This window comes from Sphingobium sp. HDIP04 (assembly GCF_000445085.1).
GTDB lineage: Bacteria > Pseudomonadota > Alphaproteobacteria > Sphingomonadales > Sphingomonadaceae > Sphingobium > Sphingobium indicum.
Genome location: NZ_ATDO01000118.1, coordinates 1 through 56512, shown reverse-complemented (window position 1 = coordinate 56512; position 56512 = coordinate 1). Strand labels below are relative to the sequence as shown.

The 56512-nt window shown below is 66.4% G+C and carries 52 protein-coding genes (1 of these 52 cut by a window edge); 31 read left to right on the top strand and 21 right to left on the bottom strand.

The window, feature by feature from the left end:
• Window positions 1-24: the start of an oxygen-dependent tRNA uridine(34) hydroxylase TrhO gene (gene trhO / locus L286_RS42460; RefSeq protein ID WP_025160606.1), read on the bottom strand. 813 nt of this gene lie to the left of the window's left edge; 24 of the gene's 837 nt are visible here — the first part of the coding sequence; it begins with the start codon at window positions 22-24; its stop codon lies off the left edge, out of view.
• Window positions 25-89: 65 nt separating this feature from the next.
• Between trhO and pdeM the strand changes: the two genes are divergently transcribed.
• Both pdeM and L286_RS42450 read left to right on the top strand, forming a co-directional pair.
• Complete coding sequence (gene pdeM / locus L286_RS42455; protein ID WP_007689342.1) at window positions 90-749, top strand: ligase-associated DNA damage response endonuclease PdeM; 660 nt, start codon at window positions 90-92, stop codon at window positions 747-749.
• Between the two features lie 190 nt (window positions 750-939).
• On the top strand, window positions 940-3705 hold the full coding sequence (locus L286_RS42450; RefSeq protein ID WP_020817455.1) for a TonB-dependent receptor: 2766 nt from the start codon (window positions 940-942) through the stop codon (window positions 3703-3705).
• Here the strand turns inward: L286_RS42450 and L286_RS42445 are convergent.
• Window positions 3683-4429, bottom strand: coding sequence for a YggS family pyridoxal phosphate-dependent enzyme (locus tag L286_RS42445; protein ID WP_020817456.1), 747 nt, complete (start codon window positions 4427-4429; stop codon window positions 3683-3685). The genes L286_RS42450 and L286_RS42445 overlap by 23 nt on opposite strands.
• Window positions 4430-4446: 17 nt before the next feature.
• Here L286_RS42445 and L286_RS42440 point away from each other — a divergent pair, with 17 nt between their 5' ends.
• A complete protein-coding gene (locus L286_RS42440) occupies window positions 4447-5010 on the top strand; it encodes a thiamine phosphate synthase (RefSeq protein ID WP_020817457.1) in 564 nt (187 codons plus the stop codon).
• Window positions 5011-5048: 38 nt separating this feature from the next.
• Here L286_RS42440 and L286_RS42435 read toward each other — a convergent pair whose 3' ends face one another.
• The 11 genes from L286_RS42435 to L286_RS42385 form a co-directional block, all read right to left on the bottom strand.
• Entirely contained in the window at window positions 5049-5543 is a 495-nt protein-coding gene (locus tag L286_RS42435) for an MmcB family DNA repair protein (RefSeq protein ID WP_013038694.1), read from the bottom strand.
• Window positions 5544-5643: 100 nt separating this feature from the next.
• On the bottom strand, window positions 5644-6291 hold the full coding sequence (locus L286_RS42430; protein ID WP_020817458.1) for a cell wall hydrolase: 648 nt from the start codon (window positions 6289-6291) through the stop codon (window positions 5644-5646).
• A gap of 177 nt (window positions 6292-6468) precedes the next feature.
• Window positions 6469-6819, bottom strand: coding sequence for a DUF1491 family protein (locus tag L286_RS42425; RefSeq protein WP_020817459.1), 351 nt, complete (start codon window positions 6817-6819; stop codon window positions 6469-6471).
• Entirely contained in the window at window positions 6809-7318 is a 510-nt protein-coding gene (locus tag L286_RS42420) for a PaaI family thioesterase (protein ID WP_013038691.1), read from the bottom strand. Before L286_RS42420 ends, L286_RS42425 begins: the two co-directional genes overlap by 11 nt.
• Window positions 7278-7745, bottom strand: coding sequence for a PTS sugar transporter subunit IIA (locus L286_RS42415; RefSeq protein ID WP_025160605.1), 468 nt, complete (start codon window positions 7743-7745; stop codon window positions 7278-7280). Before L286_RS42415 ends, L286_RS42420 begins: the two co-directional genes overlap by 41 nt.
• Window positions 7746-7865: 120 nt before the next feature.
• Window positions 7866-8462, bottom strand: coding sequence for a ribosome hibernation-promoting factor, HPF/YfiA family (hpf, locus tag L286_RS42410; RefSeq protein WP_020817462.1), 597 nt, complete (start codon window positions 8460-8462; stop codon window positions 7866-7868).
• A 95-nt stretch (window positions 8463-8557) separates the two neighbouring features.
• Window positions 8558-9250: a DNA polymerase III subunit epsilon gene (gene dnaQ, locus L286_RS42405; protein WP_020817463.1), complete on the bottom strand. Its 693-nt coding sequence runs from the start codon at window positions 9248-9250 to the stop codon at window positions 8558-8560.
• A 31-nt stretch (window positions 9251-9281) separates the two neighbouring features.
• On the bottom strand, window positions 9282-9875 hold the full coding sequence (gene coaE, locus L286_RS42400) for a dephospho-CoA kinase (protein WP_020817464.1): 594 nt from the start codon (window positions 9873-9875) through the stop codon (window positions 9282-9284).
• Window positions 9876-9894: 19 nt separating this feature from the next.
• Window positions 9895-10716, bottom strand: coding sequence for a shikimate dehydrogenase (gene aroE, locus L286_RS42395; RefSeq protein ID WP_020817465.1), 822 nt, complete (start codon window positions 10714-10716; stop codon window positions 9895-9897).
• Window positions 10713-11306 carry a Maf family protein gene (locus L286_RS42390; RefSeq protein WP_020817466.1) on the bottom strand — a complete coding sequence of 198 codons (594 nt, stop codon included), beginning with the start codon at window positions 11304-11306 and terminating at the stop codon, window positions 10713-10715. Before L286_RS42390 ends, aroE begins: the two co-directional genes overlap by 4 nt.
• A gap of 4 nt (window positions 11307-11310) precedes the next feature.
• A complete protein-coding gene (locus tag L286_RS42385) occupies window positions 11311-12132 on the bottom strand; it encodes a pyruvate, water dikinase regulatory protein (protein WP_025160604.1) in 822 nt (273 codons plus the stop codon).
• Window positions 12133-12419: 287 nt separating this feature from the next.
• Between L286_RS42385 and hemE the strand changes: the two genes are divergently transcribed.
• Both hemE and L286_RS42375 read left to right on the top strand, forming a co-directional pair.
• On the top strand, window positions 12420-13481 hold the full coding sequence (gene hemE / locus L286_RS42380; RefSeq protein ID WP_020817468.1) for a uroporphyrinogen decarboxylase: 1062 nt from the start codon (window positions 12420-12422) through the stop codon (window positions 13479-13481).
• Window positions 13482-13483: 2 nt separating this feature from the next.
• Window positions 13484-13924 carry a CopD family protein gene (locus L286_RS42375; protein ID WP_007689370.1) on the top strand — a complete coding sequence of 147 codons (441 nt, stop codon included), beginning with the start codon at window positions 13484-13486 and terminating at the stop codon, window positions 13922-13924.
• A gap of 91 nt (window positions 13925-14015) precedes the next feature.
• Here the strand turns inward: L286_RS42375 and panC are convergent, their stop codons facing one another.
• Entirely contained in the window at window positions 14016-14861 is an 846-nt protein-coding gene (gene panC, locus L286_RS42370; RefSeq protein ID WP_020817469.1) for a pantoate--beta-alanine ligase, read from the bottom strand.
• Window positions 14862-14970: 109 nt separating this feature from the next.
• Between panC and L286_RS42365 the strand changes: the two genes are divergently transcribed.
• From L286_RS42365 to L286_RS42320, 10 genes are all read left to right on the top strand, one after another.
• A complete protein-coding gene (locus L286_RS42365) occupies window positions 14971-15777 on the top strand; it encodes a division plane positioning ATPase MipZ (RefSeq protein WP_007689372.1) in 807 nt (268 codons plus the stop codon).
• On the top strand, window positions 15777-16214 hold the full coding sequence (locus L286_RS42360; RefSeq protein ID WP_013041554.1) for a DnaJ domain-containing protein: 438 nt from the start codon (window positions 15777-15779) through the stop codon (window positions 16212-16214). The genes L286_RS42365 and L286_RS42360 overlap by 1 nt, the downstream gene beginning before the upstream one ends.
• A 19-nt stretch (window positions 16215-16233) precedes the next feature.
• Window positions 16234-17628: a phosphoglucomutase/phosphomannomutase PgmG gene (gene pgmG, locus L286_RS42355; protein WP_020817470.1), complete on the top strand. Its 1395-nt coding sequence runs from the start codon at window positions 16234-16236 to the stop codon at window positions 17626-17628.
• Between the two features lie 396 nt (window positions 17629-18024).
• Window positions 18025-19329: an OmpP1/FadL family transporter gene (locus L286_RS42350; protein ID WP_020817471.1), complete on the top strand. Its 1305-nt coding sequence runs from the start codon at window positions 18025-18027 to the stop codon at window positions 19327-19329.
• A gap of 181 nt (window positions 19330-19510) precedes the next feature.
• A complete protein-coding gene (gene ispG, locus L286_RS42345) occupies window positions 19511-20671 on the top strand; it encodes a flavodoxin-dependent (E)-4-hydroxy-3-methylbut-2-enyl-diphosphate synthase (protein WP_020817472.1) in 1161 nt (386 codons plus the stop codon).
• Window positions 20672-20686: 15 nt separating this feature from the next.
• Window positions 20687-21595, top strand: a complete 909-nt coding sequence (locus tag L286_RS42340) for a DMT family transporter (RefSeq protein WP_020817473.1) — start codon at window positions 20687-20689, stop codon at window positions 21593-21595.
• A 10-nt stretch (window positions 21596-21605) separates the two neighbouring features.
• Window positions 21606-22097, top strand: coding sequence for a GNAT family N-acetyltransferase (locus tag L286_RS42335; protein ID WP_013041549.1), 492 nt, complete (start codon window positions 21606-21608; stop codon window positions 22095-22097).
• Between the two features lie 230 nt (window positions 22098-22327).
• Window positions 22328-24649: an FtsK/SpoIIIE family DNA translocase gene (locus L286_RS42330; RefSeq protein WP_020817475.1), complete on the top strand. Its 2322-nt coding sequence runs from the start codon at window positions 22328-22330 to the stop codon at window positions 24647-24649.
• A 423-nt stretch (window positions 24650-25072) separates the two neighbouring features.
• Window positions 25073-26395 (top strand): NupC/NupG family nucleoside CNT transporter, encoded by a 1323-nt coding sequence (locus L286_RS42325; RefSeq protein ID WP_013041547.1) that lies wholly within the window; start codon window positions 25073-25075, stop codon window positions 26393-26395.
• Between the two features lie 61 nt (window positions 26396-26456).
• On the top strand, window positions 26457-27506 hold the full coding sequence (locus L286_RS42320) for a DUF1176 domain-containing protein (RefSeq protein WP_020817476.1): 1050 nt from the start codon (window positions 26457-26459) through the stop codon (window positions 27504-27506).
• Between the two features lie 326 nt (window positions 27507-27832).
• Here the strand turns inward: L286_RS42320 and egtD are convergent, their stop codons facing one another.
• Together egtD and egtB are read right to left on the bottom strand one after the other, a co-directional pair.
• Entirely contained in the window at window positions 27833-28789 is a 957-nt protein-coding gene (gene egtD / locus L286_RS42315; protein WP_020817477.1) for an L-histidine N(alpha)-methyltransferase, read from the bottom strand.
• Window positions 28790-28793: 4 nt separating this feature from the next.
• Window positions 28794-30062: an ergothioneine biosynthesis protein EgtB gene (gene egtB, locus L286_RS42310; RefSeq protein ID WP_020817478.1), complete on the bottom strand. Its 1269-nt coding sequence runs from the start codon at window positions 30060-30062 to the stop codon at window positions 28794-28796.
• 151 nt (window positions 30063-30213) lie between these two features.
• On the opposite strand from egtB, the gene coaBC reads away from it, so the two are divergent.
• The 8 genes from coaBC (at window position 30214) to L286_RS42270 (ending at window position 36575) form a co-directional block, all read left to right on the top strand.
• Window positions 30214-31470: a bifunctional phosphopantothenoylcysteine decarboxylase/phosphopantothenate--cysteine ligase CoaBC gene (coaBC, locus tag L286_RS42305; protein WP_020817479.1), complete on the top strand. Its 1257-nt coding sequence runs from the start codon at window positions 30214-30216 to the stop codon at window positions 31468-31470.
• Window positions 31445-31909: a dUTP diphosphatase gene (gene dut / locus L286_RS42300; RefSeq protein WP_013041541.1), complete on the top strand. Its 465-nt coding sequence runs from the start codon at window positions 31445-31447 to the stop codon at window positions 31907-31909. The genes coaBC and dut overlap by 26 nt, the downstream gene beginning before the upstream one ends.
• Window positions 31906-32682, top strand: a complete 777-nt coding sequence (locus L286_RS42295; RefSeq protein WP_007689400.1) for a HesA/MoeB/ThiF family protein — start codon at window positions 31906-31908, stop codon at window positions 32680-32682. Before dut ends, L286_RS42295 begins: the two co-directional genes overlap by 4 nt.
• The gene (locus L286_RS42290) at window positions 32670-33035 is read left to right on the top strand and encodes a DsrE family protein (RefSeq protein ID WP_007689402.1); all 366 of its coding nucleotides are present in this window, start codon (window positions 32670-32672) and stop codon (window positions 33033-33035) included. Before L286_RS42295 ends, L286_RS42290 begins: the two co-directional genes overlap by 13 nt.
• A gap of 149 nt (window positions 33036-33184) precedes the next feature.
• On the top strand, window positions 33185-33838 hold the full coding sequence (locus tag L286_RS42285; protein WP_007689404.1) for a LolA family protein: 654 nt from the start codon (window positions 33185-33187) through the stop codon (window positions 33836-33838).
• Window positions 33839-34222: 384 nt separating this feature from the next.
• On the top strand, window positions 34223-35020 hold the full coding sequence (gene xth / locus L286_RS42280; RefSeq protein ID WP_007689405.1) for an exodeoxyribonuclease III: 798 nt from the start codon (window positions 34223-34225) through the stop codon (window positions 35018-35020).
• The gene (gene ribA, locus L286_RS42275) at window positions 35020-36078 is read left to right on the top strand and encodes a GTP cyclohydrolase II (RefSeq protein ID WP_020817480.1); all 1059 of its coding nucleotides are present in this window, start codon (window positions 35020-35022) and stop codon (window positions 36076-36078) included. The genes xth and ribA overlap by 1 nt, the downstream gene beginning before the upstream one ends.
• On the top strand, window positions 36075-36575 hold the full coding sequence (locus L286_RS42270; RefSeq protein ID WP_020817481.1) for a L,D-transpeptidase family protein: 501 nt from the start codon (window positions 36075-36077) through the stop codon (window positions 36573-36575). The genes ribA and L286_RS42270 overlap by 4 nt, the downstream gene beginning before the upstream one ends.
• Before the next feature lie 80 nt (window positions 36576-36655).
• Here L286_RS42270 and L286_RS42265 read toward each other — a convergent pair whose 3' ends face one another.
• Window positions 36656-39415, bottom strand: a complete 2760-nt coding sequence (locus tag L286_RS42265) for a [protein-PII] uridylyltransferase (protein ID WP_020817482.1) — start codon at window positions 39413-39415, stop codon at window positions 36656-36658.
• Window positions 39416-39424: 9 nt separating this feature from the next.
• Window positions 39425-42076, bottom strand: a complete 2652-nt coding sequence (gene mutS / locus L286_RS42260; protein ID WP_020817483.1) for a DNA mismatch repair protein MutS — start codon at window positions 42074-42076, stop codon at window positions 39425-39427.
• A gap of 139 nt (window positions 42077-42215) precedes the next feature.
• Between mutS and L286_RS42255 the strand changes: the two genes are divergently transcribed.
• Genes L286_RS42255 through L286_RS42250 form a run of 3 tightly spaced genes read left to right on the top strand, consistent with a single transcriptional unit; the run spans window position 42216 to window position 45313 of the window.
• Window positions 42216-44477 carry an NADP-dependent malic enzyme gene (locus tag L286_RS42255; protein ID WP_020817484.1) on the top strand — a complete coding sequence of 754 codons (2262 nt, stop codon included), beginning with the start codon at window positions 42216-42218 and terminating at the stop codon, window positions 44475-44477.
• 56 nt (window positions 44478-44533) lie between these two features.
• On the top strand, window positions 44534-44782 hold the full coding sequence (locus tag L286_RS48665; RefSeq protein WP_125445797.1) for a hypothetical protein: 249 nt from the start codon (window positions 44534-44536) through the stop codon (window positions 44780-44782).
• A gap of 30 nt (window positions 44783-44812) precedes the next feature.
• Window positions 44813-45313 (top strand): flavin reductase family protein, encoded by a 501-nt coding sequence (locus tag L286_RS42250; RefSeq protein WP_020817486.1) that lies wholly within the window; start codon window positions 44813-44815, stop codon window positions 45311-45313.
• 11 nt (window positions 45314-45324) lie between these two features.
• Here the strand turns inward: L286_RS42250 and L286_RS42245 are convergent, their stop codons facing one another.
• Together L286_RS42245 and L286_RS42240 are read right to left on the bottom strand one after the other, a co-directional pair.
• Window positions 45325-45996 carry a helix-turn-helix transcriptional regulator gene (locus L286_RS42245; RefSeq protein WP_020817487.1) on the bottom strand — a complete coding sequence of 224 codons (672 nt, stop codon included), beginning with the start codon at window positions 45994-45996 and terminating at the stop codon, window positions 45325-45327.
• A gap of 59 nt (window positions 45997-46055) precedes the next feature.
• Window positions 46056-48329, bottom strand: a complete 2274-nt coding sequence (locus L286_RS42240) for a GumC family protein (protein WP_020817488.1) — start codon at window positions 48327-48329, stop codon at window positions 46056-46058.
• Between the two features lie 323 nt (window positions 48330-48652).
• Between L286_RS42240 and L286_RS42235 the strand changes: the two genes are divergently transcribed.
• Window positions 48653-49633 (top strand): 2OG-Fe(II) oxygenase family protein, encoded by a 981-nt coding sequence (locus L286_RS42235; RefSeq protein ID WP_020817489.1) that lies wholly within the window; start codon window positions 48653-48655, stop codon window positions 49631-49633.
• 118 nt (window positions 49634-49751) lie between these two features.
• Here L286_RS42235 and L286_RS42230 read toward each other — a convergent pair whose 3' ends face one another.
• On the bottom strand, window positions 49752-51077 hold the full coding sequence (locus tag L286_RS42230; RefSeq protein WP_020817490.1) for an O-antigen ligase family protein: 1326 nt from the start codon (window positions 51075-51077) through the stop codon (window positions 49752-49754).
• Between the two features lie 201 nt (window positions 51078-51278).
• Between L286_RS42230 and L286_RS42225 the strand changes: the two genes are divergently transcribed.
• The 4 genes from L286_RS42225 to L286_RS42210 are packed head-to-tail and all read left to right on the top strand — an operon-like array spanning window position 51279 to window position 56462.
• Window positions 51279-52283 (top strand): sulfotransferase family protein, encoded by a 1005-nt coding sequence (locus L286_RS42225; RefSeq protein ID WP_020817491.1) that lies wholly within the window; start codon window positions 51279-51281, stop codon window positions 52281-52283.
• Window positions 52280-53614, top strand: a complete 1335-nt coding sequence (locus L286_RS42220) for a pectate lyase family protein (protein WP_021223899.1) — start codon at window positions 52280-52282, stop codon at window positions 53612-53614. Before L286_RS42225 ends, L286_RS42220 begins: the two co-directional genes overlap by 4 nt.
• On the top strand, window positions 53611-54777 hold the full coding sequence (locus L286_RS42215; protein ID WP_020817493.1) for a glycosyltransferase family 4 protein: 1167 nt from the start codon (window positions 53611-53613) through the stop codon (window positions 54775-54777). Before L286_RS42220 ends, L286_RS42215 begins: the two co-directional genes overlap by 4 nt.
• Window positions 54774-56462 carry a type I secretion system permease/ATPase gene (locus L286_RS42210; protein ID WP_020817494.1) on the top strand — a complete coding sequence of 563 codons (1689 nt, stop codon included), beginning with the start codon at window positions 54774-54776 and terminating at the stop codon, window positions 56460-56462. The genes L286_RS42215 and L286_RS42210 overlap by 4 nt, the downstream gene beginning before the upstream one ends.
• Window positions 56463-56512: the final 50 nt, after the last annotated feature.

The window sequence follows — 56512 nt, the reverse complement described above, 5'->3', positions numbered from 1 at the left end:
GGCAATGGTGAAAGCGGATTTCATCGCAGCGCCCATAGCCGCTTCGCCGCCCTCTTGAAAGCGGCGGGGCAAGGGGGCATAGGCAGGACATGGTTCCCCTTTCGTTCGCGGGTCACGATTTCCTGGCATTGCCGGAGGCCGCGCTGTTCTGGCCGGCGCGCTCCGCCTTGCTGGTGGCCGACCTGCATTTCGAAAAGGCGAGCTGGTTCGCCCGATCCGGGCAATTCCTGCCCCCGCACGACAGCCAGGCGACGCTCGACATGGTCGAGATGCTGGTCCAGCGGACCGGCGCGCGGGCCGTCTGGTCGTTGGGCGACAGTTTTCACGATGCCGATGGCGCAGCGCGGCTCGACCCGACGGCGCGGGCAAGGCTGGCGGCGCTGACGGACAGGCTAGACTGGGTCTGGATCACCGGCAACCACGATGCCGGCATGGCGCAGGCGCCCGGCGGCGCCCGGTGCGCGGACATGCAGGTCGACGGCATATGGCTGCGGCACGAGGCGGATCCCGCCGATCCCCGTCCGGAGATTTCGGGGCACTTCCATCCCAAATTCCGCCTGTCGGTGCGCGGCCGCCACGTGTCGCGGCGCTGCTTCGTCGAATCGCGGACCAAGTTGATCCTGCCCGCTCTGGGAGCGCTAACGGGCGGTCTCGATGCCGGTCATGGGGAAATCCGCCGGGTAATGGGGTCGGGGGCGAGCGCCTTGTTGCCGGTCGCCGGTCGGCTGCTGCGTTTTCCCTTAGCGTAAGCGGACGTAGCGGAAACCGGAATTAAAGCTGTCTCCTTTAGGTAACAGTGCATGAAAATCCGGTCGCCATTTAGGATAAAAGCCCCTGAAAAGCAGCCATATCTTGCCTTCATGCTGCTGTGGCATCATAGTTCGACAATAATTTCGACGCGATGCAAAGTCGCGCGGTTTAGGTAGAGGGAGCATCATTATGAAGAAAAGCCTCTGGCTGATTTCTGTCGGTGCCATTGCATTGGGCAGCAGCGTTCCGGTCGCATGGGCGCAGGACAGCGGATCAGCCGTCGATTCCGAAAACGTCAACATCATCGTAACCGCGACCCGACGCGCCAGCCCGCTGTCCGACGTGCCGATCGCCGTGTCCGCCGTGACGTCGCAGGCGATGCAGAATAGCGGCGCGACGGACATTCGCGCGCTCAACCAATTGGCTCCCTCGCTGCTGCTCTCCTCCACGGGGACAGAGGCCAACGCCTCGGCGCGCATCCGCGGCATCGGCACGGTAGGCGACAATCCGGGGCTGGAAAGCTCGGTCGCGGTGTTCATCGATGGCGTTTATCGCTCCCGCACCGGCGCCGGCCTCAACGAACTGGGCGAGATCGAGCGGGTGGAGGTGCTGCGCGGCCCCCAGGGCACGCTGTTCGGGCGCAACGCGTCCGCCGGCCTCATCAACATCATCAGCAAGGCGCCGGAATTCACGCTGGGCGGAAAGGCCGAAGTCACCTACGGCAATTATGATTATTGGCGTCTGGCGGGCCGCGTCACCGGGCCGGTCACCGACAAGCTGGCGCTCAGCCTGGACGGCGTCTGGTCGAAGCGGGACGGCTTCTACGACCTGGTGAACGCCAGCGGCGCCAAGGTTGGGGAAACCAATGATCGCGACCGTTATTTCCTGCGCGGGCAGGCATTGTTCCAGCCGAATGACGCGCTCTCCATCCGCCTCATCGGGGATTATACCCATCGCGACGAAAGCTGCTGCGGCGCCCCCTATATCGAGACGCGGGAACGCCGCCCGGTCGCGGGCGGCGGCTACAGCACGGCGCCCTTCAACCGGATCGCCGCCATCCTGGCGGGGCAAGGCAGCGTCTTCGGCGCCGATCCCTATGATCGCGACCTCACCATCACGGCCGGCCGGAATTATGTGAGCAAGCTCAAGGATTGGGGCGTTTCGGGGGAGATCAACTATGACCTGGGCGGGACCAAGCTGACCAGCATAACCGCCTATCGCGATTACAAGAGCCAGGATTATGGCGATTACGACTATGGCGGGGCCGACCTGCTCTACCGCGATCCCAACACCCATCGTCAGTTCAAGACCTTCACCCAGGAACTCAGGGCGCAGGGATCGGCCTTCAACGATGTGCTCGACTGGCTGGTCGGCGGCTATTATGCGCATGAAAAGCTGACGCTGGAGGATAATATCGTCTTCGGCGCGGACTATGGCCGCTTTGCCGCCTGTCGCCTGATGGCGGGAGCGAGCGTCAACAGCAATTTGACGGCGGCGCAGCTTGCCGCTTGTGGCAGCGGGCTTGCGACGCAGGCGCTGATCACCGGCACGCAGGCGCAGCTTAACGGCGGCCTCATCCTTGCCGGCGTTCCAGCCTTGCAGGCCGGGGCGATTTCCACCGGCCTGGGCAACGGTCTCCGCGCGCTGGCGGCGATCCCGTCGGGCACCGGCGATGTTGCCTCGCTCTACCATCAGAAAAGCGAGAATTGGGCGCTGTTCACCCATAATATCGTCCACATCACCAGCCAGCTCGATCTGACGCTCGGCCTGCGCTACACCCATGAAAGCAAGCGTTTCTCGGCCGATTTCAACAATAACAACGCCACCTGCGCGGCCTTGCAAGCGTCCAGCCTTCCCGCCATCGCAACCAATGCGCAGCTCGGCAGCGCGGCGGCCCTGGCGGGCGGAATCCTGACCCTGGGTTGTCTCGGCAACGGGTCGACGGGGCTGAACGCGCTCGACCTCAACGACAAGATCAGCGACGGGGAATTTTCCGGCACCGCCGTCCTGTCGTGGAAGCCGATCCAGGAATTGCTGGTCTATGGCAGCTATTCGAAGGGCTATAAGGCAGGCGGCTACAATCTCGACCGCTTCCAGCTCGGATCGACGGGCCTGAACGCGGTGCCGGCCGTGTTCGCGCCGCGCACCAACGCCGACGTGACCAGCCTGCGCTTCGCCGCGGAAAAGGTGGACGCGTTCGAAGTGGGCCTGAAATATACCCAGCCCAAATGGAGCGCGAACATCGCCGCCTTCCGGCAGGAGTTCAAGAATTTCCAGTTAAACACCTTCAACGGCACCAGCTTCGTCGTGCAAAACATCAATGGCTGCGACGGGGCGCTGACGGCGGCGCGGACCTGCGCTGGCGGTGATGTGGGACCGGGCTTGATCAGCCAGGGCGTGGAACTGGAACTGTCGGCAACGCCGGCGCGGAACGTGCGGGTGGCGGGGGGCTTCACCTATGCCCGCGCCAAGTTCGCCAACCGCCTGGTCGGCAGCAGCAACGGAACGGTGCCGCTCGATCCGGCGCTGTTCCTACTGCCGGGATCGATCAACTCCCAGGCGCCGGAAGTCGTGACGACGGTCAGCGCGGCCTGGACGCCTTCGCTTGGTTCCAACGGCCTGTCGGCGCTCTTCTATGTCGATGGGCGCATGAGCAGCGACTTCAACACCGGGTCCGACCTGTTCCCCGAAAAGCGGCAGGACGGCTATGCGGTGTTCAACGCCCGTGTCGGCATCCGCGGACCGCAGCAACGTTGGGCGGTTGAATTCTGGGGCCAAAATATCTTCAACCAGGACTATAGCCAGGTCGCCTTCAGCACCCCGCTGCAGTCGAGCAGCCCGTCCACCTCGACCACCGGCCAGTTCGCCCTGGGCGCACCGATGGCGAACCAGCTCATCTCCGCCTATCTTGCCGAACCCCGCACCTACGGCATCACTTTGCGCGGGAGTTTCTGATCATGCCCCTGCCGCTCCCCGGCGTCGGGCGGGCGGCAGGGCGCTCCCCGAACAGGGCCGTGCCGACGCGGATGTGCGTGGCGCCCAACATGATCGCGGTTTCATAGTCCCCCGACATGCCCATGGAGAGTCCCTCCAACCCCTCTTCGCGCGCCATCTTGGCGAGCAGCGCGAAGAAGGGCGCGGGTTCGATGTCGGCCGGCGGCACGCACATCAGGCCCAGCAGCGGAATGCCCGCATCCCGCGCCGAGCGGATCAGCGCGGGCACATCCGCGATCGGACAGCCGCCCTTTTGCGGTTCCGCGCCGATATTGACCTGAAGGAAGCAGGGCACGCGCCTGTCCGCCGCATCCATCGCCCTGGCAAGCGCCGTCAGCAGCGACGGGCGGTCGAGCGAATGAATGACGTCGAACAGCGCGACCGCATCGGCCGCCTTGTTCGACTGGAGCTGACCGACCAGATGCAGTTGAAGGCCATCATGCTCATCCCGCAGGGCAGGCCATTTGCTTTCCGCTTCCTGCACGCGGTTCTCGCCGAAGACCCGCTGGCCCGCCGCGATCAGCGGACGGATGGCGTCCGCCCCCTGCGTCTTCGACACGGCGATCAGGGTGATGTCGTCGGCGGTGCGGCCGGTCAGGCTGGCGGCGCGGCCCATGGCGGCGCGTATCCCGGCCAATCTGTTCGCGGCCAGCCGGTCCGCGGCTTCGATGCTGTCGGTCGTCATGGGGGCTGCTATAGGCGATGGCCATGCAACGCCGCCACCGCAAAAAACTGCCGACGATCTGGTTGATGACCGACGAACGCATCGGGGAGTCCGCCTTGCTGGCGGCTATCGATCGCCTGCCGAAGGGCAGGGCGGGGGTCATATTCCGGCACTATCGCACGGCGGCGGCGGAACGCCGCGCCTTGTTCGATCGGGTCGCCAGGATGGCCCGAAGGCGGCGGCTGGTGCTGATGCTGGGCGGCACGGCGGCGCAGGCGCGGGCCTGGCGCGCCGATGGCTGGCATGGCCGCGACCGGCGGCGGGGCGGAAAGACGCTGCTCCACAGCAGGCCCGTGCATGACAAGCGGCAGATGGCGGAAGCCGCCCGCGCTGGCGCGGATTTCGTCTTCCTCTCGCCGCTTTTCTCGACGCGCTCGCATCCCGGTTCGCTTGTGTTGGGGCGGACGGGATTTGCGGCCCTGGCGCGGTTGGCCCCCATGCCGGTGATCGCCCTGGGTGGAGTGCGCGCGGCGCATCGGCATATGCTGGCGGGCATGGGCGCATCCGGCTGGGGCGCGATTGACGGCCTGTCGGTTGGGTAGTCGCGGCGGTGCAATGGGTAGAGGTCGGAAATTCCGCCCTACCAGCCCAGTTCCGCGGCATGGTCCGGGTCGGCCAGCGCCGTCAGCCGTCGCGCGGCCCGTCGGGCGAAGCGCAGCGTTTCCGCCTTGCGCCGCGCCGCCGCCAGCGGCTCCATTGGCGCCGGACGCACCAGTTCGGCGTCATATCGGTCCGCGACGATCAGTCCCGTCCGCCCCGGCCATAGCGCCTCGCTTTCGAACAGCGACAGGTCGAAGCCGGACGGCACGGCCCAGAAATAACGGTCGCAATAGTCGAAATAATCAGGCCATTTCATGTCGCCCAGCAGGTCGGCGCGACTGCATTTGATCTCCACGATGGTGATCCGTCCGGCCCCGTCCAGCGCCATGATGTCGGCGCGCCGGCCGTTGGGCAGCGGCACTTCCAATATCCCGCTCATGTCGTGGCGGAAGAACAGGCGCAGCGTTCCCCGCGCCACGGCCAGCGCCGTGCCGTCGGTCAGGGGCGAACAACTGTCGGAAAGATCGGACTCCATATCCGGTTATTAGAACATGAAGGGAACAAAAGGAAAGGGCCGATTCGGGAAGCCCCCGAACCGGCCCTTCTTCACCCCCTGCGCGCTCGGCGCGAAACGGTCAGCGATAGAAGACGTGATTGTCGATCGCGGCGAGCTGGCGCTTGCCCCAGCCCGGCGAAACGCGGCGCGCATGGAAATAGAGCGCGCCTTCCGCCTTGCTGTTCCAGCTATCCTCCATCGCGATCTGGGCGATGGCGACGGCCTCGCGCCAGCTTTCGCTGCTCAGGCGGATCGACGGCATGCCATTGCCGCGCACGAAGCTGAACTGGCCTGGCTGATAGATGACGCCGCACAGGCTGTCGGCGAAGCGGCCGGAGCGGGCGCGGTTGATGATGACGCGGGCGACGGCCAACTGGCCTTCCAGGCTTTCGCCCTTGGATTCGAAATAGACGGCGCCGGCCAGGCACTTCATGTCGCCGGAAACATCCTCGGGCGCGCCCTGCGCGTCCACCAGGGCGGCGAGATTGTCCGCCTTCACATCGGCGCTGTCGGAAAGGGGAGCCAGCGGCTGCACGACTTCGCGCGGCGCGGCGAAAGTGACGGCGGGCTTGGCGCCGGCCGGAGCTGCATTCAGCTCATTGCTTCCCGGAAGGGAAAGGACCGACGGAGCCGCTTCGGAAGCGCTCGACATGTCGGCCGCAGTGACCGCCGCAGTGGCGGAAAGGGAAAATGCCGCGATGATCGCAGCCTTCAGACGAAAACTCATTACAACTCAAAATCGTGCGGTTCTTGGCCGGAAACGTCAAAAAACCCCTAGAACACCGACGTCCGGCCGCCCCCCGTCTGCGTGTTTACCGCATCCGCCCCCCATGGACGAAAACCGGCAACCTGCGCGTTGAAAGCGTCGGAGGCCTGTGCCCGCGCGAGGAAAATGAGTCAACGATTAACAGATCGTTTCAGCGGCGAACCGTTCCGCATCCGCGATGTCGAGTTCAATGACCCACAGATCGGGGTCCGATCCGCGCCGACGCGCAAGATATTGGGCCATGGCCTCCTGCCCCTTTTCCGTATCGGGGCCGCAGCGGACCAGCCTGTAGCCGCCCGCATAATCAGGAACGCGCTCGAACAGGCCCTGTTCCCGCCCCTTTTCCAACGTCTGGAGCAGGATCGCTCCGCTGATCTCGTCCCCCTTCACCAGCACCGTGGCGAAGCCGCCCGCCGCGGCGCAGCGGCGCGTCAGCGCGCCGACCAGCATCGCGCTGGTCAGCCGCGCGTCGGGTGGGTCAGTCGGCATAGCCGGGCAGGGACGACAAGGGGAATTGCGACCGCATGAAGGTGCCGGTGCCGCGCCCGACCTCCTCGCCATCGGCATCGATCAGGCTGGCTTCCGCGACATAGACGCGCCGCCTGCCGCTGATCCAGCGCCCTTCGGCCCTGATGCGACCCGGCCCGATCGGGCGGGTGAACAGCAGGTTGAAGCTGGTCGTCAGCAGGAAACGGTCGCTGACCAGGCTGTTGGCGGCGTAGAAGGCCGCATCGTCCAGCATCTTGAAATAGACCGTGCCGTGCACCGCCCCCGCCGCGTGGAACTGGGTCTCGTCCACGTCGAAATGGATGATCGACCGGCCTTCTTCCGGGATCGTCAGTTGGGACCGGAACAGCCGGTTGATCGGTGCGGAGCGGTAGAGAGACTCCAGCGCCCGGAAATGCGCCTCCTCCCCGCTGGGCAGGGCGCTGGCGGCCGATTCCCGATCAGGCTGCGTCACGCGCCTCGCCACCGGCGAGCAGGGCATGAAGCGCCGCCGTCGACTTGGCGCCGCGCAACCGGGCGACCTGCCCCTCGTCGCGCAGGTAGCGCGAGACGCGGGCCAGCGTCTTGAGATGCTCGGCGCCCGAATCGATTGGGGAGAGCAGCGCGAAGACGATGTCCACCGGCGCTTCGTCCACCGCGTCGAAGGGAACCGCCGGGTCGAGCAGGACGACCACGCCGCACATTTTCTGAAGGGCCGGAATCTTCGCATGGGGAATCGCGACTCCGCCGCCAAAGCCGGTGGACCCCAGCTTCTCGCGCTCCAGCAGCGCTTCCGCCACCATATCCGCTTCCAGGCCGTAGGCCTGGGCAGCCAGCGTCGCAACCCTCTGAAACAACTGCTTCTTGCCGTTCACCGAAAGGGCGGTGCCCAACGCATCCGGTGCGACGATATCGTTGAAATGAACCATGCCGAATCCCAGCCGAGCCGCGCCCAGCTTCGGAAAAATTGACGCAATGCCCGGATCTTTAAAGTCCGGCCCCATAGGCCGCCAGCCGACGCAGGTCAACCGGCGGCCGGGGGATGACGATCAGGCCAGTCGGGGCTCGACCCAGCCGATGGTCCCGTCCTGCCGGCGATAGACCATGTTGTACGCCGCGGTCCCGGCATTGACGAACAACAGCGCGTTGGTGTTGCGCAGGTCGAGCATCATCACCGCATCCGACACGCTGGCTTCGGGAATGTCGACCTTGGTTTCCGCCACGATCAGCGGCGCTTCGGCCGGTTCCTCCTCATCGGCCGGGGATGCGAAAATGGTGTAGCCTGCGCCGTCCAGCTCCTCGATGCTGAAACCATTGGCCCGGTTCGCCTCGGCCGCGGCGGCCTGGGCGCTGCGGTCCTTCAGGCGGCGGAGGTAGCGGCGCAACTGCTTCTCGATCCGCTCGGCCGCCTGATCGAAGGCGGGATGCGCCTCCTGCGCCTCTCCGGCGCCCTTGAGGATCAGGCCGGTCATGACATGGCAGACGATGTCGCAATGGAAGGCGCCGTGCGGGGCCGGCCGGAACGTGACCTGGGCGGAAAGCGCGCGGGAAAAATATTTCTCGGCCATGGCCTCCAGACGGGTCCAGACATGCTGCTTGAGCGCGTCGCCCGTATCGACCTGATGCCCGGAAACACGAATATCCATATGCCTTCTCCTTATTCTTGCCGGACCGCCCGGGATTGGCGACCCGGTCGGCGTGGAGGCGTGAAGGCAGTGCATCCCGGACGGGATGCCTGTAATCAGGCCTCCTCAAGCCAGAGCGGCTTTTCCAGCGTCGCGACGAACGCTGCATGCCTCTCCAGCTCCTCCACGCTTGCCGCAAAGACGCGCGCGGGACGAACAGGGCGAACCGCGACTTCCGCCGCAAGTTCCATATTTGCAACGCGTTTCTCTTCCTCCTGTGCAAGACCGAGGCCGATCTGACGGCCGCCGGTCAACTCGATGTAAAGCTGGGCCAGCAATTCGGCGTCGAGCAGCGCGCCATGCTTGATGCGGTGGCTGCGGTCGATGCCGTATCGGGTGCAGAGCGCGTCCAGGCTGTGCTTGGCGCCGGGGTGAAGCTGCCGCGCTATGGCGACGGTGTCGATCATCCGCGCCATCGACACTTCGGGCAATCCGCACAGCCTCAATTCGTGGTTGAGGAAGCCGAAGTCGAAGCGCGCATTGTGCGCGACCAGATGGCTGTCCTCCAGAAAGGCGAGCAGTTCCTCCACCCCATGGGAAAACAGCGGCTTGTCCCTCAGGAAGCTGTCGGACAGGCCGTGCACCGCCTCCGCCGCGGCCGGCATGGACCGTTGCGGATTGTAATAAGCGTGGAATGTGCGGCCCGTGGGAACCCGGTTGAGGAGTTCGATGCATCCGATTTCGACCAGGCGATCTCCGGAAGCTGGGTCGAATCCCGTCGTTTCGGTGTCGAAAATGATCTCGCGCATTGCCCTCTACACGACTCTTGCCGGACCCCTCTTATCGGCCTGTCTTCGCACCAAGGCAAGCGACCAGGCGGCGGACCTGGAAGCGGGTCTCCGCGAAGGTCGTCCCCGTGTGGATGATATAATCCGCCCGCCGCCGCTTTTCGGCATCGGGCGTTTGCAGATGGACAATCCGGCGGAATTTCGCAGCGGTCATGCCGGGCCGGGCCAGGACTCGCTTGCGCTGCTTCCAGGCCGGGGCCGTGACGACGATGACGCCCGCCAGCTTGCGATCGCCATGCCTCTCGAACAGCAGCGGAATGTCCAGCACCACGAACCTGCGCGATCGGTTCCTTTGCAGGAACGCCCTGCGGCCCTGCTGCACGGCGGGATGGACGATGGCCTCCAGCGCCTTCAATTCCTGCGGATGGCCAAAGACCGCCGCGCCCAGCTTCGCCCGGTCGACGCCCTTCGGACCCGTCGTGCCGGGAAAGCGCGCCTCTATCGCCGGCAGCAGCGCGCCGCCCGGCCCCTGCAGGCGATGCACCTCCGCATCGGCATCGAACAGCGGGACGCCTTCCCGCCGCAACATGGCGGCGACCGCGGACTTCCCCATGCCGATGGAGCCGGTGAGACCGTAGATCTTCATCCCATCATCTTCATGAATCTCAGGCGGCAAGCAGCAGGGCGCGCAATTCCTCGTCCCGTTCGCGCGGCGCCTGCGCATCGAAGAAGATGTCGAAGGCCAGCGCCGCCTGCCCGATCAGCATCTCCAGCCCGTCGAGGGTCTTCAATCCGTTCATGCGCGCCGCCTTGAGCAACTGCGTCTCCAGCGGCGCATAGACGATGTCGTAGACGGTCGCGTCCGGGTTCAGGGACGAAAGGTCAAGGTCCAGCACCGGCTGGCCCGCCATGCCGAGCGAGCTGGTATTGACGATCAGGTCCGCGCCGGGCAGCGCGTCGGTCATGCCGATCACCCGGCCCTTTACCCCCGCGCGGTCGAGCAGCGCCTGCCCCTTCGCCGCATCCCGCGCCATGACCGTGATGTCCGGCACGCCCAGGCTGGTCAGCGCGAACAGGATCGCCCGCGCCGCGCCGCCCGCGCCCACAAGCACGGCGCTCTGCCCCTTCCACTTGTCGCGCAGCAGCGGCTGGAGGAACCCGCCCGCATCGGTGTTGGTGCCGATCAGCGGCCCGCCCGTCTCGCTGGCGATGGTGTTCATCGCGCCGATCCGCTCGCGCACCCCGCCCGGATCGTCTGTATAGTCCATCACCGCGATCTTGTGCGGGATGGTGACGTTGCAGCCCAGCCAGTCCGGATCGGCCCGCCGGGCGAGGAAATAGGCGGCCAGACCCTCGCCGGTGACATGGGTTTTCCGATACTCCGCCTCTATGCCCAGCGCATCCAGCCAGAAATTGTGGATCAGCGGCGACTTGCTGTGCGCGATCGGATCGCCGATCACCTCGGCATAGGGGAGCTTGTCGGTCATGATTCCAGAACGCCCCGGATGCGCAGAAAGTCAAGCAGGGGCAGCAGCGGCAGGCCCTGAATCGCGAACTGGCTGCCCTCCACCCTCGCGAAAAGCTGGGCGCCCGGCCCCTCTATCCGGTAGCAGCCGACGCACCAGCGGCATTGTTCCCAGTCGCCGTCGAGATATTGCGCGATGAAAGCGTCGGACAAGGGGCGCACCGTCATCCGCACCCGCTCTATATGCCGCCAGATCGGTTCGCCGTTGAGCGCGATCACCGCCGCGCTGTGGAGATGATGCACCCGCCCGGAAAGCAGCTTTAATATCCGCTCCGCATCGCTGCGGTCGACCGCCTTGTCGATCATCGCGCCGTCGTCCAGGCTGAGCGTCTGGTCGCAGCCCAGCACCAGTCCGCCCGGCACCCGGCGTGACACGCGCAGCGCCTTGAGTTCCGCCAGCGCATCGGCCAGTTGCCGGGCGTCCAGCCCGTCGGCGCGCAGGGCTTCCTTGGCCGCTTCCTCGTCGACGCCGGGCGAGAGCGCCTCGAACGGCACTTGCGCCGCTTCCAGCAGCGCCCGGCGGCTCGCGCTTTGCGACGCCAGCACGATCATGGTCTCATGCTCCTTCCGCCAGAACGCGGTCGTTGAACAGGTTGATGATGGCGGCCGCCGCTTCCTCGATGGAGCGGCGGGTCATGTCGATCACCGGCCAGCCATTGTCCGCGAACATGCGGCGGGCGAAGGCCAGTTCCTCCTGCACCTTGTCCAGATTGACATAGCTGGTTTCGGGCGCCTGATTGAGCGAGAGCAGGCGATTTCGGCGGATCTGCACCAGCCGTTCCGGGCTGACCGTCAGCCCCACCACCATCGGATGCTTCAATGAATAGAGGGCGGACGGCGGCGGCGACTGGATCACCAGCGGGATATTGGCGGTCTTGTACCCGCGATTGGCGAGATAGATGGAGGTCGGCGTCTTGGAGGCGCGGGAGACGCCCGCCAGCACGATATCGGCCTCCTCCCAATTTTCATGGCCGACGCCGTCGTCATGGGCGATGGTGAACTGGATAGCCTCGATCCGGGCGAAATAGGCTTCGTCCAGGATATGCTTGCGGCCGGGGCGGTTGCGGGTTTCCTGCCCCAATATGTTGGAGAGGGCGTCGGTCACGCTGTCCAGCGCCGCGACATGCGGCAGGCCGAGCGCCCGGCAGCGCGTCTCCAGCCGCCGCCTGAGCTGGTGGTTGGACAAAGTGAAGAGCACGAGGCCCGGATTGGCGGCAATCTCCTCCATGATGCGGTCGAGATGGACGTCGGAGCGGACCATCGGCCAGAAATGGCGCACCGCCTCCACATTCTCGAACGCGCCGATGGCCGCCTTGGCGATATTCTCCAGCGTCTCGCCGGTGGAGTCCGAAAGCAGGTGGAGATGGATGCGCGACATGAAGAACATCTCTGTGGGGAGGTTGTGGATAAAGCAAGGGATAGGTTGCGGGGAAAATCAGGGGTTTGTCGCCCTCCCCGATTCCGGGAATCTTGTCCACAGCCCGCCAACAGATGGAAATTAAAATCCACAGCCTGTGGATAAGGGGGATAAGCGAACTGACTCGGACCGGAATCGGCGACTCCGGGGAGTCAAGTTGTTGGCAAATCCGGGCACAGCGCATAAACCCCGCTGCCAACCGCCCTACTATCTCCATCATCCTTCTGAATCTAAATATAAGAGAGTTTATGACGGGACCAGATGCCGGCCTTTCGAACGGCCCGATACCCAAGCCGTTGCTTTCGGTCCTGAAAGGCGCGCTGCCTGCCGTGCCGCCCATGTGGCTGATGCGCCAGGCGGGGCGCTATCTGCCCGAATATCGGGCCTTGCGGGCGGAAAAGGGCGGATTCCTGGAACTGGTCTATGACAGCGCGGCGGCGGCGGAAGTGACGCTGCAGCCGCTGCGCCGTTTCGGTTTCGACGGCGCGATCCTGTTTTCCGACATTTTGATCGTGCCCTATGCCATGGGGCAGGATCTCTGGTTCGAGGCAGGGGAAGGGCCGCGTCTGGCGCCGATCCTGGCTGAGACGGACCTGTCGACCCTGAAACCCGATTTCAGCCGCTATGAGGCGGTCTATGAGACGGTCCGGCAGGTGAAGGCCGTGCTGGACCCTCAGGTGACCTTCCTGGGCTTTGCGGGCAGCCCCTGGACCATCGCCACCTATATGGTCGCGGGTCAGGGCAGCAAGGACCAGGGCGCGGCCCGCCGCATGGCCTACTGCCAACCCGAAAAATTCGGCGCGATCATCGATGCGATCATCGATGCGACAGTGGTCTATCTCTCCGGCCAGATCGAGGCGGGGGTCGAGGCCGTGCAGCTTTTCGACAGTTGGGCGGGCAGCCTGGCCCCGCTGGAGTTCGAGCGCTGGGTGATCCGGCCCAACCGGCGGATCGTGGAGAAGCTGAAGGCGATCCATCCGGATATTCCGGTGATCGGTTTTCCCAAGGGCGCGGGCGCGAAACTGGCGGATTATGCGGTCGGGACCGGGGTCGACGCGGTCGGCGTGGACGAGACGGTCGATCCGCACTGGGCCAACCGCGTGCTGCCGCAGGGGTTGCCGGTGCAGGGGAATCTCGATCCGCTGGCGCTGATCGCCGGGGGCAGGGCCGTGGAAGAGGCCGTCGACAATATCCGCGCCGCCTTTGCCGGGCGGCCCCATATCTTCAACCTGGGGCATGGGATATTGCCCGACACCCCCATTGATCATGTCGAAGCGCTGCTTAGCTATGTGCGGGCAGCGGGAGACTGAATATGCCTTATCTGGGAGCAGCCTATTTGTGGGTCAAAGCCGCGCATGTCATCTTCGTCATCTTCCTGATGGCGGGCCTGTTCATGATGCCGCGCTTCTTCGTCTATCACCAGCAATGCCCGGTGGGATCGGACGAGGACAGGAAGTGGATCGACCGGGAAAGGCGGCTGCTCAAGATCATCCTGAACCCGTCGCTGCTTCTGGTCTGGGTCTTCGGCCTGATGCTGATGGTGGAGATCGGCGCCTGGCATTTCGGCTGGTTCCACCTGAAATTGCTCTTCGTGCTGGGTCTGTCGGGCTATCATGGCTGGATCGCGGGCTATGCGAAGAAGCTGGCCAGGGGGGAGCGGCCGCTCAGCGAGAAGCAATTGCGGTTGCTGAACGAGATTCCGGGAATCGCGGCTGCGGTGATCGTGATCGCGGTGATCGTGAAGCCGTTTTGACATAGCCGTCATCCCAGCGAAGGCTGGGATCTCGTGAGGCTATGCTGTGCCCCATCGTCTGAGATCACAGCTTTCGCTGGGATGACGGATATTAAATTGGATCGACCGGGATATTGTCGATCAGGCGCGTCTTGCCGAGTTTCGCCGCGCCCAGCAGCCTTGCGGGGCGGTCCAGCGCCGTCATCGGTTCCAGAGTCACCGCGTCGCACAGCGTCACATAGTCGATGGGATCGAAGCCATGCGCCGCCAGCAGGGCGATGGCCTTGGCGACAGCCGATTCCACGGTCGCGCCCTTTTCCATCTGCCGCGCCGCTTCGCCCAGGGCGCGGGGGAGGGCGAGCGCGTCCTTGCGCTCCTCCTCGCTCAGATAGGCGTTGCGCGACGACAGGGCCAGGCCGTCCTCGGCCCTTTGGGTGGGCACGCCGACAATCTCGATCGGCACGTCCAGATCGCGGACCATGCGCCGGATCACGGCGAGCTGCTGATAATCCTTTTCCCCGAACAGGGCGAGGTCCGGGCGGACCTGGTTGAACAGCTTGGTCACGACCGTCGCCACGCCGTCGAAATGGCCGGGCCGGGCCGCGCCGTCCAGTCCCTCGGTCACGCCGGAGACGGAGATGTTGGTGGCATAGCCCGCCGGATACATGACGTCGACCGTCGGCGCCCAGAGGATGTCGACTCCGGCTGCCTGCAGCATCTGCGCGTCCTTCGCCTCGCGCCGGGGATAGGCGTCCAGATCCTCGTTCACGCCGAACTGGCGGGGATTGACGAAGATCGACACCGCCACATGGCCCGCATGTCGCCGCGCTTCCTCCACCAGCACCATATGCCCGTCATGCAGCGCGCCCATGGTGGGCACCAAAGCAAGCGGTTTTCCGTCGCTTTTCAGCGCATCGACGGCGGCGCGCAGCGAAGGCAGGTCACGGAGGATTTGCACGACAGGAACGGCTCCGATAAGGGCAGCGATAGGGGTATATCCTGCTAAGGCATGACCGGCTGAAACGGTCAACAGACAATGCGACAATCAACGGGGTAATGAAGGTCCGATGGCGAACGCCCAAACGCACCATATCGTCTTCGCCAATGAGAAGGGCGGGACTGGCAAGTCGACGACCGCCGTGCATACGGCCATCGCGCTGACGGTATTGGGTCATCGCGTCGGCATGATCGACCTCGACCCGCGGCAGCGCACCATCACCCGTTATATGGAGAATCGGGCGGAGACTGCGCGCCGTCGCGGTATCGACCTGCCGACTCCGGACTTCGCGGTGTTCAAGGGCGACAGCGTCGAGGCGCTGGAGGAACAGGCGGCGGCCATGGCCGAAGGCAAGGATTTCCTGGTCATCGACACGCCCGGCCGCGACGATGATTATGCCCGCCACATGGCCGCCCGCGCCAACACGCTGGTGACGCCGATGAACGACAGTTTCGTCGATTTCGACCTGATCGGGCAGGTGGACGCGGAAACATTCAAGGTGAAGCGCCTGTCCTTCTATTCCGAACTGATCTTCGAGGCGCGCAAGACCCGCGCCAAGGCGGACGGCGTCACCATCGACTGGGTGGTGCTGCGCAACCGCGTCCAGCATCATGACGCCCGCAACAAGAAGCGGGTGGGCGACGCGCTGATGGAGCTTTCCCGCCGCGTCGGATTCCGCGTGATTCCGGGCCTTTCGGAGCGGGTGATCTTCCGCGAGCTTTTCCCGTCGGGCCTGACCCTGCTGGACAAGGGGCATCTGGGCGAACTGGGCGTCAGCCATATCGCCGCCCGGCAGGAACTGCGCGAGATGGTGTCGGGCCTTGCCCTGCCCTCGCGGGTCGAGGCCGCGCCGCTGGACATGCTCGGCGCGGCCTGATGGGTCTGCTGGCGCTGCTTCTGATCGGGCTGGCGGCCTGGCTGATCTGGACGGGACGGTTGCAACGCATGAGCGCGAAGGATGGCATGGCGCTGGGCGCCGCTCTGGTCGGCGCGGTCGCGGCCGCCAAGGGCAAGCCGCTGGTCGGCGCGCCGCTGCTCATCGGGGCCACCTTGTTCTTCCTGGCCAGAAGCCGGCGGGGCAAGGCGAAAGCCGGGCCGGGCACGCCCGCGCCGCAAGCCGTTTCGTCCCAGGCGGTGAACGACGCGCGCAAGCTGCTGGGCGTCGGGCCGGACGCCGACGCCCGCGCCATCCGCGCCGCGCATCGCCGCCTGATCGCCTCGGTCCATCCGGACAAGGGCGGCACCGAAGCGCTGGCGGCTCAGATCAACGCCGCCCGCGACCTGCTGATCGAGGAAGCCGCGCAACGCCGTTGAAGCCAAGGGAGAGGATGCCATGGCCCATCGCTTTCATCCCACGCTCCTGCGCGAATATGACATTCGGGGCGTGGTGGGCCGCACGCTGGGCGAGGCGGATGGCTATGCCGTGGGCCGCAGCTTCGGCACGATTGTCAGGCGGGCAGGCGGATCAAAAGTCGCGGTCGGCTATGACGGGCGGCTGAGTTCCCCGGCGCTGGAACAGGCGGTCGTGCAGGGCCTTCAGGATTCCGGAACCGATGTCGTGCGCATAGGCCTCGGCCCGACGCCCATGCTCTATTATGCCGAAGCGGCGCTCGATGTCGACGGCGGCGTGCAGATAACCGGCAGCCACAATCCCGCCGATCATAACGGCTTCAAGCTGGTATTTCAGCACCAGGCCTTTTTTGGGGCGGACATCGCGAATCTGGGGAGCATGGCGGCGGCGGGCGACTGGAGCGACGGCGGGAGTGGAAACAGAGGGCAGGTCGAGACTGTCGCCGTCATGGACCGCTACGTCGCCCGGCTGGTGCAGGGGTTCGACGGCGCCGCCTGGCGCATTGGCTGGGACGCGGGCAACGGCGCCGCTGGACCGATCGTGGACAAGCTGGTCAAGCTCCTGCCAGGTGAGCATCATGTGCTTTTCACCCAGATAGACGGACATTTTCCCCATCATCACCCCGATCCCACTGTCGAGGCGAATCTGGCGGACCTGAAAGCGCTTGTCCGCGCCAAGAATCTCGATTTCGGAGTGGCTTTCGACGGAGACGGGGACCGGATCGGCGTGGTGGACGGCAAGGGGCGGGTAATCTGGGGCGACCAGTTGCTGGGCATCTTCGCCGAACTGGTGCTGAAGGACCGCCCGAACGCCACCATCGTCGCGGATGTGAAGGCCAGCCAGGCCCTGTTCGACCGCATCGCCGCGCTGGGCGGGCGGCCGCTGATGTGGAAGACGGGCCACAGCCTGATCAAGTCCAAAATGAAGGAGATTGCCGCTCCGCTGGGCGGCGAGATGACCGGCCATATCTTCTTCGCGGACGATTATTACGGTTTCGACGACGGGCTTTATGCGGCGGTGCGCCTGATCCGGGGTCTGACCCGGTTGGGCCGCAGCGTAACCGCCCTGCGCGACGAAATGCCGAACATGGCGAATACGCCCGAACTTCGCTTTCCAGTGGCGGATAGCCGCAAGTTCGCGGTGGTGGAGGAAGTCCGCGCCCGCTTGCAGGCCCTGGGCGCGAACGTCGACGAAACCGATGGCCTGCGGGTCGTCGCGCCCGATGGCTGGTGGCTGCTCAGGGCCTCCAACACCCAGGACGCGCTCGTTGCCCGCGCCGAGGCGAAGGATGAGGAAGGATTGGCGCGCCTGGTCGCGCAGATCGACGCCCATCTGGCCGATTCGGGCGTGATTCGGATTTCGCGAGCCGATTCCTGATCCCGGCGACAGGCAGATCGCCAGGAGAAACATATTTTTACGCCAGGGAAACAAGGATATAAGGGGGCAGTTGCAGAAAACGCAACCAGGGGTCAGCTTTTCGCATTTGCGAAATGCGCCGCTGCACCGCAAAAGGAAAAGGCCTTTCAGGCATCCTCTCCTAAAACTTTCAAGCCGTCCTCCGGGGCGGCTTTTTTTTTGCCTTTTTGCCCTCCCCTTTTCGCTTCCTGCCGTAGCGTCGTTTCGCATTTTCGGCGATCCAGCGCGTGAAATCCCCGTAAATTAGGGCTTTTCGAACGATAATTTAACCATATTGCTAATAGGGCGCGGCTTTAAGGGCATCATTTTTCCGGTGAAAGCCATTTGCCGCAAACACGTTTGAAGAGAGGTTTCATCATGCCATTGCGCCGCCCCATCCTCGCCAGTCTCCTGCTGTCGGGCGCATTCGCAGCACCCGTCCCGGCTCTGGCGGGTGGTTTCTACCTTCAGGAACAGGCGCCAAAGGAAACCGGCCGCGCAATGGCCGGCGCCGGCGCTGCGGCGGACGATCCGTCCGCCATCTATTTCAATCCTGCGGCCATGACGCAATTGCCGGGCATCCAGACCTCGGTCGGCGGCATCGCGCTCATGGCCTCCGCCCACCAGGCCAATCGCGGCACCTACCGCACCGTTCCCACCGTGCCGGGCGCGCGGGTGCCGGTGACCGGCAATGACGGCGGCCAGCCGTTCGAAAAGGTCATTCCCATCCCCAGCTTCTACGTCACGGCGCAGGCGACCGACCGGCTGTGGCTTGGGCTGGGGGTCAATGCACCCTTCGGGTTGAAGCTGGATTATGACGACGGCTTTTTCGGCCGTTACGATTCGATCTACACCGACCTCAAGACCTATAATATCCAGTCCAGCGCAGCCTATAGGCTCAACGACAATTTCTCGATCGGCGGCGGCGTCGACGTGCAATATGTGAAGGCGACCCTCACCAACGCGCTGCCGCAGCTTTCGCCACTGGCCCCGACCGATGGTTTCGCCCGGTTGAAGGGCGACGACTGGACGGTCGGCTGGAATGCGGGCCTGTTCTACACCAATGGCGACACCAATGTGGGCGTCTCCTACCGTTCCGGCGTCAATCACAAGGTGACCGGCACGCAGAGCATTTCCGGCCTTCTGGGTCCGATCGCCTCGGCCAATGGCGTTTTGGACGCTTCCGCGCCGCTCGACCTGCCCGACATCGTCACGGTCGGCTTCATGCATCGCCTGACGCCGAAGCTGCGCGCCATGATCAGCGCCCGCTGGTACAATTGGTCGAAGTTCAAGGGCATCGCCATCACCTCCGCCGCCGGGACCAGCAACAAGGAACTGGATTACAAGGACAGCTACAGCGTCAGCCTGGGCGGAGAATATGACGTCAGCCCGGCCTTGACCCTGCGGGCGGGCACGATGTTCGACCGCTCGCCCACCAATCCGCAGCATCTGACGACCCGCGTGCCCGACGGCGATCGGACCTGGCTGTCGGCCGGCGCGACCTATAATATCTCGCCCGCCTTTGCGCTGAACCTCAGCTATGCCCATAATTTCGTGGAGAAGGCGAACATCATCCGTCCGGACAGCTATTATCCCGCGCCCGCAACGGTGACGGCGACCACCCTGTCGCAGACCAGCGGCAATGCGGACCAGATCGGCGCTTCTTTGACGGCACGCTTTTGATAGGAGCGGCACCGGCCCTCACCCCCACCCGACCGCCCAGACATGGTATCCTGTGGGCGGTCGGGTGGGGGTGAGGGCCGGTGCCGCACGTTTCAGCTTTGCTGAAACCCAAAACAGCTCGCGCTTCTAAAGCTCGCGGTAAATCCCTATAGGGGCTCCATCACCACGGAGCCCCTTTTTCATGTCCGACCATAATCCCGGCCTGCGTCCCTGGCGCGACATCGCCCGCAGGCAATGCCGCCAGATCATGGTCGGCAATGTTCCGGTAGGCGGCGGCGCGCCGGTCACGGTGCAGACCATGACCAACACGCCGACCGATGACGTCAGGGCGACCGTCGACCAGATCCGCCGTTGCGAGGAAGCGGGCGTGGACATCATCCGCGTCTCCTGTCCCGACGAGGCCTCGACCGCGGCGCTCAAGCAGATCGTCCGCGCCGCCCGCGTGCCGATCGTCGCGGACATTCATTTCCACTATAAGCGGGCTCTGGAAGCCGCCGATGCGGGCGCGGCCTGCCTGCGCATCAATCCGGGCAATATCGGCAGCGAGGCGCGGGTCAAGGAAGTGGTCGACGCGGCCAAGGCCAATGGCTGCTCGATCCGCATCGGCGTCAATGCAGGCAGCCTGGAAAAGGATCTGCTGGAAAAATATGGCGAGCCTTGCCCCGAAGCGCTGGTCGAAAGCGCGCTCGACCATATCAAGCTGCTCCAGGACCAGGATTTTCACGACTATAAGGTGGCGGTGAAGGCGAGCGACGTCTTCCTGGCCGTCGCCGCCTATATGCAGTTGGCCGAAGCGGTGGATTGCCCGCTGCACCTGGGCATTACCGAGGCGGGCGGGCTGATCGGCGGCACGGTGAAAAGCGCCATCGGCATCGGCAATCTGCTCTGGGCCGGGATCGGCGACACGATCCGCGTTTCCCTTTCCGCCGAGCCGGAGGAGGAAGTGCGGGTCGGTTACGAGATATTGAAGTCGCTCGGCATCCGCACGCGGGGCGTGAAGGTCATTTCCTGCCCTAGTTGCGCGCGTCAGGGATTCGACGTGATCCGTACCGTGCAGGCGCTGGAGGACCGGCTCCAGCATATCCACACGCCGCTGTCGCTGTCGGTGCTGGGCTGCGTGGTGAACGGCCCCGGCGAAGCGCGGGAGACCGATATCGGCCTGACCGGCGGCGGCGCGGGCAAGCATATGGTCTATCTGTCCGGCCTGACCGACCATACGGTGCAGGACGAAGGCATGATCGACCATATCGTCGGCCTGGTGGAGGCCAAGGCGGCTGAGATCGAGGCGGCGAAGCTGGAGGCCGAAACCACCGATGCCGGAAAGGCGGAAGCGGCGGAATAAGCCGTTCCCCGTCCTATGACCGCGCCCCGCTCCCTCGCCCTTCCCTTTGCCGTCTGCTGCCTGGGGGTCGCGCTGTTTTCCGTGATGGATGCGGCGATGAAGGGATTGAGCCTCTCCATCGGCCTGTTCGACGCGCTGTTCTGGCGCGCTGTCGCGGGCAGCCTGTTGGGGCTGGCTCTGATGCTGCTGACGCGGCAGCGCTGGCCGGATCGGGCCGTGCTGCGGCTGCACATGCTGCGCGGGGCGGTGGTGGCGGTGATGGCCAGCCTGTTCTTCTGGGCGATCATGCGGATGCCACTGGCCGAGGCCATCGCCCTGTCCTTCATCGCGCCGCTGGTCGCGCTCTATCTCGCCGCCCTGCTGCTCAAGGAAAGGATCGGGCGGCGGGCCATCGGCGCGTCTTTGCTGGGGCTGGTCGGCGTCGCGGTCATCCTGTCGGGTCGCGTGCGGGGCGATTATGATACGGACGCGCTGTTGGGCGCGGGCGCGGTCCTCGTTTCGGCGGTGCTGTTCGCCTGGAACCTCATCCTCCAGCGGCAGCAGGCGCAGCTTGCTTCCCCGATAGAGGTCGCCTTCTTCCAGCATGTGGTGATGCTGGGGCTGTTCGTGCTTTTCGCGGCGCTCGTCCAGGTCAGGCCGGTCGTGCCGGCGCCGCCCTCATGGGCGCTGGTGGCCCTGGCCGCGACGCTGGCCTTCACCTCGCTCGCCGCGCTGGCCTGGGCCTATGCGCGGGCGGAGGCGCAACTGTTGATCCCGGTCGAATATAGCGCCTTCCTCTGGGCCGCAATCATCGGCTGGCTTGCCTTTGGCGAACGGCTGACCCTGACCACCCTGGCAGGCGCGCTGCTGATCGTGGTGGGATGCCTGATCGCGTCCCGTGCAGGGCCGGCCCAGGCATCGCATGTCGAACCGTCCGTCGCCTGAAAGGAAAAGCATGTCCGTCACCATCCGCGAGGCCGTTGCCGCCGACATCGGTGCGATTCACGGCTTCATCCTCGCCCTGGCCGACTATGAGAAGCTGTCGCATGAGGTGAAGGCCGACCGCGCCAGCCTGGACAAATATCTCTTCGGCCCGCGCCCCATGGCCGAGGTGCTGATCGCGGAAAATGATGGGGAGGCCGTCGGCTTCGCCCTCTTCTTCCACAATTTCTCCACCTTCGAAGGGCGGCCGGGACTTTATCTGGAGGATCTGTTCGTCATTCCCGAAGCGCGGGGCCTGGGCGCGGGCAAGGCGCTGCTTTCCCGCCTCGCGCAACTGGCGCTGGAGCGGGATTGCGCGAGGCTGGAATGGTGGGTGCTGGACTGGAACGAACCGTCCATCGCCTTCTACCGTTCCCTCGGCGCGCGGCCGATGGACGAATGGACGGTGCAGCGCGTCGACGGCGAAGCGCTCAGCGCTCTCGCGTCAGCGCATCCTGCACGCTGACGCCCAGAAGGACGGCGGTGAAGGCCCCCAGCGCGACGACGACAAGGACGGGATAGAAAGCGGCGATCATGGCGAAGTCTCCTTTCGCCGGACTTTTGCGCTGACCCGCCGCCCGCCGACATACGGATTGTTACGGAGTCAGCGGGACGAGCCGAGGGGGCGGACTCTTGACGGGGACTCCCCGCTCGGCGCATTGTCCCCGGACGGAACATTTGGGGGACATGGAGGCCATGGCTGTCAGCCGCGGTGCCAAGCGCACGCCGGAATGGCGCGAAATGCTGAAACGCAGCCTGATCCGCAGCGGCGCGCTGATCGGATCGATCGCGCTGTTGTTGGCGACCCTGTTCCTGGCCCTGGCGCTGCTCAGCTATCAGCCGAGCGACCCGTCGATGAACACGGTCGCGGGCGACCATGTGCAGAATATCATGCAGGCGCCGGGCGCATGGGTGGCGGATTTCCTGCTCTGGCTGCTGGGCGTGCCGGTGGCTCTGGTGCTGCCGCTGATGGCGATCACCGCCCGGCGCCTCTGGGGCGACCAGGATATGAGCGGGTGGAAGGGGCAGTTCGGCAAATGCTTCGCGGGCATCACGCTGATCGGCATCGCGCTGGCGCTGTTCCAGACCAATCCGCTGGTCGGCCTGCCCGCCGGGTGGGGCGGCATCATCGCGCTGGTGACGGCGCGGGGCGTGGCCAGCCTGACCGCGCAGATGCCCGCCGCGCAGGGATGGATCACCGGCGTCCTGATCGTGCTGACGCTGATCGCGGGCGCTGTCTTGTGGTATCGCAGCCTGGCGCTGGAAAAGCCGATCATCGCCTTGCGCAGGCCTTCCCTGCCGCGCCTCAGCCTGCCGAAGCCGACATTCGCTCTGGCCGGTCCCGCGCCGACTGTCGACGCGGATGAGGAAGACGATGTTTTCGAGCGCGTGGCGACGCCGCGCAAGACCGTCTCCAACGAACCCAAGCCGCCGATCAACATCCAGACGCCCAAGCCAGCGCCGGCGCAGCGCCCCATGGCGCCGGTGTCGCAGGACGATCTGTTCGGCCATAGCTCCCTGCCTTCGCCCGACCTGCTGAACCCGATCCCCGCGAGCCAGGGGCAGAAGATCGACAAGGCGGCGCTGGAGCGCAATGCGCGCCTGCTGGAATCCGTGCTCGACGACTTCCATGTGAAGGGCAATATCGTCGAGGTCCGGCCCGGCCCGGTCGTCACCATGTATGAGCTGGAGCCTGCGCCCGGCATCAAGGCGAGCCGGGTGATCGCGCTGGCCGACGACATCGCCCGCAACATGTCGGCGCTTTCGGCCCGCGTGGCGACGATTCCGGGGCGCACGGTGATCGGCATCGAACTGCCCAACGCCAACCGGGAGGGCGTGTCCTTCCGCGAACTCATCACCAGCGAGCAGTTCGGGGCGGAGGCGACGCTGCCGATCATCCTGGGCAAGAATATCTCCGGCGAGCCGATCATCGCCGACCTGGCGCCCATGCCGCATCTGCTGATCGCGGGCACGACGGGTTCGGGCAAGTCGGTCGGGCTGAACGCGATGATCCTGTCGCTGCTCTACCGCATGACGCCGGACCAGTTGCGGCTGATCATGATCGATCCGAAGATGCTGGAACTGTCGACCTATGACGATATTCCGCATCTGCTGTCGCCGGTGGTGACGGAGCCTGCCAAGGCGATCCGGGCGCTCAAATGGGCAGTCGAGCAGATGGAGGACCGCTATCGCATGATGGCGTCGATTTCCGTCCGCAACCTCGCCAATTACAATGAGAAGGTCCGCGCCGCGAAGGCCAAGGGCAAGCCGCTCGGCCGCAGGGTGCAGACCGGCTACGATCCCGAAACCGGCAAGCCGATCTATGAGGAGGAGCAGTTGGATTTCCAGCCGCTGCCCCAGATCGTGGTGGTGGTGGACGAGCTGGCCGACCTGATGATGACGGCTGGCAAGGAAGTGGAATTCCTGATCCAGCGGCTGGCGCAGAAGGCGCGCGCGGCGGGCATCCACCTGATCCTGGCGACGCAGCGGCCATCGGTCGACGTCATCACCGGCGTGATCAAGGCGAACCTGCCGACCCGCATCAGCTTCTTCGTCACGTCGAAGATCGACAGCCGCACCATATTGGGGGAGCAGGGCGCCGAACAACTGCTGGGCAAGGGCGACATGCTCTACATGCATGGCGGCAAGGGGTTGATGCGCGTCCATGGTCCCTTCGTGTCGGACGACGAGGTGCGGGTGGTGGCGGATCATTGGCGCGCGCAGGGCCAGCCCGACTATATCGCCGCCGTCACGGAGGAGCCGGAGGAAGGCAGCTTCGCGCTCGACGGGGTGGATCTGGGCGACGACAGCCCCGACGCGCAGCTTTTCCGCAAGGCCTGCCAGTTGGTGTTCGAAAATCAGAAGGCGTCGACCAGTTGGCTCCAGCGGCAATTGCGCGTCGGCTATAACAGCGCCGCCCGCCTGATCGAGCAGATGGAGGAGCAGGGGTTGGTGGGACCGCCCAACCATGTCGGCCGCCGCGAAGTGCTGCGGGACGAAAACGGCAATCCGCTTTAGCGTGTGTGTGTGTGTGTGTGTGTGTGGATTCAGCCCATGGCGGGCTGCAAATAGCGGCTTTCTGCGCTTCCGGTGCTCACGTACTGAAGTACGCTGCGCGCCAGTTCTCGAAATCCACTATTTTCGCCGCGCCCTGAACTGAATCCACACACACACACGCTAGCTACCCTTGCATGATCGTCACCCTGAGCCTGTTTCAGGGTGCATTTCTCCAGATCGAGCCTTGGTTCCTGGGGAGAATGGATGCTGAAACAAGTTCAGCATGACGACGAGATAAGAGCAGCAAACGCCCAGGCATCTCGACCCGAATCCATTTGCAAAATCGTAAATTTACCGGCGTAAAGCTATTGGCGTAAAGCTGCTGGCCTCCATCATGCGCGCTCTTTATGGTCGCGCCGTTCGTTCTTCCCGCGAAAGCTGTTCATGCATCTTCTCATTGGCCTAGCCGGTATCGCGCTGATCCTTTCCATTGCCTTCATCCTTTCCTCCGACCGCCGCGCCATCCGCCTTCGCGTCGTCGGCGCGGCGTTCCTGTTGCAGGCGGGCATCGCGCTGCTGGTGCTCTACGTGCCCGCCGGACGCGCCGTGATCGCGGGCATGTCGCATGGCGTGTCGAACCTGCTCGGCTATGCGCAGGCGGGGACGGACTTCATCTTCGGTCCGCTCGCCAGGCCGGAGATCGGCGGCGCCAGCTTCGCCATCGCTGCGCTGCCGGTGATCATCTTCTTCGCCAGCCTGGTGTCTATTCTCTACCATCTGGGCATCATGCAACAGGTGGTGCGCTGGGTCGGCGGCGCGATCGAGAAGGTGACGGGGGTGTCCAAGGTCGAGAGCCTGTGCGCCGCCGCCAACATCTTCGTGGGGCAGAGCGAGAGTCCGCTCGTCATCCGCCCCTATCTGGCGGGCCTGACCCCGCCGCAGCTTTTCGCCGTGATGACCAGCGGCATGGCGGGCGTCGCGGGCACGATCCTGGCCGCCTATGCCTCCATGGGGATCAAGATCGACTATCTGCTGGCGGCGAGCTTCATGTCCGCGCCCGGCGGCCTGCTGATGGCGAAGATCATGATGCCCGACGAGCCGGAGCGCGAACCCGAACTCCCCCTGGGCGATCATCCCGACATCGCCCTGCCCGAAAGCCGGATCGGCGACACCGGGCCTGCCGCTCTGCTGCCGGGCGGAACCCCCGGCGAGCCGATGCCCCCCGCCACCCATGACGAGGAAAAGCCCGCCAACCTCATCATGGCGGCCGCGCAGGGCGCGCAGACCGGCGTGAAGCTGGCCGTCGCGGTCGGCGCCATGGTGCTGGCCTTCGTCGCGCTGGTGGCGCTGGCCAACGGCATACTCGGCGGCATCGGCGGCTGGTTCGGCTATCCCGACCTCAGCTTCCAGCAACTGCTCGGCCATGCCTTTTCCCCGCTCATGGTTCTGCTCAACATTCCCTGGACGGAGGCGCAGGTGGCGGGCGGCCTGTTCGGGACCAAGGTCGTGCTCAACGAATTCGTCGCCTATATCAATCTCGGCCAGGTGCAGGGCGCGCTGTCTCCGGCGACCGTCGCCATCGTCACCTTCGCGCTGTGCGGCTTCGCCAATTTCAGCTCCATCGCGATCCAGATGGCGGTCACCGGCAATCTTGCGCCCAACCAGCGGCCGGTGATCGCCCGGCTGGGCCTGAAGGCGCTGGTCGCGGGCAGCCTTGCCAACCTCATGAGCGCGGCGCTGGCAGGCCTGATGCTCAGCCTGCGCTGATCGTTCCGACACTATAACGAAAGTTCTACCCGCAGCCTGCAAGATCGGTTATGGTTAACGCATGGGGGCGATACGCATATTCGGGCTGACGGTCTTGTCGGTCCTGTGGGCGGCGCCGGCCGCGGCGCAGGCGCCGAAGCCGGGCAAGCTGGAAAGCTACAAGGACTGGACCATCGGCTGCGACAATCGCAATCGATGCGAGGCCGTGTCGCTGCTGCCCGAAGGCGGCAACTGGCCCAATGCGCCGGTGATGCTGGGCATCGTGCGGGAAGCGGGGGCGGACGCCGATCCCGAAATCTGGGTCAGCCGCGCAGCCAAGGGCCGGGAGACGCTGGATTTCCTGGTGGACGGCCGCAAGATCGCCAGCGTGACGAGCGTGAACGGCGAGGCAAGCGTCCAAGGCCCGCAGGCGTCCGCGCTGGCGATCGCCATGGCGAAGGGCGGCGGCATGGAAATCCGCGCCGGCGGCAGGCGCATCGACCGGCCGTCCCTGGCCGGCTCGGCTGCCGCGCAGCGCTATATGGACGCGAAGCAGGGCAGGGCGGGGACGGTGGCGGCCCTTGTCGCAACGGGCCTGCTTGCGCGCGGCGCCGTGCGTCCTGCGCCCCCACTCCCCACGATCCGGCGGGCCGCCGTGCCCGCGGGCGCTCAGCCGCCCGCGCTCTGGCGAGAGGAACTGACGGCGCTAGGCACCTTCACGGGTTGCGCGGATGAGATGAGGTCCGCGTCCTCTCCGCCCGAACTGCACCGATTGTCGAAGACGGAGACGCTGGTCCTGGTGCCCTGCGGTGCGGGGGCCTATAACTACACCTCCGTCCCGGTGATCGCGACCGGCATTCCTGGCCGACGCGCCTTCCGCTTCGCGGGCTTCGACTATCAGCCGGGCTGGAGCGAGGAGGCAGGCCATCCAATGCTGGTCAATGCGGACTGGGCGCCGGAAACGGCCACCCTGCAAAGCTATGCCAAGGGACGCGGCATCGGCGATTGCGGCGGCAGCGAGGCCTATGTCTGGGACGGGGCGCGCTTCCGCCTGGTCGAGGCGAGCGCGATGGGGGAATGCCGCGGCGCATGGCACTGGATCACCACCTGGTCCGCCAGGGTGACCGACTGAGCCGCCGGAGGCTTTCCCGCCCAACGCGCACCCCGTGTTCCTGCGAAGGCAGGAACCCAGATCGACGGCGGAACTGGGTTCCTGCCTTCGCAGGAACAGCTTTGTTCTCTCGACATGAGAGCGGGTTTCGATCGCTTGCAATTCGCCCTAAAGCATCCTGCGTTCAATCAAATGCACGCCGTTCGTGCTGAGCAGGGGCTGAGCGAAGTCGAAGGCCCGTATCGTAGCACCTGTGCCAGGATCGGTCCTTCATGCGCCGCTTCGACAAGCCTGTCCTGCGCCTGCCAAAGGGTTCAGTGAACGGTTCCTAGTTATTGCTGGATGCTCTAAGCGCCCGCGAGGATCAGCGAGAACAGCCCTTCCGCGTCGCTCCATTCGCGCAGCGGCTCCCACCCGCCGGCGCGCAGCAGCAGCCTTTCGTCGCGGGCGCCATATTTATGGCTGCTCTCGGTATGGATGGTCTCCCCCTGCTCCATGCGGAAGCATTGGCCGGCGACATGGAAATGGAGCGGCCGCACCGCCTCCAGATGCATTTCGATGCGCGCCTTGTCGTCGTTCCAGATGGCGCGATGGACGAAGCCGTCCAGCGGCAGGTCGCCCGCCAGCTCCCGATTGATGCGCGCGATCAGGTTGAGGTTGAACGCGGCCGTCACTCCGGCGGCATCGTCATAGGCGGCGACCAGCCGGTCGCGGTCCTTGATCCGGTCCATGCCGATCAGCAGCATCGCGTCCCCGCCCAGCAGCCGCCGCATCGCCCGCAGCAGGTCGACCGCCGCATCCGGCTCCATATTGCCGATGGTCGATCCGGGGAAGAAGCCCAGGCGCGGCAGCCCGTCGATCGCCGCCGGCAAGGCCAGTTCGCCGTTGAAGTCGCCCACCACCGGCAGGATGGGCAGGCCCGGAAAGGCCGACGCCAGTTCCGCGCTCGACGCGTGGAGGAAGTCGCCGCTGATGTCGATCGGCACATAGGCGGCCGGATCGATGGCGCGCAGCAGATGCGGTGTCTTGCGCGAACTGCCCGCGCCGAATTCCACCACGGCCCGACCGGCGCCGACGGCGGCGGCGAAATCCGCGCCATGCCGCTCCAGCAGGGCGGTTTCCGTGCGCGTCGGATAATATTCCGGCAGGTCGGTGATCGCCTCGAACAGTTCCGATCCCCGCCGGTCGTAGAACCAGATGGGCGGCGTCGCCTTGGGCTCGCGGGACAAGCCTTCGACGATGTCGCGGCGGAAGGCCGGATCGGGATCGTGCAGGGCCGGCGGGACATCCTCGGTCAGCAGCATCGCGTCACAAATCCTTCGCCAGCCGCAGCCCGGTGAACTGCCAGCGTTGATGGGGGTAGAAGAAATTGCGGTAGCTGGGCCGCATATGGCCGCGCGGCGTGGCGCAACTGCCGCCCTTCAGAACGAACTGCCCGGACATGAACTTGCCGTTATATTCGCCCACCGCGCCTTCGGCGGCGCGGAAACCGGGGTGGGGGCGATAGGCGCTGCCCGTCCATTCCCACACGTCGCCGTACATCTGCGTCAGCGCGGAGCCTCCGTCCGCGGCGCGGGGGCGGGGGCAGGCGGAGCCGTCCAACTGGTTGCCGCTGGTCGGCGCGACGTTCAGGGCGGCGCTTTCCCATTCCGCCTCGGTCGGCAGGCGCGCGCCCGCCCATCGGGCATAGGCGTCCGCCTCATAGAGGCTGACATGGCTGACCGGCGCGGCGGGATTGACCGGCTTGCGCCCGTCCAGGCCGAAGCGCGTCCAGCCCTGATCGCCCCGCCGCCAGTAAAGCGGCGCCTCTATCCGTTCGGCCTGCACCCAGGCCCAGCCGTCCGACAGCCAAAGGGCGGCGTCGGCATAGCCGCCATCCTCGATGAAGGCGATCCACTCGCCATTGGTTATCGGCCGGTGCGCCAGGGCATGGGGGTGCAGCACCGTCTTGTGGCGGGGCGTCTCGCAATCGAAGGCGAAGTCGCTTTTGCCGTCCTCGCCGATCTCGACCAATCCCTGCCGACCCTCGATCCAGTGGAGGGGGCCCGGCAGCGGCGCGGGCAGTGCGTTGGGCGCGTCGTAGAGCGCGGGTTCCAGCGGGTTCAGCGACAGCAGATGCTGCACGTCGGTGAGCATCAGTTCCTGATGCTGCTGCTCATGGTGGAGGCCCAGCAGCACCAGCGCCTGCGCATCGGGCATCAGCATCGGCAGGGCGGCGGCCAGCGCCCTGTCGACATGGGCGCGATAGGCGCGGATTTCCTCCAGCGTCGGGCGGGTGAGCATGCCCCGCATCGGCCGGGCGTGGCGTGGGCCCTCGGCCTCATAATAGCTGTTGAACAGATAGGCGTAATACGGATCGAAGGGCGCGTAGCCCGGCACATGGTCGCGCAGGACGAAGCATTCGAAGAACCAGCTCACATGCGCCAGGTGCCATTTGGCGGGGGACGCGTCGGGCATGGACTGGACCGTCGCATCCGCGTCCGACAGCGGCGCGGCGAGCGCTTCGCTCAATCCCCGGACCTCGCGATAGCGGGTGACGAGGTCGATCTGGCCCGGTGCTGTCCGGCTTCTTGCCATGCATGCCCCTTCGATACGGTTGCGCCGCTCTCACGGAATAATCGCATGAAGGGGCGGATCGGTTCCGGCCCGGCCTCTGGCCATATTGCTTGTCGGGACGATGGGAATGGCTGGACAAGGCGCCGCCGCTTGCCCAAATGATGGGCCTGTCATGATCAAGCGCATCCTTCTCATCGTTTCGGGCGGCATCGCCGCCTACAAGTCGCTGGAACTGGTGCGGCTGCTGCGCAGGCGCGGCATCGCGGTGCGGGCGGTGCTGACGGAAAGCGCGCAGAAATTCGTGACGCCGCTGTCGCTGGGCGTGCTGACGGAGGATCATGTCTATGGCGACATGTTCGACCTCAAGGAAGAACGCGAGATCGGCCATATCCAGCTTTCGCGGCAGGCCGACCTGGTGGTGGTCGCGCCCGCGACGGCGAATATCCTGGCCAGGATGGCGGGCGGCATTGCCGACGATCTGGCGACGACGCTGCTGCTGGCGACCGACAAGCCGGTGCTCGCCGTTCCCGCCATGAACGTGCGCATGTGGCATCATGCCGCGACCCGGCGGAACGTCGCGCAGCTCAAGGCCGACGGCGTGCATGTGATGGAGCCGGACAGCGGGGAGATGGCCTGCGGCGAATTCGGCAAGGGCCGCCTGCCCGATCCGGAGGCGATCGCGGCGGAAGTGGAGCGGCTGCTCGCCCGGCCGCCCGCCGCCGATCCGCTTGCCGGGCAGCCGGATTTCGAGGCGGCCGATGCGCCGCTCGCGGGACGGCATGTGCTGGTGACGGCCGGGCCGACGCATGAGCCGATCGACCCGGTCCGCTACATCGCCAACCGATCCTCCGGCAAGCAGGGCTTCGCCATCGCGGCGGCGGCGGCGCGGGCCGGGGCGCGGGTGACCTTGGTGGCGGGGCCTGTGCATCTGCCCACGCCACCCGGCGTCACCCGCGTGGATGTGGAGACGGCGCGGGAGATGCTGGCCGCCGTGGAGCAGGCCTTGCCCGCCGATGCCGCGATCATGGTGGCGGCCGTGGCCGACTGGCGCGCGGCCGACGCGGCTGATCAGAAGCTGAAAAAGGATGGATCGGGGAAGCCGGCGCCCCTCGCCCTGGTGGAAAATCCCGATATTCTCGCCACTCTGGGCAGGCATGCAAAGCGGCCCGCCCTGCTGGTCGGCTTTGCAGCGGAAACGCAGAAGATCGCCGAACATGCGCAGGCGAAGCTGGCGCGCAAGGGGGCCGACTGGATCGTCGCCAATGACGTGTCCGGCCCACCCGGCTCAAGCGTGATGGGCGGCGATTCCAACAGCGTGCACATCGTTTCGAAGGACGGCGTCGAAAGCTGGGACCATCTGCCCAAGGATGCCGTCGCCACCCGCCTGATAGAAAAGGTCGCCCATGTCCTCTCCGCTTCCGCCCATTGAAATCCGCCTGAAGCGCTTGCCCCATGGCCGGGGCCTGCCGGCGCCGGCCTATGCCACGGCGCATGCGGCGGGGATGGACGTCGTGTCGGCGGAGGACGTCATCCTGGCGCCGGGCGGCCGGCATGCGGTCGCGACGGGTTTCGCCATGGCCATCCCGGAAGGCTATGAGGTGCAGGTGCGGCCGCGCTCCGGCCTGGCGCTGAAACATGGGATCAGCCTGCCCAACACGCCCGGCACGATCGACGCGGACTATCGGGGCGAGTTGAAGGTCATATTGATCAATCTGGGCGAGGAACCCTTCGTGATCGCGCGGGGCGACCGGATCGCGCAACTGGTCGCCGCGCCGGTGCAGGCGGCGCGCTTCGCCGAAGTCGAGGAACTGGACGAGACGGTCAGGGGCGCTGGCGGCTTCGGGTCGACGGGGGTGCGCGCCCGATGACGCCCCTGCCCCTCACGGACGATCAGCTTGAGCGCTATGCCCGGCATATCGTGCTCAAGGAGATCGGCGGCGCGGGGCAGGCGCGGCTGCTGTCCGCCGATGTGGCGATCATCGGCGCGGGCGGGATCGGCAGCCCGGCCATCCTCTATCTTGCGGCGGCGGGCGTCGGCACGATCCGGGTGATAGACGACGATGCGGTCGCCCTCTCCAATCTCCAGCGGCAGGTTCTGTTCGGCACCGCCGAAATCGGCGCGGCGAAGGCCGAAAGCGCGATGGCGGCGGTTGCGCGGCTCAATCCCGACGTGAAGCTGATCCCGATCAACGCCCGCATCGATGCAGGCAATGCCGCGCTGATGCTGCGGGATGCCGATGTCGTGCTGGACGGCTGCGACAGTTTCGCCACCCGGCTGGCGGTGGCCGATTGCACGCAGAAGCTGCGGATTCCGCTCGTCTCGGCGGCTGTCGGGCCGTTCGAGGGGCAGTTGGCGACCTATCGCGGCTGGGAAGCGGGCAAGCCCTGCTATCGCTGCCTCGTCGGCTCGCCGGAGGACGCGCCGGAGCGGAACTGTTCCGAAACCGGCGTGATCGGCGCGCTGACGGGCGTGATGGGCAGCCTGGCGGCGCTGGAGGTGATCCGCGCCCTGGTTCCCTTTGGCGAGGATATGGCGGGGCGCCTGCTGCTCGCCGACCTGTTGTCGATGCGGTTTCGCACCGTGGCCGTGCCGAAGGATCCCGCCTGCCGGTGTTGCGCCGTGGAACTATGCGCGAGCTGAGGATCGTCGTCGCGACGGCGGATGCCGAGCGGCTGCGCGGCGCATTGGTGATCGCTGCGGCTCAGGCGGCGCTGGGCGGCGGCGCGGCGGTGTTCCTGCAACTGGATGCGGTGGGATTGCTGCGCATGCCCGTGGAAGCGCCCCGCGACGAAGCGCATCGGGCTGCGGGGCTGCCTTCGCTGGCGATGGTGATCGAAGAGGCGCTGGGATTGGGCGTCACCCTGCTCGCCTGCCAGAGCGGACTTGCGCTGTGCGGAATGACTGCCGATGATCTGCCCAAGGGCGTCGAGGTCGGCGGGCCGGTCGGATTCCTGCAACAGACCGGCGAAGAGGCCCGACTGATCCTTGCCTGAAGGCGTGGAACCACCGCCCTGCCGCCGATCCTTGGGGCGCATGATCAAAACAGACGGCCAATTCGTTGCATGGCAGGAACGATCGGGTTCACAGCGGGTTCAAGCCCTGCCACCTACACTCCTCATCCTGAACAACCGGAGATGATCGCATGAAGCGCATGTTTGCGCCCCACGGCCTGACGCTGGCTGCCCTGACCCTTGCCGTCGCGCCCTTTGCGGCGCCGATGATGCCGGCCGCCGCGCAGGCGGGCCAGTCGGACCTGTCCAGAGTCAACGCCTATATCCGCGCCGTCACCACCATGATCGCCGATTTCGCCCAGACCGACCGCAACGGCCAGACGCTGACCGGCCGGCTTACGATCAAGCAGCCGGGCAAGATCCGTTTCCAATATCAGAAGGGCGTGCCTTTGCTGATCGTGGGCGACGGCAAGGCGCTGACCATGATCGATTATGAGGTGCGCCAGGTGCAGCGCTGGCCGATCGGCAATTCGCCGCTGGGCGCGCTGATCGATCCCAACAAGGATCTGTCGAAATTCGGCAAGGTGATCCAGACCGGCGATCCGACCGTTCTGTCCGTCCAGGCGCGCGACCCCAGGCGGCCCGAATATGGCACCATCACCATGATCTTCAAACGCGATGCGGGCAGCCCGGCGGGCCTTCAGCTTTACGGCTGGGTGGCGCTGGATTCGCAGAACAACCGGACGGCGGTGAAGCTCAGCAACCAGCGCTATGGCGTGCCGGTGGCCGATTCCGCCTTCCGCTGGACCGATCCGCGACCCAAGGGACGCTCGGCCGGCGGCTAAACGGGCCACAGGCGCGACGGGCCGAAAACTTTTCGGAATCGTTCATCTGAGGCTCATATCCCGGACCCTAAAAGGAACTCCACGGCGAGAGACGAAACCGGGATTTCCCCCCTGTTACCCGGAACCCCGCTCCCGCCGCAAAGCGCTTCAAGGGCGCGATCGAGGCCCCCGTTCCATGCCCCCGGAGCGGGGGCCTTTTTGTGATGGGCCGTAATTTGCCACAGGGAGGGCTGCAAAGGGCAGCTTTCTGCGCTTCCGGTGCTCACGATCTTAAGGTCGCTGCGCGCCGGTTCTCGAAATCTACCCTTTTCGCTCCACCCTGAGCCAAATTCCGACCCATCACGGGTGCTTGCGCCAGGCAGCGGAGACTCCTAGTGGATCAGCATGTCTCAGACGCTCAGCATCGCTTCGTGGAATATCAACAGCGTTCGTGCCCGGCTCGACATTGTCGAGCGCTTTCTGACGGAAGAATCGCCCGACATATTGTGTCTGCAGGAAACGAAGGTGGTGAACGACACCTTCCCGGCGGGGCTGTTCCGGCAGCGGGGCTATAATCATCAGGTGCTGAACGGACAGCCGATGCACCATGGCGTTGCGATCCTGTCGAAGATTCCGATCCGGGAGGACGACCGGCTCGACTGGCAGGCCAATGGGGAGGCGCGCCATGTCGGCGTGCGGCTGGACAATGGGGTCAGGATCGAGAATGTCTACGTGCCCGCCGGCGGCGACGTGCCGGATCGGGAGGTCAATCCGAAATTCGGGCAGAAGCTCGACTTCCTGGAGCGCATGATCCAATGGTCCTCCACGCTGGAGGACAAGCCGACCATCCTGACCGGCGATTTCAACATCGCGCCGATGGAATGCGACGTGTGGAGCCACAAGCAGCTTTTGAACGTCGTCAGCCATACGCCCATCGAATGCGAGATTCTAGCGCGCTTGCAGGAATCGAACGATTGGGTCGACATCGGCCGCAAATTCTACCCCGCCCCGCAGCGGCTCTACACCTGGTGGAGCTATCGCGCGCGCGACTGGGCGGAATCGGATCGCGGACGGCGGCTCGACCATATGTGGATGACGCGGGACGTCGCGGAAAAGGCGGTCAGCCACCGCGTCGTCGAGCCGATTCGCGGCTGGTCGCGGCCGTCCGACCATGTGCCGATCATCACGGAATTCGCCTTCTGATGGGCGCTCGTGACGCCGCACGCGCCATCGATGCGCTGCGCCGGGGTTGGCCCGTGCGGATGCAGGCCGCCGACGGCGCGTTGCGGCTGATGGCGGTGGAAGGGGCGGACTCGGTGACGCTTGTCGCCTTCGATCCGGGCGCCCGGGCCGACATACTGATCTCCGCGGCGCGGGCGCAGACGTTGAAGCTCGCCAACCAGATCGCGGCGGCCGATCCCGACATGCCGGTGCTGGTGGCGCGGGCGCCGTGGATCGACGCCGATGTGGCGACGGCGATTTCCGATCCGGTTCTGGACCTTGCCTCGCCGCTGAAGGGGCCGTTCATGGCGAAGCCGCTGGCCGCGCCGCTGGCGGCCAAGGCGGCGCTACGGCTGGCGCGGCTGGCAGGCATATTGCCTGCCTATTTCGCGACGGTGGATGGAGAGGTTGAGGCGGAGGTCGGCGCCGACGATGTCGACGCCTATGACGACGCCGTGCATCTGGATATTGCGACGCGGGCAAGATTGCCGGTATCGGCCAGCGAAACCGCTCAGATCGTCGCCTTCCGCAGCCCCGACGAACCGCGCGAGCATGTGGCGCTGATCGTCGGTCAGCGCGATTCATCGCCGCCGGTGATCCGGCTGCACAGCGAATGCCTGACCGGGGATGTGCTAGGGTCGCTGAAATGCGATTGCGGGCCGCAATTGCATGAGGCGCTGCACCAGATCGCGGATTCGACCTGGGGCATATTGCTCTATCTGCGGCAGGAAGGGCGGGGCATCGGCCTCGTCAACAAGCTGCGCGCCTATGCCTTGCAGGATCAGGGATTCGATACGGTCGACGCCAATGTGCGGCTGGGTTTCGCCATCGATGCGCGGGATTTTTCCGTGGCGGCGCGGATGCTGGACCTGCTGGGGGTGGGGGAGGTGCGGCTGCTCACCAACAATCCCAACAAGGTGACGGGGCTGGAAGCGGCGGGAATCAAGGTGGCGGAACGGCTGCCGATCATCCTGCCCGCCAATCCGCATAATGAACGCTATCTCGCCACCAAGCGGGACCGGACCGGGCACCAGCTATGAGCGTCGTCCGCGTCGATGCGGGCGCGGGGCGTCTATCCTTCGGTGAATTGGACATGCCCTGCACCATCGGGCGGGGCGGTTCCTGCGCGGCGGCGGACAAGCGGGAAGGGGACGGGTGCACGCCGCTGGGCGTCTGGCCGATCCGGGGCGTGCTGCTGCGGCAGGGCAAGGTGGAGGCGGCGGGCATCCGCCTGCCGTGGCGCTGGGTGCGGGAGGGGGATGGCTGGTCCGACGATGTCGCCGATCCGGCCTATAACCGGCCGGTACATCTGCCGCGGGCCTTTTCGGCGGAAAATCTGCTGCGGGACGATGATGCTTATGATGTGATCGTGGTGCTGGGGCATAATGACGCGCCGCCGGTGCCGGGACGGGGGAGCGCGATTTTCTTTCATTTGTCCGAGGGGCGTCCCACGGCGGGGTGCGTGGCGGTGGAGCGGGCGGATATGCTGCGTTTGTTGCCTTTGCTAACGCCGGGCGATGTGATGGAGATTGTCTAGCGCCACCGTGCTCCTGCGAAGGCAGGAGCCTAGTTGAGAGGGCGGAACTGGGCTCCTGCCTTCGCAGGAGCACGGTGGGTTCAAGCCCGCTCCAGTTCCGCCACTTCGCCGCCGGCCGCTTCCAGCAGGCGCCGCTCCAGCGTTTGCAGCCGGCCCTTGCTCTCGATCTTTCCGGCCAGCAGGTCGGTGACGTAGAATGTATCCACCGCCCGCTCGCCATAGGTGGCGACATGGGCGCTGTGGACCGTCACCTTCGACTGGAACAGGGCGTTGGCCAGGCTGAACAGCAGCGCCGGGCGGTCCCGCGCATTCACCTCGATCACGGTGAAGCGGTTGGACGCCTTGTTGTCGATCAGCACATTGGGTTCGATGCGGAAGGCCTCTGCGCGGGTGCGGGGCAGGGGGCGCGCTTCCAGCTTGGTGATCATGCGGTGCCGGTTGGCGAGCGAATCCTCGATCGCCTTGCGGATGCGCGTCAACTGGTCGGGGCTGTGGAAGGCGCCGCCCAGCGGGTCCTGCACCAGGAAATTGTCGATGGCGACGCCGTCGCGGGTCGTGTGGATGCGCGCGTCGATGATGTTGCCGCCCGCCAGGTGGATGGCGCCCGCGATCCGGTAGAACAGCCCCGGATGGTCGGCGGCATAGACCGTCACCAATGTCGCGCCGCGCTGCGGATAATATTGCGCGGCGATGGAAAGCGGGGAATCGCCCGCCTCCAATATATGCTGCGCATTGTGGATGAGGATGTCCTCCGGCTCCGCGATCCAGTAGCTTTGGGGCAGGCGCTTGCTGAGCTTCGCGAATTCCGCGTCCGACATGCCCATCGCCTGCCGCAACGCCTGTTGTTTGTTCGTGACCCGCTCGCTGCGGCCCTTCTGCTTGTGGCCGAGGCGCAACAACTCCTCGGCGGCCTCGTAGAGATCGCCCAGCAACTGCCGTTTCCAGCTATTCCAGACGCCCGGCCCGACGGCGCGAATGTCGACCACGGTCAGGCAGAGAAGCAGGCGAAGCCGCTCCAGGCTCTGCACCACGTCGACGAAATCGAGGATCGTCTTGTAATCGGCCAGGTCGCGCTTGAAGGCGGTGGCCGACATCAGCAGATGGTGCCGCACCAGCCAGGACACGGTTTCCGTCTCCGCCGGGGTCAGGCCCAGGCGCGGGCAGAGATGGTCCGCCACTTCCGCACCCAATATGCTGTGGTCGCCGCCGCGCCCCTTGGCGATGTCGTGCAGCAGCACCGCGACATAGAGCACCCGGCGCGACAGCAGCTTGCCCATCAGGTCCGCCGCCAGCGGATGATCCTGGTTCAGCTCGCCCTTCTCGATCCGCGCCAGCAGGCCGACGGCGCGGATCGTATGTTCGTCCACCGTATAATGATGATACATGTCGAACTGCATCTGCGCCACGACGCGGCGGAAATCGGGGACGAAGCGGCCGAAGACGGTCGATTCGTTCATCCAGCGCAGCACCGTTTCCGGGTCGCGGGGGCTGGTCAGCACCTCCATGAAGGCGGCGTTGGCGCGGGGATCGCGGCGTATCTTCGCGGTGATCAGGCTGGCGTCGCGGCTGGCGGCGCGCATCGCGCTGGGATGGATGGCCAGGCCGTGCTTGTCCGCCAGCGCGAAGATTTCCAGCAGCCGGACCGGATCGTCCTGGAAGAACTGGTCATTGGGCAGCGCCAGCCGCCCGCGATCCAGCACGAAGCCGTCCAGCTTCTTCGGGCGGCGGAAGAAGCTGGGGATATAGCGCCGCCCGCGTTCCGCCATCTGGTCGTCCAGATGGGCGAGGAACACGGCGGTCAGGTCGCCCACCGTCTTCGCGTTCAGGAAATAATAGCGCATGAACCGCTCGACGCCCGAACGCCCGGCGCGCCCGGTGAAATGCATGCGGGTCGCGGTTTCCAGTTGCAGGTCGAAGGTCAGCCGGTCCTCCGCCCGCCCGGTGATCATGTGCAGGTGGCAGCGCACCGCCCAGAGGAAATCCTCCGCCTTCTGGAACTGGCGCAATTCGCTTTCGGTGAGCAGGCCGACATCGACCAGTTCGGCGACCGACTTCACCCGGTTCACATATTTGCCGATCCAGAACAGCGTGTGCAGGTCGCGCAGCCCGCCCTTCCCCTCCTTCACATTGGGTTCGACCACATAGCGGCTGTCGCCCATCCGCTTGTGCCGCTCCTCCCGCTCCTCCAGCTTTTCGGTGACGAAGGCGCGAGCGGTGCCCTGCATGATCTCGCTGTCGAAACGGGCTGCGGTTTCCTCGTACAGCGCCCTGTCGCCCCAGATGTAGCGCGCCTCCAGCAGGGCGGTGCGCACGGTCAGGTCCGCTTTCGCCATGCGCATCGTCTCATCGATGGAACGGCTGCTATGGCCGACCTTCAGCCCCAGATCCCACAGCGAATAGAGCATGGATTCGATCACCTGCTCGGTCCAGCCGGTGGGCTTCCATGGGGTGATGAAGCCGATGTCGACGTCGCTGTGCGGCGCCATTTCGCCCCGGCCGTAGCCGCCCACCGCAATCAGCACGATCCGCTCGCCAGTGCTGCGGTTGCCCGCCGGATAGAGATGGTGCGTCGTCGCGTCGTAGAGCAGGCGCAAAATCTGGTCGATCAGGAAGGCGAAGGCGGTCACCGCCTCCCGCCCGCGGGTCGGCTTCTGGCTGAGGCGGCGGGCGACATCGTCCCGCCCGGCGTCCAGCGCGTCCTTCAATTCCTTCACGATCAGGCCGCGCAGCTTGATCTGGTCGCCCCGATGCTCCTGCGCCAGGGCGGCGATGCGGTCGGAAATGGCGCGCCGGTCGATGATGGCGCGTCTGGACCCCAATTTCGGAAACTGCATGACCATAGGGCTTATCTAGCCATCCCGACCGGCTGCTGCCAGTTGCTTGAGCCGATAGAGTTGATCGAGCGCCTCGCGGGGGGAAAGCGCGTCGGCGTCTATGCCGTCCAGCGCGGCTCGGAGCGGATCGGCCTTTTCCTCCACCTGCGCGACGGCGGCGGCGAACAGAGGCAGGTCGTCCAGCCCCGCCGCGATGCCGCCGGTCTTCGCCTTGCCCGCTTCCAGGCGGGAGAGGACATCCTTCGCCCGCTTGAGCACGGCGGGGGGCAGCCCGGCCAGCCTCGCCACGGCGAGGCCGTAGCTGCGGTCCGCAGGCCCTTCCGCGACTTCGTGCAGCAACACCAGGTCGCCCTTCCACTCCCGCGCCCGGACATGGTGGAGGGAAAGGGAGGATAGCGTCTCCGCCAGCCGGGTCAGCTCATGATAATGGGTCGCGAACAGGCAACGGCAGCGGTTGACCTCATGCACCGCCTCCACCACCGCCCATGCCAATGCCAGCCCGTCATAGGTCGACGTGCCGCGCCCGACTTCATCCAGGATGACGAAGCTGCGCTCGGTCGCTTGCGCCAATATGGCGGCGGTCTCGACCATCTCGACCATGAAGGTGGAGCGGCCCTTGGCCAGATTGTCCGACGCGCCGACGCGGCTGAACAGGCGGTCGACCAGAGTCAGGGTAGCGGACTGGGCGGGGACATAAGCGCCCGCCTGGGCCAGGATGACGATGATTGCATTCTGCCGCAGGAAGGTGGACTTGCCGCCCATGTTCGGGCCTGTGACCAGCCAGAGCCGGTCGCTTGCCCCAAGCCGGCAGTCGTTGGCGACGAAGGGCTGGCCGTCGCGGCGCAGCGCATCCTCCACCACCGGATGGCGGCCGCCGCTGATTTCCAGACATGGCCCTTCGCCGTCTTCGGGCAGGAAATGGGGCCGCTGCCAGCCGCCTTCGGCCGCCCGTTCGGCCAGCGCAGCCGCCACGTCGAGCCGGGCGAGGGCGTCGGCGGCGCGGGCGATCTCCGCCTTGCGGGCGAGGGTGGATTCGATCAGCTCTTCCAGATGCGCGGCTTCGGCGACCAACGCGTGGGCACCGGCCTGCGCGACGCGGCTCGCCTGTTCGTGCAGGTCCACCGAATTGAAGCGCACCACGCCCGCCAGCGTCTGGCGATGGGTGAAGCCGCTGTCGGGCTGCATCAACTGGTCGGCGGCGCGGGCGGGCACCTCGACATGATAGCCGAGCACGCCATTATGCCGGATTTTGAGCGAGGCGATGCCGGTCTGCTCGCGATATTTCGCCTCCAGCGCGGCGATGGCGCGGCGGCCGTCCCCGGCGAGGCGACGCAATTCGTCCAGCGCCGCGTCATAGCCGTCGGCGATATAGCCGCCATTGGCCGTTTCGGTGGGCGGGCTGGGGACGAGGGCGCGGGACAGGCTGTCGACCAGCGCGCCATGGCCGTCGAGGGAGGGAAGAAGCTGCGCCAGCAGCAGGGGCTGGTCTGGCAGGCGGCCCAGCCGCTCCCGCAATAGCCGCGCTTCGCCCAGCCCGTCGCGGAGTTGACCCAGATCGCGGGGACTGCCCCGGCCCATCGCCAGACGCCCCAGGGCGCGCCCTATGTCCGGCAAGGCTCGCAGCGCCACGCGCAACTGGTCGCGCAGCATGGCGTCGTCATGGAAAAGTTGCACCAGTCCCAGCCGCGCCTCGATCGCGGGCTGATCCATCAGCGGCGCCGACAGATCCTGCGCCAGCAATCGGGCGCCCGCGCCGGTGACGGTCCGGTCCACCGCGCCCAGCAGGCTGCCCGCCCGCGTCCCGCTCATGGTGGTGGTGATTTCCAGGCTCTCGCGGGTCGCGGCGTCGATGGCGACATGCGCGCCGCTGGTCTTGCGAACAGGCGGGGCCAGGAAGGGCAGGGTGCCCTTGCCCGCATGGTCGAGATAGCCGAGCAGTCCCCCCATGGCCGCTAGTTCGGCGCGGCTGAACTGGCCGAATCCGTCCAGCGTGGCGACGCCGAAGATGCGTTTCAGTGCCGTTTCGGCCCGGCTGCTGGAAAAGGCGGCGCGGTCGAACGGGTGGGAATCGGGCAGTTCCAGGTCCAACCCGTCCGGCAGCACGATCTCGCTTGGCCGCAGGCGCGCCAGTTCGGCGGGCAGATCGGCCGCCCGCAGCGTCAGCGTCTCGAAACGGCCGGTCGAAATGTCTGCGGCGGCCAGCCCATATTCGTCCGCCTCTTCGCCGCCGACCTGCGCCAGCGCCGCCAGCATATTGTCGCGCCGGCTGTCGAGCAGCGTTTCCTCGGTCAGCGTGCCTGCCGTCACGTAACGGACGATGGCGCGGGCGACGAGGGACTTGGACCCGCGCGCCTTGGCCTCGGCAGGGGTTTCGGTCTGTTCGGCGATGGCGACGCGATGGCCCGCCTTGATCAGCCGCGCCAGATAGGATTCCGCGCTGTGCACCGGCACGCCGCACATCGGGATCGGCGCGCCGCCATGCTCGCCCCGGCTGGTGAGCGCGATGTCCAGCGTCGCCGCCGCCGCCTTCGCATCCTCGAAGAACAGTTCGAAGAAATCGCCCATGCGGTAGAAGAGCAGGCAGTCCTGCGCCTCCGCCTTCAGCGCGAGATATTGCGCCATCATGGGCGTCGCCTGTTGCGTGGATGTATCGATCGTTCGCGCCATGGCAAAGCGGATAGCGTGAAGCCCGGCCTCATGCCAGTGCTGCAAGAGCAGCAGGAAAATTGCGCTTCTCGCACTTGCCCACAGGATATTCTTGCCGCTAGGGCCACCTCATCTTTCCAAACAAGGGGTGGGTGCAGCCATGACCGACAAGTCGAATGTGGAATTTTCCGAGCGCGAGGCGCTGTTCTTCCACTCGACGGGACGCCCCGGCAAGATCGAGATCATCGCCTCGAAGCCGATGGCGACCCAGCGCGACCTCAGCCTCGCCTATTCGCCCGGCGTCGCGGTGCCGGTGCGCGCCATCGCGGAAGACCCGGCGACCGCCTATGACTATACCGCGAAGGGCAATCTGGTCGCGGTGATCTCCAACGGCACGGCGATCCTGGGGCTGGGCAATCTGGGCGCGTTGGCGTCCAAGCCGGTGATGGAGGGCAAGTCGGTCCTCTTCAAGCGCTTCGCCGACGTCGACAGCATCGACATCGAACTCAAGACCGAGGATGTCGACAAGTTCATCGACGCGGTCGAGCTGATGGAGCCTACCTTCGGCGGCATCAACCTGGAGGACATCAAGGCCCCGGAATGCTTCATCATCGAACAGACGCTGAAGGAGCGGATGAACATTCCGGTCTTCCATGACGACCAGCACGGCACCGCGATCATCGCGGCGGCAGGCGTCATCAACGCGGCGATGCTGACCGGCCGCGAGATGAAGGACATGAAGGTGGTGGTGAACGGCGCTGGCGCGGCCTCCATCTCCTGCACCGAACTGATCAAGGCGCTGGGCGTGCAGCATGACAATGTGATCATGTGCGACAGCAAGGGCGTCATCTACCAGGGCCGCACCGAGGGCATGAACCAGTGGAAGTCGGCCCATGCGGTGAAGACCGACGCCCGTTCGCTGGCCGAAGCGGTGAAGGGCGCGGACGTGTTCCTGGGCCTCTCCGTCGCCGGGGCGATGACGCAGGACATGGTGAAGTCCATGGCGGACAAGCCGATCATCTTCGCCATGGCGAACCCCGACCCGGAAATCGCGCCGCCCGACGCCAAGGCGGTGCGCCCGGACGCCATCGTCGCCACGGGCCGGTCGGACTATCCCAACCAGGTCAACAATGTGCTGGGCTTCCCCTTCATCTTCCGCGGCGCGCTGGACGTGCGGGCGACCGGGATCAACGAGGCGATGAAGCTGGCCGCCGCCAAGGCCATCGCCGAACTGGCGCGGGAACAGGTGCCGGAGGAAGTCGCCAAGGCCTATGGCCGCTCGCACAGCTTCGGCCCGGACTATATCATCCCCGCGCCCTTCGACCCGCGCCTGATGGAGGTCGTGCCCTCCGCCGTCGCGCAGGCGGCGATGGAGACCGGCGTCGCGCAGCGGCCCATCGCGGACATGGCGGCCTATCGCCAGTCCTTGAAGGGTCGGCTCAACCCGACCACCTCCGTCCTTACCACCGCCTATGAGGTGGCGAAGGCCAATCCCAAGCGCGTCGTCTTCGCCGAGGCGGAAGAGGAAGTGGTGCTGCGTGCCGCCATCCAGTTCCGTACCCTGGGCTATGGCATCCCGGTGCTGGTCGGGCGTGCCCATGTCTATGACAAGCTCAAGGAACTGGGCGTGGAGGATCCGGAAAGCTACGAACTGCACAACAGCGTCAACTCGCCGCTGGTGCCGGAGATGGTCGACACGCTCTACAAGCGGCTCCAGCGCCGGGGCTATCTGCGCCGCGATTGCGAGCGGATGGTCAATCGCGACCGCAACATCTTCGGCTCGCTGCTGGTGAAGATGGGCCATGCTGACGCGATGCTGACCGGCATGACCCGTCCCTTCGGCCAGACGCTGCGCGAAGTGAAGCGGGTGCTGGACCCGGCGGCGGGCCGCACCCCCTTCGGCATCCATGTGCTGGTGACGAAGGACAAGACCGTGTTCCTGGCCGACACCACGGTGAACGAGCGTCCCACGGCCCAGGAACTGGCGGACATCGCGGAAGGCACGGTGGCGGTCGCCCGGCGCATGGGCCATGATCCGCGCGTCGCATTCCTGTCCTATTCCAATTTCGGCAACCCGCCGGGCGGCTTCCTGGAAAATGTCCGCGACGCGGTGAAGGTGCTGGAAGACCGCGAGGTCGACTTCGAATTCGAAGGGGAGATGACCGCCGATGCGGCGCTCAACCCGACGGTGATGAAGAATTATCCCTTCAGCCGCCTGTCCGGCCCGGCCAATATATTGGTGATGCCAGGGCTTCAGTCGGCCAATATCTCTGCCAAGCTGCTGCGCGAACTGGGCGGCGCGACCATGATCGGGCCGATGCTGGTCGGCATGGACAAGTCGGTGCAGATCGCCACCATGGCGTCCAACGCGTCGGAATTGCTGACGCTGGCGGTGCTGGCTTCGGCCGGCGTGGCGGTCTGACCGCCTCTGGCGGATGTAATCTTGGCTGGAGGCGCGGCGCGCTTCCGGCTTGGCCGTTGAAAACCGCCGCCCGCGTCGCGGCAGCCGCCATGCCCTGCCGCGCAGCGCCGCCGCCAATATTGGCTGGCCCGGATTCCGGGAATATCGCATGGCGGATGATGCGTGATCGTGCCGTGCCGTACGCGCAATGGTCGCTTAAGGTGGCGCTGCGAGATTCGGAAAAAGGGAAACTCATCAGCTTATCAGCCGGATTTGCTTGCCATGCCCTGCCGAGTCTAGAAGAGAGGGACGATGAAGATCAGTGACGATATTTCCTTCCTGCGGGGCGCGTTGGCATGAGCGAGGCCGTTGCCTTCGACAGCGGCACTTTCCGCCGCGTGCTGGGCCATTATCCGACCGGCGTCTGCGTGGTGACGGCGGTGGGAGGCGACGATGCGCCGACCGGCATGGTGGTCGGCTCCTTCACCTCCGTCTCGCTCGATCCGCCGCTGGTCGCATTCTTCCCGGCCAAGAATTCGCACAGTTGGCCCCGGATCGAAAAGGCGGGAAAATTCTGCGTCAACATCCTCGCCAGCGACCAGAAGCCGCTCTGCCAGCAATTTTCGAGCAAGGGCGCGAACGACAAGTTCGCGGGCGTGACGCATCGGGTGTCGGCCAATGGCTCCCCGATACTGGACGGGGTGGTGGCCTGGATCGACTGCCGGCTCGAAGCCGTGCATGAAGCGGGCGACCATTATATCGTGCTGGGCCGGGTCATCGCGCTGGAGGTGGAAACGCCCGGCAAGCCGCTCCTTTTCTTCCAGGGCGACTATGGCGAGTTCGCGCATCTGAGCTGAACGTCCAGGCCTTAATCCTGGCCGCCGCCCTTCAACAGATGCGCGACGATCTGCGTGCGGTTGGACGCGCCGTTCACCGCCATGATCGCCCGCACATGGACCTTCACCGTGCTTTCGCTGATGTTCAGCCGCTGGGCGATGTCCTTGTTGGAGGCGCCCTGCGCGAGCAGGCGCAGCACGTCGCGCTGCCGCTTGGTCAGCAGCTTGGACTTGTCCACCGCCAGCGCGATCCGCTCGTTGAGGCCGCCGGCCGTGTCGGGCGGGCGCATGTGCAGCGCGGCGGCGAGCGGTGCCGGATAGACTGCAAGCCCCTCCTTCAACAGGAACAGCACCCGCTGCATGGTGACGATGCCGGTGCTGGACCGCAGCAGGGCCTGCGCCCCCGCGGCGACGGCCGCCTGCATCAGCGCTTCATTGCCATGGTCGGCGATCACCAGCATGGCGGCGGCCGGCCATAGCTGCTTCGCCTGCGCGATCTGCAGCGGCAGGGCGGCGCTTTCCAGTTCGGAATCCCCCGTCTGGAACAGGATGATGTCGGGCGGCTCCCCGGCCTTGGACTGGTCCAGGCTGGACTGCTGCATTATGCGAACGCCCGCCGCCTCCAGCGCGACGGCGATGCAGGCCCGGCGAAGCGGGCTCCCGTCCAGGATCAGCAAGGTGAGACGGGGGGCATCCTCTTCCACTATTACGCTTTCGAAACGAATGGGAGACGAAGCCGCCTGCTTCAAGGGCGGGAGGCGGCTCATGCCGCCTTGCGCGTAAAGGCGTGGCGGACGCGGTCCGCCCAGCTCCGCCGGACCGGGAAGCTGTCGGAATAATAGGCGGCCGACCCCATGTAGAACTGGACGGCGTCGCCATAGCCGCGGCGGGCATGTTCCTCATAATCGACCTGGTTGAACACGGCGCCGACCACCTGGTTGTTCACCATCTGGAGCGAGGCGCGCAACTGTTCGACCGTCGTATGCCCCCATCGCACGACCATCAGCGTCGAATCCGCCAGGGAGGACAGGGTACGCGCATCGCGCACGGCCAATATGGCGGGCGCGTTGATGACGACCAGGTCGAACCGATCGCGCAGGTCGTCCAGCAGGCGGCCGACCTGCCAGCCCTGCACCACGGCGGCCGGATTGCGGATCTGCTCGCGGGTGCTGAGCACCACCGGCATCAGCGCGACGGGCGCCGCGCCCTCGGCGGCGTCATGGTCCACATGGCGCTCGGCCTGCGGGATCAGGCGGCGGCTTTCGCCCGCATGGGTCAGCACCTCGATCAGGTCCGGCGTGTCGGAACCGTCCTGGATCGAACGCAGGATGCTGGGGCCGGGGCGGCGCAGGTCGAGGTCGACCACGATGGCGCGGCGGCCCATCGACGCGGCGGCCGCCGCCAGCGTCAGCGCCACGCTGGACTTGCCGTCACCCGGCAGGGGCGACGTCACCAGCACCCGCTGGCTCGTCCCCTGGTGGGGCAGTTCCTCGATCTCGCTGGCAAGGTTGCGGGCGACCTCCGTGAACAGCGATTGCGGCTCCGTCGTCACCGGATTGTCCTCGATCGTCGCGGGGATCGGTTCCTCCAGCTTCGGCAGCATCGCCAGGGTCCGCAGGCCGAAGAGACGGCGAAGCTGGTCGCCGCTGCGCAGCCGGTTGTCGAACATCTCCATCCCCAGCACGATCAGGAAGGCGAGGACGGAGGAGCCGACGAACGCGGCCAGCGCCATTTTCTTGGGCGCGGGCGCGACGGGCTGGAGCGGCACGGCGGCGGCCGACACCATGGTCGAGTTGACGCCGGTGGTCTGGAGTTCCGACTGCACCGTCTGGGCGCGCTGCGCCGTGGTGAGATAGGCCTGCCGCGCCACCTCCGCCCGGCGGTCGAGAATGGAAAGGTCGACCAGATTGGCATTGTTGCGGAAGGCGGCGCCGGTCATGGCGTTGAGCTTCGCCTGCAACTGGCCCGCCCGGGCGGAGGCGGCGTTCGCCTCCGCCAGCGCCATGGCCCGTTCGCGCCCGGCATCGGTGTCGTTCTTCGTCTGCTGGGTCGCGACGACGGACGCGCGCTCCTGCACCAGCGCCCTGCTGACCTGCGCGATCTGGGCCGACAGCGCCTGCATCTGCGGATGGTTCGCGCCCATCTGGACGGAAATTTCGGAGCGCTGGCGGACCAGGTCGTCATACTGCTTCTGCAGATTGTCGAGCGCTGGGGAGGACGCGCCCGCCACTGTCCGCATGCTGGCGGCGCGGCTGACGCCTGCCGCCTGCGCCTGCATCGCGCTGCTCATCGCGGCGGTGGAGGCGGCCTCCACGGCGATGCGGTTCATCTGCTGATAGTCCTCCGCGCTGCCCGCGCCCATCGGCATCAGGTGCTGGCGGCGGAAATCGGCAACGGCCCTCTCGGCCAGTTCCACTTCATGGGCCAGGCGCTTGGTCTCCTTGTCGAGCGCCGTGCTGAGGCCGTTGCGCCAGGTCTGGCGGCGCTGCGATCGCATCTTCTGAAGGCTGTCGACGAAACGGTTGGCGATCCGCGCCGCCAGTTCCGCCTTGCGCGACTGGACGGTGATGTCGATGAAGTCGGAATCGGTGGAGCTGACCACGCGGGTGGTCTTGGTAAGCTGCGCGGCGGCCTGCTGCACCGTCATCTGGACGCCGTGCGTGAAGGCCTGGTTGCGGTTGAGGTTGAGGTCGCGCACCACCTGCTCCGCCAGCGCCTGCGAGCGGTATATGCGCGCTTCATTGGCGACGCGCTGCTGGTTGCGGGTGGCGTCGGCCTGGTTGGAGCCGGTGGAATCGTTCAGTTCCACCTGCACGGTCGCCGTCGCTTCGTAGCGGTTGGGCAGTTGCAACTGGACGATCAGCACCACCAGGACGCAGGCGATGACGATGCTGGCGACCAGCTTCATGTGGCGGCGGAGCAGGAACCAGATCTGCCGCGCCGACATCTGCTGCAACTCGAAGGACAGGTCGCGCGGCTTTTCCGCGCCGCCGCCCGCAGCGGCGCCATCGATCAGGGTGAGCTGTGCAGACGCCATGATAATCTCCCGCTCGCATCGGCGCGCGGACGCGCCCCGCCGTCAGGGCTGTCCCAACGAGGCGATAGTGCGGGTTGCGGCGCAAGAGAGCAAAAGCGCATCGGGGACCGGCGATGCGCATAGGTGCTAACCCTTCGGATCGAGGCGCGGCTCCATGCCCCGCCCGGACCGGATACCGATCCATGACGCCCCGAACGCGCCATGCATGCGTTTACGGCCTAAACATTTCTGATGCGTGTCTGACTATTCCGGATCGTCCCATTCCGCGCCATTGTGCGAAAGTTGAGCGAGGATAAGAACGCTCCGCATCAGGGGTTGGCCACATGATCGCGGAGTTGGCATATCAGGAACTGGAACCGGGCTCGCTCGCCCGGCTGTTCGGCGCGGGCCATGCCGCGGTGCTGGTGCGCTGCCCGGACGTCGTCGCCGGGCTGTGGCGGGGATTGCTGGAGGACAGGGCGGAGCAGATGCCCTGGGAAGCGCCGCTGGTCGACATGGCGCGCAACTATCACGGCAGCGGCGACATCACCGCCAGCCTGGGCGACCTCTTCTACTTCCAGCCCGGGCGCCACGGCTATATCGCCCGGAAAATGACCCTTTCCCATGATGAGGGGGAGGATCATGCCACCATGAATCCCCCCTATTTCGTGCAGGGCGCGCAGCATTATGCGCCCCGGCAGGCGCTGCTGGACCAATGCTGGGCGGTTGGCTGCCGGCTGATGGCGGCGCTCGCGCCGGAGGGGACGCCGCCCCGCCATTTCCAGGTCGTGGTGCAAAGGCTGAAATATCAGGAAAACGCGGGCGATTTCGACCGATTGGGCGCGCTGGCCCGCAATTCGCTGGGGCGATGGGGCCGGGCGGGCTGCGCGCTGGACGAAAGGCGGTGGCAGGCGGCGGGCGCGCTCAGCCCGCGCGGCCTGTCCGACCTATATGGGCTGCTGGCCGATGTGCCTGTCCTGGGACGGCTGCTGCGGGGCGTCAACCGGCTGTTGCTGCGCCGCGACCGCAGCAGGGACATCGCGCCGGGCCAGAAGCTGATAGAGGGCGCGCATTTCGACCATCGCTATTTTTCCGCCCTGTGCGGCGAACGGGCGCAGATGCTGACGCAGGTCTTCGCCGGCGGGCGATGGATCGACCTGCCGATCGATCGCGGGACGCTCGCGGTCATTCCCGGCAGCATGGCGACGCAGGCCTATGGCGTGAGGCACGTGCTGCACCGCGTGCTGCATGTGGAAAAGCCGGGCCAGACCGGCGGCGGCGATCCACGCACGGACAATGTGACGCTGCTGATCGGGTCGGCTTGAGGAAGGGGAAAGAGGGTGGAGGGCGGACGTTAATGTCCGCCCCAGATTGAATCGTGCTCCTGCCTGCGCAGGAGCATGTCGCGTTTCGATGGGCAAACCGACGGTATCGCCGCCCCGCCTATAATGCCGGCAAGGGCTGCGGCCCTACCGGCCGCGCATAGATCAGCCGCGCCGCTTCCGGCATGGCCCTGCGGGGGACATAGATGGTCGCCAGCGCCACCATCACCGGCATCACCCACATGCGCGAATACATGTGCGGATAGGACAGGGTGTAGATCAGGAACACCAGCACCACCGCCACCGCCATCGCGCCCTTGTCGCGGCTGACGCGCAGCCCGTTCGCCGCCAGCAGGACGATCAGCCCCAGCAGGACGATCAGCCCGCAAAAGGCGATCGCGCCGCCCTCGTTCCAGATCAGCAGGAACAGGTTGTGCACCGGATTGTCATAGGCGCTGAGTTCGCGATAGCGGTCCACGCCCATGCCGATGACGGTATAGTCCTCGGAAAATCCCCAGGCTTCCTCCATGAGCTGCGATCGGTTGAGGAACGTCCCCGCCTGGTTGATGTCGCCGCTCTCCACGGCATTGCCGACGCGCTCCTGGAACGCCTTGGGCAGCGGGGCGCCGCTGGCGAGGAACAGCCCGGCCGCCACCGCCACCGCCAGCCCCAGGCGGAAGATGTAGCGCACGCCCATCAGCAGCAGCGTCGCGAAGATCGCCAGCAGCGAGGCTGAAAATCCGGTGAAGGACGCGCTCAGCATCAGGCCCCAGAGCAGCAGGACCAGGCAGGCGAGCCCGGCCACGCCGCCGATCAGCCGGTGGCGCATCGAATAGAGCAGCATCGGCAGCGAGAAGGCGACGACCGCCCCATTGGGATTGGGCTGGCCCGCCATGGACCCCAGCCGCCCATTGCCGGTGATGAAGCCGTCGCCAAGCCAGTGCAGCGTGTCGCTATAGGTGAGGAAGGAACTGGCGGCGATGCCCACCGCTTCGGAACAGGCGATGCCCAGCATGAAGACCAGCGGCGCCTTGCGGATCGTGCCTTCCTCCTGCTGCATCAGCAGGATCGGGATGCAGAGGAAGGCGACGGTATATTGCAGGGCGATGTTCACCCAGCGCAGCGGATCGCCGTTGATGATCGACCCGATGAACAGCCCGCCCAGCATCATCACCAGCCCCGCGAGCCAGAAGGGCGTGAGCGAGCGGAAGGGCGTGACGCTCAGCCGGCCGCGCAACGCGGAAATGGAGAAGCTGATGAGGAAGAAGAGGTCGGAAAAGGTGAGATTGATCTGGCCGACGCGAAGCAGGCCCCAACCGCTGAGGAAGATCGCGATCAGCAGGCAGCCGCGCGCGATCCTGTCCCAGATTTCCTCATGCGCGGCCGGAACATGCGGCGCGGCGGCCGATGCTGGATCGTGGGGGGCAGGGCTGGCGAGAATCGTCACGGCCTTGGAAGCTGCGCCTCGCGCCGTTCCCGCGCAAACGCCCTTCGGGGCAGGGCATGGGGCGATTCCAGCCAGCCCGCCTATCCGAATTTGCCGGAGGATCAGCCTTGTGATCCGTTGAAATGCCCTTGCGACTGACGGGATAACGGCAGCCGAGCGCCGCCGGACCGGCAGGGCGTCTAGCGCGACGAGGATGACCCGGTGACCGATGCGATCCTGCCCCTGCGCAACAGCGAACCGCCGGCGACGGTGGAGCAGGCCGTCGACCTTTCGCCGTCCGCCGCGCGGCAGGGATCGGTCAGGCTGATCTATGTGGCCGGCTATGGGCGGAGCGGGACGACCCTGCTCGACATCGCGCTGGGCGAGCATCCGGCGATCATGGGCGCGGGCGAGGTGACGACGCTGGCGCGGCATGTCTGGGACCGCGGCGAATATTGCGCCTGCGGGGCGCGGGTGCGGGACTGCCCGCAATGGAATGCCATCGTCACGCGCTGGACGCAGGGCGAACCGGACGGGTTCCTGGCCCGCTATCGCCGCGCGCAGGAACGGACGGAGGCGCTGCTGGCCCCGGCGCGGCTGCTGCGCCTGCCGGGATGGCGCGACCATGTTCGCCGAACCGTCAAATTGCTGCGCGGCATGGCGCTGGTGTCGGGGCGGCCGATACTGGTCGATTCCTCGAAACTGCCGGGACGGGCCTTCGCGCTGGCGGCGATGCCGGGCGTCGACCTGCATGTCGTGCATGTGGTGCGCGACGGGCGCGGCGTCGCCTGGTCGCTGATGAAGGGGCACAGCCGCAGCGTCGAAAAGGGGGTGCAGCGCGAATTGCGGCCCAAGCCGCTGCTCTACACCGCCCTGCGCTGGGCGATGGTGAATGTCGCGGCGGAACTGCTGTGCCGCCGGGTCGGGCCGGGGCGCAGCATCCGCGTGCGCTACGAGGATTTCGTCGACGACCCGCGCGGCACCATCGGGCGGATCGTCGCGCTGGTGGGGGAGGCGCCGCATCTGCCCGCCGCCGACCTTGCCCCCTTCGCCCCGCAGCACCAGGTCGCGGGCAGCCGCCATCGCATGCAGAAATCGCTCAGCATCAGGGGCGATGATCGGTGGAAGCGGGAGATGCCGGGGTGGAAGCGGCGGCTGTTCACCCTGTTGTGCGCGCCCTTGCTGCGGCGATACGGCTATGCCTTGCGCGGCGGGGGCGCGGCATGAGGCGTCTGCTGGCCGGCATGCTGCTGCCCGTCGTGATCGCGGGCTGTTCAGGCGCGGGCAGCGAATCGCGGGCGCAGCCGGTGAAGGGCGACCCCGCCTTTCCCGGCGCGGTCGGCTATGGCGCCGCGGCCAAGGGCGGGCGCGGCGGGCGTATCCTGGCCGTCGACACGCTGGCCGACGGCGGGCCGGGGTCGCTTCGCGCCTGCATCGACGCCACCGGACCCCGCGTCTGCATATTCCGGGTGAGCGGCACGATCCGCTTCACCACGCGCCCGCCGGTGATCGCCAATCCCTATCTCACCATAGCGGGGCAAACGGCGCCGGGCGGCGGCATCGTCATCGCCCATGCGGGCGGCGCGGAAGGGCGCACGCCCATCCTCATCAAGAACACGCACGACATCGTCATCCGCCATGTCCGCGTGCGCAACGACCGCACCGGCACCCATCGCGGGTCGGAGGACAGCTTCACCATAGAGAATAGCCGCCAGGTGATCATCGACCATGTCAGCGCAAGCTGGGCGCGGGACGAGCTGATCAACGGCTATGGCGACAATGACTGGATCACGATCAGCAACTCGATCTTTGCGGAGGGCATTCCGCGCCACGACAAATGCGCGCTGCTGGCGAGCGACCCGAAGGGGCCGCAGCATTTGAGCTTCATCGGCAATATCTGCGCCCATAATGGCGACCGCAATCCGGACCTCAACTTCCCCCCCGGCTCCTGCGCGGAGGTGATCAACAACATCCTCTATAACGGCCAGTCGGAATTCGCGGAGATCTGGGAGAGCTTCGGCGGCGTTCCCGTCTCGCTGATCGGCAACAGCTTCATCGCGGGGCGGAACACCCGGCCGGACACGGTCGGGGTGGCGCGCAACGTCATGGGGTCGAAGGGGATGGCGAGGGTCTATCTGGCCGACAACCGCTTCGACGGGGATTTCGTCCATCTCTCCCCCCTGTTGAAGGAGGCGGAGGTGGACCGGCCGCCCTGCCCGCCGACCGTCGCCGCCGAACCGGCGGAAGCGGCCTATAGAGCGGTGCTGAGCGATGCGGGCGCCTTTCCCCGCGACCCTTTCGACCGGCGAATCGTCAAACAGGTGCGTGAACGCAAGGGGCATATCGTGAAGCAGCCCGGCCTGATCGACGATCCGGAACCGGGAGCGCCCTATGCCGATGCGGACGGCGACGGCATGGACGACCTGTGGGAGGCGGAGCATGGCGCCGATCCGCGCAAGGCCGATCCCTGGGCCGATGCCGACGGGGACGGCCTGGCCAATCTCGACCAGTTCCTGGACCAGCGGGCGCGCGACCTGATGGACGGGGTTGCGCCATGAACGCGCCCCTGCCCCGGCTGAAGCCCGCGGATGCGGCGCGGGACGATCGCCTGCGCATCTGCTTCCCCTTTTCCGGGGACAGCATCGGCGGCAGCCATATTTCGGTGCGCGGGCTGATCGAGCATCTCGACCCGGCGCTCTACTGTCCCATGGTGGTGACGGAGGTGCCCGGCGGCATGATCGCCAGTTTCTTCGCCGGGCATGAGCGGATGGACGACCCCGCCGCCCAGGGGCCGTTCGTGCCGGGCGAGGCCTTCACCCTGCGGAAATTCGGACGGACGCTGGGCGGCGTTCTGCCCCGCGCCCGTTTCCTGCGGCGCAACCGGATCGACATCGTTCATGTCAATGACGGGCGGAGCAGCGCCAACTGGGCCTTGCCGGCGCGGCTGGCCGGGGCGAAGCTGATCTGGCACCATCGCGGCGATCCGGGGGCGCTGGGCCTGCGCCTGCTCGCGCCCGCGCTGGCGCATCGGGTGCTTGCGGTGTCCTCCTTCGCCCTGCCGCCCGCCGGCATCTGGTCGGCGCGCGGTCGGGCGTCGGTGATCCACAGCCCCTTCGACACCAGCCTGGAAGTGGACCGGGCCAGGGCGAGGGAGGCGCTGATCCGCGAATTGGGCGTGCCGCCCGATACGGTGTTGCTGGGCTATTTCGGCGCCTTCGTGCCTAGGAAGCGACCCCTGCTGTTCGTCGACATGATCGCCCGGCTGGCGGAGATGAGCCCGCGCCCGGTCATGGGCCTGATGTTCGGGGAGGCGCGGGTGCCCGCCATGGACATCGCCCTACGCAGGCGGATCGCGGAAAATGGCGTGGGGGACAGGGTGAAGCCGATGGGCTACCGCACGCCCGGCCCCTTCTGGATCGCGGCCTGCGACCGGCTGGTCGTGCCCGCCGTGGGCGAGCCGTTCGGGCGGACATTGGTGGAGGCGATGCTGGTCGGCACGCCCATCGTCGCCGCGCGCTCCGGCGGCAATGTCGAGGCGCTGGAGGGTGGCATCGGCCTGCTGGTGGAGCCGGACGACGCCGGGGCGCTGGCCCGGGCCTGCATCGATCCGGGCGACGCCCGCGCCATGGCCCTGCGCGCCCAGGCCGATGCCCGCGCCCGCTTCGGCGAGGCGGCCCATTGCGCCAGGGTCTGCGCCGTTTACGAAGCGCTGCGGTCATGATCGGGGCGGTGAAGCGGCATTTCCTGTGGGCGGCGCTGTTCAGCGCGCTCGCCAATCTGCTGTTCCTGGCGCCGACGCTCTACATGCTGCAAATCTACGACCGGGTGGTGCCGACGCGGGGCGGGACCACGCTGGCCTTCCTGACGCTGGCGCTGCTGCTGGCCTTCGCCACCCTCTCGCTGCTGGAACATGTCCGCTCGCGCATATTGGTTCGGGCGAGCATCGGGCTGGACCGGCGGCTGGCGCGGACGCTGATCGCCGCCACCCTGCGCCAGCAGGCGGGGGAGGGGATCGGGCGCAGGAGCCGCCAGCCCATCCGCGAATGCGACCAGCTTCGCCAGACGCTGACCGGCCCGGCCATGTTCGCTCTGTTCGACGCGCCGTGGACGCCGATTTACATCCTGGTCTGCGCGCTTATCCACCCGCTGATCGGGCTGATGGCGCTGGCGGGCAGCCTGGTTCTGGTCGCCGTCGCCTGGGCAAGCGACCGGGCGACGCGGCAACCCCTGTTGCAGGCCAGCGCCGCGGCGAACCTGTCCTATGGCAGCCAGGAACAGACGATGCAGGGGGCAGAGGCGGTGCGGGCGCTGGGCATGCGGGGCGCGATGGTCCGGCGGCACCTGGCGGAGCGGGAGGACATGCTCGGCTGGCAGGCCGAAGCCAGCTTCGCCGCCGGCAGCCGCATGGCGATCAGCCGCTTCCTGCGCAACATGCTGCAATCCGGCGCGCTGGGGCTGGGGGCGCTGCTGGCGATAGACGGGCAGATTTCGGGGGGCGCGATCTTCGCCTCCTCCTTCCTGCTGGGGCGGGCGGTGGCGCCGGTCGACCAGCTTGTGGGAAGCTGGCGCAGTTTCGTCGCGGCGCGGGCTTCGCATGCGGAGATCATGGCCTGGCTGGACGGCGCGACGGATGACGCTCCGCAGACCAGCCTGCCCCGTCCGAAGGGCCGGGTCGATGTGGAGCGCGTGACCGTCGAGGATTCGCATTCGCAGCGGTTGATCCTCAACAACCTGTCCTTCGCCATCGGCCCGGGCGAGATGGTGGCGGTGATCGGCGCCAGCGGCGCGGGCAAGTCGACGCTGGCGCGGCTGGTGGCGGGTGCCATAGCCTGCGACCAGGGTGAAATCCGCATCGACGGGGCGGAACGGTCGCAATGGGACGGCGACGCGCTGGCCGCCCATATCGGCTACATGCCGCAGCAACTGTCCCTCTTCGCCGGGTCGATCCGCGACAATATCGCCCGCTTTGCCGATCCCGACGCCGACGAGCGGATCGACGCCGACGTGATCGCCGCGGCGCAGCTATGCGGCGCGCACGGGATGATCCTGCGCCTGCCGCAGGGCTATGACACGATGCTGGGCTGGGGCGGCATGGGGCTGTCCATGGGCCAGACGCAGCGGATCGCGCTGGCCCGCGCCCTGTTCCGCGACCCGGCGGTGCTGATCCTGGACGAACCCAATGCGCATCTCGATTCCGATGGCGAGGCGCAACTGATCGCGGCGCTGGCCAGCGCGAAGGCGCGGGGCGCGGCGATCATGGTGACGGCGCACCGCACCGGCCTGCTGGGACCGGCGGACCGGATATTGGTCCTCGACAATGGCCGCATGCGGATGAGCGGACCGCGCGATCAGGTGCTGGGCGCGCTCGCCCGTCCCCGTCCCGCGCCCGTGGCGGGAGCGGCCTGATGCTGATGCGGACAAGCCGGCCCCTGCTGTTGCCGCCGCCCGGCCGGCCG

Bases quoted from the DNA above. Each gene is read 5' to 3' on its own strand.
- pdeM (WP_007689342.1), top strand. From the start codon at position 90: ATGGTTCCCCTTTCGTTCGCGGGTCACGATTTCCTGGCATTGCCGGAG.
- L286_RS42450 (WP_020817455.1), top strand. From the start codon at position 940: ATGAAGAAAAGCCTCTGGCTGATTTCTGTCGGTGCCATTGCATTGGGC.
- L286_RS42445 (WP_020817456.1), bottom strand. From the start codon at position 4,429: ATGACGACCGACAGCATCGAAGCCGCGGACCGGCTGGCCGCGAACAGA.
- L286_RS42440 (WP_020817457.1), top strand. From the start codon at position 4,447: ATGGCCATGCAACGCCGCCACCGCAAAAAACTGCCGACGATCTGGTTG.
- L286_RS42435 (WP_013038694.1), bottom strand. From the start codon at position 5,543: ATGGAGTCCGATCTTTCCGACAGTTGTTCGCCCCTGACCGACGGCACG.
- L286_RS42430 (WP_020817458.1), bottom strand. From the start codon at position 6,291: ATGAGTTTTCGTCTGAAGGCTGCGATCATCGCGGCATTTTCCCTTTCC.
- L286_RS42425 (WP_020817459.1), bottom strand. From the start codon at position 6,819: ATGCCGACTGACCCACCCGACGCGCGGCTGACCAGCGCGATGCTGGTC.
- L286_RS42420 (WP_013038691.1), bottom strand. From the start codon at position 7,318: ATGCCCTGCTCGCCGGTGGCGAGGCGCGTGACGCAGCCTGATCGGGAA.
- L286_RS42415 (WP_025160605.1), bottom strand. From the start codon at position 7,745: ATGGTTCATTTCAACGATATCGTCGCACCGGATGCGTTGGGCACCGCC.
- hpf (WP_020817462.1), bottom strand. From the start codon at position 8,462: ATGGATATTCGTGTTTCCGGGCATCAGGTCGATACGGGCGACGCGCTC.
- dnaQ (WP_020817463.1), bottom strand. From the start codon at position 9,250: ATGCGCGAGATCATTTTCGACACCGAAACGACGGGATTCGACCCAGCT.
- coaE (WP_020817464.1), bottom strand. From the start codon at position 9,875: ATGAAGATCTACGGTCTCACCGGCTCCATCGGCATGGGGAAGTCCGCG.
- aroE (WP_020817465.1), bottom strand. From the start codon at position 10,716: ATGACCGACAAGCTCCCCTATGCCGAGGTGATCGGCGATCCGATCGCG.
- L286_RS42390 (WP_020817466.1), bottom strand. From the start codon at position 11,306: ATGATCGTGCTGGCGTCGCAAAGCGCGAGCCGCCGGGCGCTGCTGGAA.
- L286_RS42385 (WP_025160604.1), bottom strand. From the start codon at position 12,132: ATGTCGCGCATCCATCTCCACCTGCTTTCGGACTCCACCGGCGAGACG.
- hemE (WP_020817468.1), top strand. From the start codon at position 12,420: ATGACGGGACCAGATGCCGGCCTTTCGAACGGCCCGATACCCAAGCCG.
- L286_RS42375 (WP_007689370.1), top strand. From the start codon at position 13,484: ATGCCTTATCTGGGAGCAGCCTATTTGTGGGTCAAAGCCGCGCATGTC.
- L286_RS42365 (WP_007689372.1), top strand. From the start codon at position 14,971: ATGGCGAACGCCCAAACGCACCATATCGTCTTCGCCAATGAGAAGGGC.
- L286_RS42360 (WP_013041554.1), top strand. From the start codon at position 15,777: ATGGGTCTGCTGGCGCTGCTTCTGATCGGGCTGGCGGCCTGGCTGATC.
- pgmG (WP_020817470.1), top strand. From the start codon at position 16,234: ATGGCCCATCGCTTTCATCCCACGCTCCTGCGCGAATATGACATTCGG.
- L286_RS42350 (WP_020817471.1), top strand. From the start codon at position 18,025: ATGCCATTGCGCCGCCCCATCCTCGCCAGTCTCCTGCTGTCGGGCGCA.
- ispG (WP_020817472.1), top strand. From the start codon at position 19,511: ATGTCCGACCATAATCCCGGCCTGCGTCCCTGGCGCGACATCGCCCGC.
- L286_RS42340 (WP_020817473.1), top strand. From the start codon at position 20,687: ATGACCGCGCCCCGCTCCCTCGCCCTTCCCTTTGCCGTCTGCTGCCTG.
- L286_RS42335 (WP_013041549.1), top strand. From the start codon at position 21,606: ATGTCCGTCACCATCCGCGAGGCCGTTGCCGCCGACATCGGTGCGATT.
- L286_RS42330 (WP_020817475.1), top strand. From the start codon at position 22,328: ATGGCTGTCAGCCGCGGTGCCAAGCGCACGCCGGAATGGCGCGAAATG.
- L286_RS42325 (WP_013041547.1), top strand. From the start codon at position 25,073: ATGCATCTTCTCATTGGCCTAGCCGGTATCGCGCTGATCCTTTCCATT.
- L286_RS42320 (WP_020817476.1), top strand. From the start codon at position 26,457: ATGGGGGCGATACGCATATTCGGGCTGACGGTCTTGTCGGTCCTGTGG.
- egtD (WP_020817477.1), bottom strand. From the start codon at position 28,789: ATGCTGCTGACCGAGGATGTCCCGCCGGCCCTGCACGATCCCGATCCG.
- egtB (WP_020817478.1), bottom strand. From the start codon at position 30,062: ATGGCAAGAAGCCGGACAGCACCGGGCCAGATCGACCTCGTCACCCGC.
- coaBC (WP_020817479.1), top strand. From the start codon at position 30,214: ATGATCAAGCGCATCCTTCTCATCGTTTCGGGCGGCATCGCCGCCTAC.
- dut (WP_013041541.1), top strand. From the start codon at position 31,445: ATGTCCTCTCCGCTTCCGCCCATTGAAATCCGCCTGAAGCGCTTGCCC.
- L286_RS42295 (WP_007689400.1), top strand. From the start codon at position 31,906: ATGACGCCCCTGCCCCTCACGGACGATCAGCTTGAGCGCTATGCCCGG.
- L286_RS42290 (WP_007689402.1), top strand. From the start codon at position 32,670: ATGCGCGAGCTGAGGATCGTCGTCGCGACGGCGGATGCCGAGCGGCTG.
- L286_RS42285 (WP_007689404.1), top strand. From the start codon at position 33,185: ATGAAGCGCATGTTTGCGCCCCACGGCCTGACGCTGGCTGCCCTGACC.
- xth (WP_007689405.1), top strand. From the start codon at position 34,223: ATGTCTCAGACGCTCAGCATCGCTTCGTGGAATATCAACAGCGTTCGT.
- ribA (WP_020817480.1), top strand. From the start codon at position 35,020: ATGGGCGCTCGTGACGCCGCACGCGCCATCGATGCGCTGCGCCGGGGT.
- L286_RS42270 (WP_020817481.1), top strand. From the start codon at position 36,075: ATGAGCGTCGTCCGCGTCGATGCGGGCGCGGGGCGTCTATCCTTCGGT.
- L286_RS42265 (WP_020817482.1), bottom strand. From the start codon at position 39,415: ATGGTCATGCAGTTTCCGAAATTGGGGTCCAGACGCGCCATCATCGAC.
- mutS (WP_020817483.1), bottom strand. From the start codon at position 42,076: ATGGCGCGAACGATCGATACATCCACGCAACAGGCGACGCCCATGATG.
- L286_RS42255 (WP_020817484.1), top strand. From the start codon at position 42,216: ATGACCGACAAGTCGAATGTGGAATTTTCCGAGCGCGAGGCGCTGTTC.
- L286_RS42250 (WP_020817486.1), top strand. From the start codon at position 44,813: ATGAGCGAGGCCGTTGCCTTCGACAGCGGCACTTTCCGCCGCGTGCTG.
- L286_RS42240 (WP_020817488.1), bottom strand. From the start codon at position 48,329: ATGGCGTCTGCACAGCTCACCCTGATCGATGGCGCCGCTGCGGGCGGC.
- L286_RS42235 (WP_020817489.1), top strand. From the start codon at position 48,653: ATGATCGCGGAGTTGGCATATCAGGAACTGGAACCGGGCTCGCTCGCC.
- L286_RS42220 (WP_021223899.1), top strand. From the start codon at position 52,280: ATGAGGCGTCTGCTGGCCGGCATGCTGCTGCCCGTCGTGATCGCGGGC.
- L286_RS42215 (WP_020817493.1), top strand. From the start codon at position 53,611: ATGAACGCGCCCCTGCCCCGGCTGAAGCCCGCGGATGCGGCGCGGGAC.
- L286_RS42210 (WP_020817494.1), top strand. From the start codon at position 54,774: ATGATCGGGGCGGTGAAGCGGCATTTCCTGTGGGCGGCGCTGTTCAGC.